Source organism: Cupriavidus gilardii (assembly GCF_013314895.1).
GTDB classification, from domain to species: Bacteria; Pseudomonadota; Gammaproteobacteria; order Burkholderiales; family Burkholderiaceae; genus Cupriavidus; species Cupriavidus gilardii_C.
In genome coordinates, this window is the sequence record NZ_JABTYE010000032.1 from 1 (window position 1) to 46,103 (window position 46,103).

At 67.3% G+C, this 46,103-nt stretch carries 43 protein-coding genes and 3 tRNA genes; 34 read left to right on the forward strand and 12 right to left on the reverse strand.

What is annotated here, in order from left to right; translation table 11 throughout:
- Positions 1 to 72: 72 nt before the first annotated feature.
- Entirely contained in the window at positions 73 to 3,336 is a 3,264-nt protein-coding gene (locus tag HTY53_RS22545) for an Rne/Rng family ribonuclease (protein ID WP_174108843.1), read from the reverse strand.
- Between the two features lie 839 nt (positions 3,337 to 4,175).
- Between HTY53_RS22545 and HTY53_RS22550 the strand changes: the two genes are divergently transcribed.
- The 4 genes from HTY53_RS22550 to HTY53_RS22565 all read left to right on the forward strand — a co-directional run bounded on the left by HTY53_RS22550 (position 4,176) and on the right by HTY53_RS22565 (position 7,653).
- On the forward strand, positions 4,176 to 5,198 hold the full coding sequence (locus tag HTY53_RS22550; protein WP_174108844.1) for an RluA family pseudouridine synthase: 1,023 nt from the start codon (positions 4,176 to 4,178) through the stop codon (positions 5,196 to 5,198).
- Positions 5,199 to 5,252: 54 nt separating this feature from the next.
- The gene (locus HTY53_RS22555) at positions 5,253 to 5,912 is read left to right on the forward strand and encodes an HAD-IA family hydrolase (RefSeq protein ID WP_174108845.1); all 660 of its coding nucleotides are present in this window, start codon (positions 5,253 to 5,255) and stop codon (positions 5,910 to 5,912) included.
- Complete coding sequence (locus HTY53_RS22560) at positions 5,905 to 6,354, forward strand: Rieske (2Fe-2S) protein (RefSeq protein ID WP_174108846.1); 450 nt, start codon at positions 5,905 to 5,907, stop codon at positions 6,352 to 6,354. The genes HTY53_RS22555 and HTY53_RS22560 overlap by 8 nt, the downstream gene beginning before the upstream one ends.
- Before the next feature lie 111 nt (positions 6,355 to 6,465).
- Entirely contained in the window at positions 6,466 to 7,653 is a 1,188-nt protein-coding gene (locus HTY53_RS22565) for a S49 family peptidase (RefSeq protein ID WP_174108847.1), read from the forward strand.
- A 67-nt stretch (positions 7,654 to 7,720) separates the two neighbouring features.
- On the opposite strand, the gene HTY53_RS22570 is transcribed toward HTY53_RS22565, so the two are convergent.
- Together HTY53_RS22570 and HTY53_RS22575 are read right to left on the reverse strand one after the other, a co-directional pair.
- The gene (locus tag HTY53_RS22570; RefSeq protein ID WP_174108848.1) at positions 7,721 to 8,452 is read right to left on the reverse strand and encodes an SAM-dependent methyltransferase; all 732 of its coding nucleotides are present in this window, start codon (positions 8,450 to 8,452) and stop codon (positions 7,721 to 7,723) included.
- A 43-nt stretch (positions 8,453 to 8,495) separates the two neighbouring features.
- Positions 8,496 to 9,131 carry a Maf-like protein gene (locus HTY53_RS22575; protein ID WP_174108849.1) on the reverse strand — a complete coding sequence of 212 codons (636 nt, stop codon included), beginning with the start codon at positions 9,129 to 9,131 and terminating at the stop codon, positions 8,496 to 8,498.
- A gap of 237 nt (positions 9,132 to 9,368) precedes the next feature.
- On the opposite strand from HTY53_RS22575, the gene HTY53_RS22580 reads away from it, so the two are divergent.
- The 21 genes from HTY53_RS22580 (at position 9,369) to nagZ (ending at position 29,260) form a co-directional block, all read left to right on the forward strand.
- On the forward strand, positions 9,369 to 9,962 hold the full coding sequence (locus HTY53_RS22580; protein ID WP_174108879.1) for a DUF177 domain-containing protein: 594 nt from the start codon (positions 9,369 to 9,371) through the stop codon (positions 9,960 to 9,962).
- 133 nt (positions 9,963 to 10,095) lie between these two features.
- Complete coding sequence (gene rpmF, locus HTY53_RS22585; RefSeq protein ID WP_006577657.1) at positions 10,096 to 10,275, forward strand: 50S ribosomal protein L32; 180 nt, start codon at positions 10,096 to 10,098, stop codon at positions 10,273 to 10,275.
- A 174-nt stretch (positions 10,276 to 10,449) separates the two neighbouring features.
- A complete protein-coding gene (plsX, locus tag HTY53_RS22590; protein WP_174108850.1) occupies positions 10,450 to 11,514 on the forward strand; it encodes a phosphate acyltransferase PlsX in 1,065 nt (354 codons plus the stop codon).
- A gap of 133 nt (positions 11,515 to 11,647) precedes the next feature.
- Entirely contained in the window at positions 11,648 to 12,628 is a 981-nt protein-coding gene (locus HTY53_RS22595) for a beta-ketoacyl-ACP synthase III (RefSeq protein WP_174108851.1), read from the forward strand.
- 102 nt (positions 12,629 to 12,730) lie between these two features.
- Positions 12,731 to 13,663, forward strand: a complete 933-nt coding sequence (fabD, locus tag HTY53_RS22600; RefSeq protein WP_174108852.1) for an ACP S-malonyltransferase — start codon at positions 12,731 to 12,733, stop codon at positions 13,661 to 13,663.
- A gap of 37 nt (positions 13,664 to 13,700) precedes the next feature.
- Positions 13,701 to 14,450 carry a 3-oxoacyl-ACP reductase FabG gene (gene fabG / locus HTY53_RS22605; protein WP_174108853.1) on the forward strand — a complete coding sequence of 250 codons (750 nt, stop codon included), beginning with the start codon at positions 13,701 to 13,703 and terminating at the stop codon, positions 14,448 to 14,450.
- A gap of 137 nt (positions 14,451 to 14,587) precedes the next feature.
- Positions 14,588 to 14,827: an acyl carrier protein gene (gene acpP / locus HTY53_RS22610; RefSeq protein ID WP_006577662.1), complete on the forward strand. Its 240-nt coding sequence runs from the start codon at positions 14,588 to 14,590 to the stop codon at positions 14,825 to 14,827.
- A 297-nt stretch (positions 14,828 to 15,124) separates the two neighbouring features.
- Positions 15,125 to 16,357 carry a beta-ketoacyl-ACP synthase II gene (gene fabF / locus HTY53_RS22615; RefSeq protein ID WP_174108854.1) on the forward strand — a complete coding sequence of 411 codons (1,233 nt, stop codon included), beginning with the start codon at positions 15,125 to 15,127 and terminating at the stop codon, positions 16,355 to 16,357.
- Positions 16,350 to 16,865 carry a hypothetical protein gene (locus HTY53_RS22620; RefSeq protein WP_174108855.1) on the forward strand — a complete coding sequence of 172 codons (516 nt, stop codon included), beginning with the start codon at positions 16,350 to 16,352 and terminating at the stop codon, positions 16,863 to 16,865. The genes fabF and HTY53_RS22620 overlap by 8 nt, the downstream gene beginning before the upstream one ends.
- A 174-nt stretch (positions 16,866 to 17,039) precedes the next feature.
- Entirely contained in the window at positions 17,040 to 17,639 is a 600-nt protein-coding gene (gene rpoE / locus HTY53_RS22625; RefSeq protein ID WP_006578764.1) for an RNA polymerase sigma factor RpoE, read from the forward strand.
- Between the two features lie 108 nt (positions 17,640 to 17,747).
- Positions 17,748 to 18,386 (forward strand): sigma-E factor negative regulatory protein, encoded by a 639-nt coding sequence (locus HTY53_RS22630; protein WP_174108856.1) that lies wholly within the window; start codon positions 17,748 to 17,750, stop codon positions 18,384 to 18,386.
- A gap of 8 nt (positions 18,387 to 18,394) precedes the next feature.
- Positions 18,395 to 19,468 carry a MucB/RseB C-terminal domain-containing protein gene (locus HTY53_RS22635; RefSeq protein ID WP_174108857.1) on the forward strand — a complete coding sequence of 358 codons (1,074 nt, stop codon included), beginning with the start codon at positions 18,395 to 18,397 and terminating at the stop codon, positions 19,466 to 19,468.
- Between the two features lie 170 nt (positions 19,469 to 19,638).
- Positions 19,639 to 21,120 carry a DegQ family serine endoprotease gene (locus HTY53_RS22640; protein WP_174108858.1) on the forward strand — a complete coding sequence of 494 codons (1,482 nt, stop codon included), beginning with the start codon at positions 19,639 to 19,641 and terminating at the stop codon, positions 21,118 to 21,120.
- Between the two features lie 396 nt (positions 21,121 to 21,516).
- Positions 21,517 to 23,310: a translation elongation factor 4 gene (gene lepA, locus HTY53_RS22645; RefSeq protein ID WP_174108859.1), complete on the forward strand. Its 1,794-nt coding sequence runs from the start codon at positions 21,517 to 21,519 to the stop codon at positions 23,308 to 23,310.
- 98 nt (positions 23,311 to 23,408) lie between these two features.
- Positions 23,409 to 24,308, forward strand: a complete 900-nt coding sequence (gene lepB / locus HTY53_RS22650) for a signal peptidase I (RefSeq protein WP_174108860.1) — start codon at positions 23,409 to 23,411, stop codon at positions 24,306 to 24,308.
- A 59-nt stretch (positions 24,309 to 24,367) separates the two neighbouring features.
- The gene (gene rnc, locus HTY53_RS22655; protein WP_006578554.1) at positions 24,368 to 25,138 is read left to right on the forward strand and encodes a ribonuclease III; all 771 of its coding nucleotides are present in this window, start codon (positions 24,368 to 24,370) and stop codon (positions 25,136 to 25,138) included.
- The gene (era, locus tag HTY53_RS22660; RefSeq protein ID WP_174108861.1) at positions 25,135 to 26,085 is read left to right on the forward strand and encodes a GTPase Era; all 951 of its coding nucleotides are present in this window, start codon (positions 25,135 to 25,137) and stop codon (positions 26,083 to 26,085) included. The genes rnc and era overlap by 4 nt, the downstream gene beginning before the upstream one ends.
- Positions 26,078 to 26,965 carry a DNA repair protein RecO gene (gene recO, locus HTY53_RS22665; RefSeq protein ID WP_174108862.1) on the forward strand — a complete coding sequence of 296 codons (888 nt, stop codon included), beginning with the start codon at positions 26,078 to 26,080 and terminating at the stop codon, positions 26,963 to 26,965. The genes era and recO overlap by 8 nt, the downstream gene beginning before the upstream one ends.
- Positions 26,966 to 26,972: 7 nt before the next feature.
- Positions 26,973 to 27,767, forward strand: a complete 795-nt coding sequence (gene pdxJ, locus HTY53_RS22670; RefSeq protein ID WP_174108863.1) for a pyridoxine 5'-phosphate synthase — start codon at positions 26,973 to 26,975, stop codon at positions 27,765 to 27,767.
- The gene (gene acpS / locus HTY53_RS22675) at positions 27,764 to 28,192 is read left to right on the forward strand and encodes a holo-ACP synthase (protein WP_174108864.1); all 429 of its coding nucleotides are present in this window, start codon (positions 27,764 to 27,766) and stop codon (positions 28,190 to 28,192) included. Before pdxJ ends, acpS begins: the two co-directional genes overlap by 4 nt.
- An 18-nt stretch (positions 28,193 to 28,210) precedes the next feature.
- Positions 28,211 to 29,260: a beta-N-acetylhexosaminidase gene (nagZ, locus tag HTY53_RS22680; protein ID WP_174108865.1), complete on the forward strand. Its 1,050-nt coding sequence runs from the start codon at positions 28,211 to 28,213 to the stop codon at positions 29,258 to 29,260.
- A 113-nt stretch (positions 29,261 to 29,373) separates the two neighbouring features.
- Here the strand turns inward: nagZ and efp are convergent, their stop codons facing one another.
- Together efp and earP are read right to left on the reverse strand one after the other, a co-directional pair.
- On the reverse strand, positions 29,374 to 29,934 hold the full coding sequence (efp, locus tag HTY53_RS22685) for an elongation factor P (RefSeq protein WP_174108866.1): 561 nt from the start codon (positions 29,932 to 29,934) through the stop codon (positions 29,374 to 29,376).
- A 177-nt stretch (positions 29,935 to 30,111) separates the two neighbouring features.
- Positions 30,112 to 31,299, reverse strand: coding sequence for an elongation factor P maturation arginine rhamnosyltransferase EarP (gene earP, locus HTY53_RS22690; protein WP_174108867.1), 1,188 nt, complete (start codon positions 31,297 to 31,299; stop codon positions 30,112 to 30,114).
- A gap of 158 nt (positions 31,300 to 31,457) precedes the next feature.
- Between earP and uvrC the strand changes: the two genes are divergently transcribed.
- From uvrC to ybaL, 5 genes are all read left to right on the forward strand, one after another.
- The gene (gene uvrC / locus HTY53_RS22695) at positions 31,458 to 33,605 is read left to right on the forward strand and encodes an excinuclease ABC subunit UvrC (RefSeq protein WP_254600076.1); all 2,148 of its coding nucleotides are present in this window, start codon (positions 31,458 to 31,460) and stop codon (positions 33,603 to 33,605) included.
- A 93-nt stretch (positions 33,606 to 33,698) separates the two neighbouring features.
- Positions 33,699 to 34,298, forward strand: coding sequence for a CDP-diacylglycerol--glycerol-3-phosphate 3-phosphatidyltransferase (gene pgsA / locus HTY53_RS22700; protein WP_174108868.1), 600 nt, complete (start codon positions 33,699 to 33,701; stop codon positions 34,296 to 34,298).
- Between the two features lie 159 nt (positions 34,299 to 34,457).
- Positions 34,458 to 34,533, forward strand: a tRNA-Gly gene (locus HTY53_RS22705).
- Between the two features lie 104 nt (positions 34,534 to 34,637).
- Positions 34,638 to 34,711, forward strand: a tRNA-Cys gene (locus tag HTY53_RS22710).
- Between the two features lie 355 nt (positions 34,712 to 35,066).
- Positions 35,067 to 36,299, forward strand: a complete 1,233-nt coding sequence (gene ybaL, locus HTY53_RS22715; RefSeq protein WP_174108869.1) for a YbaL family putative K(+) efflux transporter — start codon at positions 35,067 to 35,069, stop codon at positions 36,297 to 36,299.
- Here the strand turns inward: ybaL and HTY53_RS22720 are convergent, their stop codons facing one another.
- Positions 36,300 to 37,277: a LysR family transcriptional regulator gene (locus HTY53_RS22720; protein WP_174108870.1), complete on the reverse strand. Its 978-nt coding sequence runs from the start codon at positions 37,275 to 37,277 to the stop codon at positions 36,300 to 36,302. It lies immediately after the preceding gene.
- 102 nt (positions 37,278 to 37,379) lie between these two features.
- On the opposite strand from HTY53_RS22720, the gene HTY53_RS22725 reads away from it, so the two are divergent.
- Positions 37,380 to 38,468, forward strand: a complete 1,089-nt coding sequence (locus tag HTY53_RS22725; protein ID WP_174108871.1) for a YeiH family protein — start codon at positions 37,380 to 37,382, stop codon at positions 38,466 to 38,468.
- A gap of 53 nt (positions 38,469 to 38,521) precedes the next feature.
- On the opposite strand, the gene HTY53_RS22730 is transcribed toward HTY53_RS22725, so the two are convergent.
- Positions 38,522 to 38,608 (reverse strand) — tRNA-Leu (locus HTY53_RS22730).
- 180 nt (positions 38,609 to 38,788) lie between these two features.
- Between HTY53_RS22730 and HTY53_RS22735 the strand changes: the two genes are divergently transcribed.
- Positions 38,789 to 39,145, forward strand: a complete 357-nt coding sequence (locus HTY53_RS22735) for a hypothetical protein (RefSeq protein WP_174108872.1) — start codon at positions 38,789 to 38,791, stop codon at positions 39,143 to 39,145.
- 159 nt (positions 39,146 to 39,304) lie between these two features.
- Positions 39,305 to 39,712, forward strand: coding sequence for a heme-binding protein (locus HTY53_RS22740; RefSeq protein ID WP_174108881.1), 408 nt, complete (start codon positions 39,305 to 39,307; stop codon positions 39,710 to 39,712).
- A gap of 141 nt (positions 39,713 to 39,853) precedes the next feature.
- Here HTY53_RS22740 and HTY53_RS22745 read toward each other — a convergent pair whose 3' ends face one another.
- From HTY53_RS22745 to HTY53_RS22760, 4 genes are all read right to left on the reverse strand, one after another.
- Positions 39,854 to 40,198: a hemin uptake protein HemP gene (locus HTY53_RS22745; RefSeq protein ID WP_174108873.1), complete on the reverse strand. Its 345-nt coding sequence runs from the start codon at positions 40,196 to 40,198 to the stop codon at positions 39,854 to 39,856.
- Positions 40,199 to 40,442: 244 nt separating this feature from the next.
- A complete protein-coding gene (locus HTY53_RS22750) occupies positions 40,443 to 40,856 on the reverse strand; it encodes an ExbD/TolR family protein (RefSeq protein ID WP_174108874.1) in 414 nt (137 codons plus the stop codon).
- Between the two features lie 38 nt (positions 40,857 to 40,894).
- The gene (locus tag HTY53_RS22755; RefSeq protein WP_174108875.1) at positions 40,895 to 41,623 is read right to left on the reverse strand and encodes a MotA/TolQ/ExbB proton channel family protein; all 729 of its coding nucleotides are present in this window, start codon (positions 41,621 to 41,623) and stop codon (positions 40,895 to 40,897) included.
- A 46-nt stretch (positions 41,624 to 41,669) separates the two neighbouring features.
- The gene (locus tag HTY53_RS22760; RefSeq protein ID WP_174108876.1) at positions 41,670 to 42,335 is read right to left on the reverse strand and encodes an energy transducer TonB; all 666 of its coding nucleotides are present in this window, start codon (positions 42,333 to 42,335) and stop codon (positions 41,670 to 41,672) included.
- Positions 42,336 to 42,927: 592 nt separating this feature from the next.
- Between HTY53_RS22760 and HTY53_RS22765 the strand changes: the two genes are divergently transcribed.
- Positions 42,928 to 45,228, forward strand: a complete 2,301-nt coding sequence (locus HTY53_RS22765; RefSeq protein ID WP_174108877.1) for an AAA family ATPase — start codon at positions 42,928 to 42,930, stop codon at positions 45,226 to 45,228.
- A gap of 24 nt (positions 45,229 to 45,252) precedes the next feature.
- Here HTY53_RS22765 and murI read toward each other — a convergent pair whose 3' ends face one another.
- On the reverse strand, positions 45,253 to 46,089 hold the full coding sequence (murI, locus tag HTY53_RS22770; protein WP_174108878.1) for a glutamate racemase: 837 nt from the start codon (positions 46,087 to 46,089) through the stop codon (positions 45,253 to 45,255).
- Between the last annotated feature and the right edge of the window lie 14 nt (positions 46,090 to 46,103).

Consider the following 46,103-nt stretch of genomic DNA (forward strand, 5'->3'; position numbering starts at 1 on the left):
AAAAAAGGGGACGGCGTGGCCGTCCCCTTTCGTTGCGTCGTGGCGCCGGTTGTGACGCCTGTCCGTGGCGCGTTATTGCTGCGCGGCGGACTGCTGCGCATCCATGGTGACCTCACGGCCTCCGGTCTCGACCAGCACCATCGGGCCCTGCGGCAACGGCGGCAGCGGCTTGCGCTCGCGCGGCACGCGCGGGGCGGGCACGAGGCTGGCCGCGGCTTCCTGAGCCGCGCGGTACTTGGCAGTGTCGGTGTGCACCCACTGCAGACCGGCCGCGTTCAGCATCGGCTCGAGCGCTTCGGCCGACAGCGGGGCGGCTGCGGCTGCCGGGGCGGCCACGGGTGCGGGGACCGGTGCAGCTTGCGGCTGCTGCTCGGCCGGCGCGCGGACCGCTGCGGGGGCCGGCTCGGCGACCACTTGCTCGGCCGGTTCGCGGACAGGCTCGGCGGCTGCGGCCGGGGCCGTTTCCGCGGTGACATCGCGTGTCACATCGGCCGTCACGTCGGTCGTCACATCGGCCGTCGCTTCCGCGGCCGCTTGCAAAGGCACTGCCTCGGCGGCTGCCGTGGCGGGCACTTGCGGTGCGACGGCGGTCGGGTCGACTGCTTCGGCCGGCGACACCTGGGTCGCGGCGGAGCTGCCCGGCGCCAGTTCGGCGGCGATCACCGGAGCGGGGGCCGGCTCGGCCGGCAGGGCCTGGGTCGGCATCGCCCCGGTCGGCGCGACGCCGGCGGTTTCCGCTTCCGCGGCGGCAACCGTGGCGACCGGCACCGGCGTCACGTCGGCGGCTTCGCCGGCTTCGGCCAGGGCCTGGCCGGTGGCCGGCATGGCGTTGTCGGTCAGCGCCTCGCCACCGTCCGCGTCGGCGGCCTCGGTGGTTTCCGTGGTGGCGCCTTCCTCGCGTTCGCGACGATAGCGGTTGCGGCCGCGGCGATTGCGGCGGCGGCGCTCTTCGCCTTCGCCGTTTTCAGCGGTGTCCGCGGTTTCCGGCAGGTCGGCGCGGACGGCACCAGCCTCGTCGGTCAGCGCGGCAACCGGCACCGGCTGGGTCGGCACGCCGGCTTCCACGTCGGCCAGATCGGCGTCGGCGGCGCGGGCCTCGCTGCGCTCGCGTTGCCGCTCGCGCTGGCGCTCGCGGCGTTCCTGATTGCGCTCGCGACGGTTCTCGGTGCGCTCGGTGCGCTCGCCACGGTCGCCTTGCCCGGCTTCCGGCTGGCGGGCCTCGGCCTGCACCAGTTGCGCTTCCTGCTGGCGGGGCTGGCGTTGCGCGCGTTCGGTACGCTCGCCACGTTCGGTGCGTTCGGCACGGTCGGTGCGTTCGGCACGGTCGGTACGCTCGCCGCGTTCGGCGCGCTCGCCCCGGTCCGCACGCTGGCCGCGGCCAGCCTGACGCTCGCCACGTTCGGCGCGCTCGCCGCGCTCCGCACGGTCACCACGTTCGGCACGCTCGCCGCGCTGGCCGCGATCGCCACGCTGGCCGCGCTCGCGCCGGCCGCCCTCAGCGCCATTGGCGCCATTGCCGCCGGTGCGGCCTTCCGCCGCGGCGGGCTTGGCCGGCTGCACCGGGGCCGGTGCCGGACGGGCGCCGAACAGGCCCTTGAGCCAGGCGATGAAGCCGCCGCTGCCGATCGGCTGCGTGGCCGCAGCGGGAGCCGCCGGCTTGGCCGCCGGGGCTTCCTGGCGCGGGGCGCGCTCGGGGCGCGGCACCGAGACGGGGGCGGGCTGCTCGGGGGTGATGCCCTTGACCGCCGCTTCCTGGCGCGGCTTGGCGTCTTCCTTCTTGCGGCTGCTGTAGCTGGTGTCCGCTTCCAGTTCCTTGGCGGCGGCCTCGGCCATGCGGTAGCTGGCGGTGCTCTCTTCCAGGCGCGGATCGTCGTGGCGCAGGCGTTCGAGCTTGTAGTGCGGCGTTTCCAGATGCTTGTTCGGGATCAGCAGCACGTTGACCTTGAAGCGCAGCTCGATCAGGTTGATGTCCTGGCGCTTCTCGTTGAGCAGGAAGGCGGCGACCTCGACCGGGACCTGGCAGTGGATCGCGGCGGTGTTTTCCTTCATCGCCTCTTCCTGGATGATGCGCAGCACCTGCAGGGCGGACGATTCGGTATCGCGGATGTGGCCGGTGCCGTTGCAGCGCGGGCAGGTGATATGCGAGCCCTCGGACAGCGACGGACGCAGGCGCTGGCGCGACAGCTCCATCAGGCCGAAGCGGCTGATCTTGCCCATCTGCACGCGCGCGCGGTCATGGCGCAGCGCGTCCTTCAGGCGCGTCTCGACGTCCTTCTGCGCCTTGTTCGACTCCATGTCGATGAAGTCGATGACGATCAGGCCGCCCAGGTCGCGCAGGCGCAGCTGGCGGGCGATCTCGTCGGCCGCTTCCAGGTTGGTGCGCAGCGCGGTTTCCTCGATGTCGGCGCCCTTGGTGGCGCGCGCCGAGTTGACGTCGACCGAGACCAGCGCCTCGGTGTGGTCGATCACGATGGCGCCGCCCGACGGCAGCATCACCATGCGGGAATAGGCCGATTCGATCTGGTGTTCGATCTGGAAGCGCGAGAAGAGGGGCACGTCGTCCCGGTACTTCTTCACGCGGTTCATGTTGTCGGGCATCACCACGCTCATGAAGGCGCGGGCCTGCTCGTAGATGTCGTCGGTGTCGATCAGGATCTCGCCGATGTCGGGCTGGAAGTAATCGCGGATCGCGCGGATCACCAGGCTCGATTCGAGATAGATCAGCAGCGGCGCCTTGTTGTCCCCGGCGGCGCCGTCGATGGCCTTCCACAGCTGCAGCAGGTAGTTCAGGTCCCACTGCAGTTCTTCGGCCGAGCGGCCGATGCCGGCGGTGCGGGCGATGATGCTCATGCCGTCGGGCACGGCCAGCTGACCCATGGTCTCGCGCAGTTCCTGGCGGTCCTCGCCCTCGATCCGGCGCGACACGCCGCCGCCGCGCGGGTTGTTCGGCATCAGCACCAGATAGCGGCCGGCCAGCGAGATGAAGGTGGTCAGGGCCGCGCCCTTGTTGCCGCGCTCTTCCTTCTCGACCTGGACGATCAGTTCCTGGCCTTCGTGCAGGGCGTCCTGGATGCGCGCGTTGCGCACGTCGACGCCTTCCTTGAAATAGGCCCGGGCCACTTCCTTGAACGGCAGGAAGCCGTGGCGCTCTTCGCCGTAATTGACGAAACAGGCTTCGAGCGACGGCTCGATGCGGGTGATGACGCCCTTGTAGATGTTGCCCTTGCGCTGCTCGCGCCCGGCGGTTTCGATGTCGATGTCGATCAGCTTCTGACCGTCGACGATGGCGACGCGCAATTCCTCCTGCTGCGTCGCATTGAACAGCATGCGTTTCATCGCAAACCCTCGTTCCAATGCCGCGGCCGGCACCGGTGGTGCCGCGCGGCGTTTCAAATGCACGCGAGGAAGCGAGAGGTGGCGTGAGAATTGCCGAAGGCGCCGGGGCGAATGCAAGCCGCCGGCTGGGCACGGGTGAAAGAGAGAGACGTCGGCGCGCTGCGCGGGGTTCGGACCGCCATGCCGGCCATGCGCGAGCTGCGCGCAGGGTCAGGCGGCGATATCGGACGGAGGCCGGGGTGCGGGGGAGGGCAGCGACGACAGGATGCCGCTTGCGCTTCGGCTCGCACCGGGGCCGGCCACGAACGGCCAGGACGCGTCAAAGAGCAAGGTTGTCGGACGCGGCGGCATGCCACCACGACCTGAGCGACCGACAAGGCAGGCGCACCTGCTGCTTGTTGGAGTTCTGCGACCGGGCGCCGCGATTGTCACCATGTCGTCGATCAGGCGAGGGGCCAGGCAACCGGCCGGCACCGATTTCCGGTGCGGCGGGACTTTCTCTCACCGAAGCGAATGCCGTATCGGCATCCGCCATCAAATTCTGTTCTACCTGAACACTCTGCTCCCACGTGACCGAGTCCGCGCCGAACCCGCCTTTGGGCGGTTTTCCTGCGCGCAGCCGGCACCGTGCGTGCTGCTTGTTACGTTATTGACTGCTATCTGGCTGCCAGCGGGGCTGTCGGCCGGTACCGCCATTTGCCCGTCCGGCGCCTGCGGGTTACGCGATGGCGGGGGACTGAGCCGGGCCGGCGGTGACCCGAAGTGTAAAATGCGACAATTCGCTTACACCGCTTGCGCTGCCGGCTATGGCCGGGGTAGCGCGGAAATTATATTTGAAAATGAATGAGTTACGCCATCGAATTGAAAAAGAGGTGCGATCCGGCACGGATGCGCCCCAGGTGGCGTATGTGACCATCGGGGAAGACGCCGACGGTCAGCGCATCGACAACTACCTGCTGCGCGTCGCCAAGGGCGTGCCCAAAAGCCACGTCTACCGCATCCTGCGGTCCGGCGAGGTGCGGGTGAACAAGGGCCGGGTCGACGCGACCTACCGCCTGAAGCTCGGCGATGTTGTGCGTATCCCGCCACTTCGAGTGGCGGCAGCGGCCGCCGCGGACACCTACGTGCCGGCGGCCTCGTTCCCGGTGCTGTTCGAGGATGCCCACCTGCTGGTGATCGACAAGCCGGCCGGCGTGGCTGTACACGGCGGCTCCGGCGTGGCCTTCGGCGTGATCGAACAGCTGCGCCAGGCCCGGCCCGAGGCGCGCTTTCTGGAGCTGGTGCACCGGCTCGACCGCGAAACCTCGGGCATCCTGCTGCTGGCCAAGAAGCGGGCCGCGCTGGTGCACCTGCACCAGCAGATCCGCGACAACGCGATGGACAAGCGCTATTTCGCCTGCGTCGCCGGCGAATTCGGCCACAACCGGCAGCACGCCCGCTTCCCGCTGTTCAAGTACACGACGGCGGACGGCGAGCGCCGCGTGCGGGTGCAGGCCGACGGTCAGCCCTCGCACACGGTCTTCAACCGCGTCGCCTCCTTCCCCGGCTACACGCTGCTGGAGGCCGAGCTCAAGACCGGCCGCACGCACCAGATCCGCGTGCACCTGGCACAGTTGGGCTTGCCGATCGTCGGCGACGACAAGTACGGCGACTTCTCGCTGAACAAGGCGCTGGCGCGCGCCGGCGCCAGGCCGGGTTTGAAGCGGATGTTCCTGCATGCGCACCGGCTGACGTTCGTGCATCCGGGCACCGGCCAGCCCCTGACGCTCAGCGCGCCGCTGCCGGAGGAGTGCGAGGCCTTCCTGCGCCAGCTCAAGCAGATGGGGCAGGCGGGCGGGGCATCCGCGTCCCATTCCCTGTAGCCGGATGACACAGTCGCCCCGCTCGACAGTCCAATTTTTCGACCGAGAACCCCCATGGCCCGGCAACGCTTCGACCTGATCGTCTTCGACTGGGATGGAACCCTGATGGATTCCACCCCGACCATCGCCAAATGCATCCAGCTGGCCAGCCGCGATCTCGGCCTGCCGGTGCCCGACGAGGACGCCGCCCGCCACGTGATCGGACTCGGGCTGAAGGACGCGCTCGAATATGCGATTCCGACGCTGGACCCGGTCGACTATCCGCGGCTGGCCGAGCGCTACCGCTACCACTTCCTGACCCGCGATGCCGAGCTGGTGCTGTTCGATGGCGTGCGCGAGATGCTGGAGGCGTTGCGCGAGCAGCACTATTTCCTCGGCGTCGCCACCGGCAAGACCCGTGTCGGACTGCAGCGGGCGCTGGCGGCCACCGGCCTGACGGCGCTGTTCGACGCCACCCGCTGCGCGGACGAGACGTTTTCCAAGCCGCATCCGGCGATGCTGCACGAACTGACGCGCGAGCTCGGCCAGGAGATGGGGCGTACCGTGATGATCGGCGACACCACCCACGACCTGCAGATGGCGGTCAACGCCGGCGCGCATGGCATCGGGGTCTGCTATGGTGCCCATCCGGCCGACTCGCTGCGGGCGATGACGCCGCTGCACTGTGCCAGCTCGATCGCCGATCTGCACGACTGGCTGCATACCCATGGCTGATTCCGGCCCCGAGCCTCGTCCCGATGCGACGGCGGGCGCCCCCGCCTTGCCGGACGGCGCCCGCCGACTGTGCGCGGGCGACGATCTGGTCGAGGGCGGCGTCGGCGTGCGCTTTACCGTGGGGATCGGGGGCCGGGAGATCGGCGCCTTCGTGGTCCGCTACGAGGGCGCGGTCCATGGCTATCTGAACCAGTGCGCCCATGTGCCGATGGAGCTCGACTGGCAGGAAGGGCACTTTTTCGAGTCGTCGGGCCTATACTTGATGTGCGCCACACATGGCGCGGTCTATGTGCCTGACAGCGGACTGTGCGTCGGCGGACCGTGCCGCGGCGCCTCGCTCGCCAAACTGCGCGTCGAGGAGCGCGACGGCGCCGTCTACTGGATACCGGAATCGCCGTACGACGATCCGCCTTCGCCACCGTCGCCGTCTGCTGGACCGTGAGCAGCGGACGCCGCGACCGCGCATGAGCCACGTTTTCACCGGGAAACCATCGGGGCCGCCCCCGCAACGTCCGCAACGTCTGCGCAGCGGTGCCCGTTCGAGAGTATTTGCATGACAGACCAGAACAAACCGACGGCGAACCCGAACGAGCCCGATAACGAGGCGGACCGTCGGGATCGCCAGGACGAGCGCGAGCGCGGACACGAGGACAGGCTCGAGGACAGCGAGCGGCTCGAAACCGCGCGCCACGCCGACTACCCGCTGGAAGCGGAGGTCCGCGACGCAGAGGCGGCCGCGCGCCGCGAGTCGGTCGAGCGCAAGGCGCGGCTCAAGGGAGAGTCGGCCGGGCCGGTCAAGACCGGCGCCGGCTGGGAGCGCGACGTGCTGGAACGCGTGCTGATGGCGACCTTGCGCGAACAACGCGCGGCGCGCCGCTGGAAGATCTTCTTCCGCCTCGCCGGCTTTGCGCTGCTCGCGCTGGTGCTGTTCTCGCTGTTCGACTTCAAGCCAGACGGCGCCATCACCAGCGGCCGGCATACCGCGATGGTCACGCTGGAGGGCGAGATCGCCGCCGGCACGCCGGCCAGCGCCGAGTCGATCAACGCCTCGCTGCAGGCCGCCTTTGCCGATGCCAACGCCGCCGGCGTGATTCTGAAGATCAACTCCCCGGGCGGTTCGCCGGTGCAGGCCGGCATCATCAACGACGAGATCCAGCGGCTGCGCTCGCTGCATCCGTCCAAGCCGCTGTACGTCGTGGTCGAGGAAATCTGCGCGTCGGGCGGTTACTACGTGGCCGCCGCGGCCGACAAGATCTATGTCGACAAGGCCAGCATCGTCGGCTCGATCGGCGTGCTGATGGACGGCTTCGGCTTCACCGGGCTGATGGACAAGCTGGGCGTCGAGCGCCGGCTGTACACCTCGGGCGCCAACAAGGGCATGCTCGACCCGTTCTCGCCGGAATCGCCGCAGCAGAAGGCCTTTGCCGAGCAGATGCTGCGCCAGATCCACGAGCAGTTCATCGCGGTGGTCAAGGAAGGACGCGGCAACCGCCTGAAGGACGATCCCGCGTTGTTCTCCGGCCTGTTCTGGTCGGGCGAGCGCAGCATCGAGCTCGGGCTGGCCGACGGCCTGGGCAGCGCCGAATCGGTGGCGCGCGACGTGCTCAAGGCCGAGAACATCGTCGATTACACGGTCAAGGAGAACATCGCCGAGCGCGTGGCCAAGCGCTTCGGCGCCGCGGTGGGTACTGCGGCGGCCAGGACGCTGATGTGGAGCTCGCGGGTGCAGTCGCTGTACTGAACGCGGACCGCGGATTGCGGACCGCGGACCGCCGGCTGCCGGGCCCGGCACCGCCGATCCGCGGCGCTCAGGCTGCGAGGATCGAAAAGATCGCCGGCCGCTTGTGCAGTTCCAGCCGGCCCGGCTGCCAGGCCGACAGCGGCTGCGTGACGATGGTCTCGGTGGGCAATGTCAGGTCCACCGCGACCGACAGCAGCGTGGTGCCGGCGCAGCTCGCCTTCAGCGCGGCCAGCAGCGCGTCGTTGCGATACGGCGTCTCGATCCAGACCTGCGTTTGCCGGTGCTTGCGCGACCATTGCTCCAGTTCGCGCAGGCGCTGCGTGCGCTCGGCCGGATCGACCGGCAGATAGCCGTTGAAGGCAAAGCTCTGGCCGTTCAGCCCCGAGCCCATCACCGCCAGCAGGATAGAACTGGGCCCGACCAGCGGCCGCACCCGCACGCCACGCGCATGCGCCAGCCGGACCAGGTTCGCACCCGGGTCGGCCACCGCCGGCACCCCCGCCTCCGACAGCAGCCCGGCGTCGCGGCCGGTCAGCACCGGCGCCAGCAGTTCCGCCAGCGCCGCCTCGGGTGTGTTGACGTTCAGTTCGCGGATCTCGATCTGCTGGATCGGCCGCACCAGCGGGCAGGTCTCTGCCAGCTTCTTCAGATAGGCGCGCGCGGTCTTGGCGTTTTCCGCGACCAGGTAGTCCAGGCGCGCGGCGATCTGCTGCACGTCGGCCGGAATCACGGCGGGCAGCGGATCGGCCTCGTCGCGTTTGCCCAGCGTGTTGGGAATCAGGTATAGCGTGCCGCTCATGGGCGGATTTCCTCGACAGCGGAAAGGGGAAGGGCCCGTGGAATCAGGCGGTGAAGAACGGATAGCCGACGCGGCGCAGCATGCCGGTCAGCGCGATCAGCGGCAGCCCGATCAGCGCGGTCGGATCGTCGGACTCGACGCGCGACAGCAGCGCAATGCCGAGTCCCTCCGATTTGGCGCTGCCGGCCACGTCATACGGCCGCTCCAGCCGCAAGTACGCCTCCAGCTCGGCGTCGTCCAGCTCGCGAAACGTCGCCTCGGTACGTACATCCTCCAGCTGGACCTCGCCGCTGCGGCCGTCCAGCAGGCAGAGCGCCGAATGGAACGTCACGGTGCGCCCGCGCATCCAGCGTAATTGCGCCAGTGCCCGCTCGTGCGAGCCCGGCTTGCCGACCTGGGCGCCGTCCAGCGTGGCGACCTGGTCCGAGCCGATCACCAGCGCGCCGGGATGGCGAGCCGCGATCGCTTCCGCCTTGCGGCGCGACAGCCGCAGCGCGGTGGCCTCGGGCGACTCGCCGGGCAGCGGCGTCTCGTCGATGTCGGGCACGTCGATGTCGAAGGGAATGCGCAGGCGTTCCAGCAGCTCGCGGCGATAGCGGGAGCTGGAGCCGAGAATCAGTCTGGGAAGCGCGGCGGGCGCCGCCGGGGCTGGCACAGCGGGTGTCACGGCGGATGACATATAAGTGATTGAAGCGAAAGAGGAATGCGCAACAGCGAAAGCGCTTGCGGCTTTGACTGTGGCGGAAAAATCAACGTATAATCACGCGTTTTACCGCGCAGGCATCTGCCGCGTGGTGTCCTGCAGGTGCCCGATGCGGCGTTATGCGGCGGCCTCGTCACACAGTGGCCACTGCGGCGGCAGGACCAGCTTTCAGCAGCATTGCCAGCGCCATCCGGTACCGGCGCACTCAGCGACATGACTCAGCCCATCGACTTGCAAGCGTTCGATCTCTTCGAGTTCTGCCGGTCCTCGGGCTCGGCGGCCGGCGAGATCGCGGCGCGTGAATTGCCGCGCATCATAGCCGAGACCTCCGCCGAAGCGCCAGCACTGGCCGCGGACGAAGTGTTCGGCTACACCATGAGCGGTTCCGTTCGCGACGAAGCGGCCGAGCCCGGCAAGCCGGCGCGCCGGCGCCTGTTTCTCGATCTGGCGGTGCAGGGCAGCATGTGGCTGAACTGTCAGCGTTGCCTGGCGGTCTACGCCGAGCCGATCTCGACCGCGACGCGGTTCGAGGTGGTGGCCAGCGAAGCCGAGGCCGACGCCGCGCCGATGGACGACGACGAGATCGATGTCATCGCCGGTTCGCGTCGGTTCGATCTGCTGGCGCTGATCGAGGACGAGATCCTGCTGTCGCTGCCGGTGGCGCCGAAGCACGAGGTCTGCCCCGCGGTGCACGAGAGTCTGGTCACCGGAGCCGACGGCAGCGTCGAGCCGGAACCCGAGGACGAGCAGGAAGAAAAGCGGCCATCGCCCTTCGCGGCGCTGGCCAGTCTGAAGACGAAGCACTGACGCTGGGACACTGTCCGCAGCGGCGCGCTTCTGCAGTAAAAACGTCGTACCCCGAATCAGCATCCGGCCGGGCCCGGCTACGCCTCGTGCGGGATGCGTGTGTTAATATCCGCAAATTCTCCAAGGAGTCATCATGGCTGTTCAACAGAACAAGAAGTCGCCGTCCAAGCGCGGCATGCATCGTTCGCACGATCACCTGTCCGTCGCGCCGCTGGCAGTCGAGCCGACCACGGGTGAGACGCACCTGCGCCACCACGTCAGCCCGAACGGCTACTACCGTGGCCGCAAGGTCGTCAAGACCAAGAACGACTGAAGCATTCGCTCGGCGTGACGCTGCGTCCCGCACGCGCTTGCAGGTAGAAGACATACAAAGAAGCGGCAAACTCCTTGCCGCTTTTTTGTTGGGCGCGGCAAGCGTGGACGCTGGCGTCGCCTTCCCTGCGAGGCTGCCGCAGCGCGGATTCGACGCCTCGCGCATCAGCAAACAATGACGATCAAACTCGCTATCGACTGCATGGGCGGCGATCACGGCGTGTCCGTGACGGTGCCGGCGGCGATCAGTTTTCTTGCCGCCCACGAGGATGCCGAGATGGTGCTCGTGGGGCGGCCGGATGCCATCGAGCCGCAGCTCAGGAAGCTGCACGCGCTGAACCATCCGCGCGTGACCGTGGTGGCCGCCACCGAAGTGATCACGATGGACGACCCGGTCGAGGTCGCGCTGCGCAAGAAGAAGGATTCGTCGATGCGCGTCGCGGTGACCCAGGTCAAGGAAGGCCGTGCCGACGCCTGCATCTCGGCCGGCAATACCGGCGCGCTGATGGCGGTATCGCGCTATGTGCTCAAGACCCTCGAGGGCATCGAGCGCCCGGCCATCGCCACCACCATCCCGAACGAGCAGGGCTGGGGCACCACGGTGCTGGACCTCGGCGCCAATGCCGACTGCGAACCCGAACATCTGCTGCAATTTGCCCGCATGGCCGAGGCCATGGTCGCGGTGGTCGATCACAAGGAACACCCGACGGTCGGCCTGCTGAATATCGGCGAGGAAGTGATCAAGGGCAACGAGGTGGTCAAGCGCGCCGGCGAACTGCTGCGTGCCTCGGAGCTGAACTTCTACGGCAACGTGGAGGGCAACGACATCTTCAAGGGTACGACCGACATCGTCGTCTGCGACGGCTTCGTCGGCAACGTGGCGCTCAAGAGCACCGAGGGCCTGGCCAAGATGATCGGCAGCATGATCAAGGAGGAATTCACCCGCTCCTGGTTCACCAAGCTGCTGGCCGGCATCGCGATGCCGGTGCTGACGCGGCTGGCGCGGCGGCTCGATCCCGCCCGCTACAACGGCGCCTCGCTGCTCGGGCTGCGCGGTCTGGTAATCAAGAGCCACGGTTCGGCCGATGCCCACTCTTTTGAGTGGGCTATCAAACGCGGGTATGATGCGGCCAGGAATGGCGTCATCGCCCGTATTTCGCAGGCGTTCGCCAACAAGACGAGCACCGCGGGCCAGGAGACGGACCCGCCGGACGCGGGTCGCAGCGCACACGCCGCATGATCCTGCCCTGCATCACTGAGGCAGCGGCGACGCCGGTGCCCCTGGTCCCACGCCTCGCGCGCCAGCACCGGCCAGGCCGGCATGCCGCCGCGCCGGGTTCGCGCTGAGCCCCGGCAATACGATCCGACACCACATGACAAGCTACGCAAAAATCATCGGCACGGGGAGCTACCTGCCTCCGCGGCGCGTCACCAATCACGAGCTCGCGGCGCAGCTCGCCGAGAAGGGCATCGAGACCAGCGACGAGTGGATCGTCTCGCGCAGCGGCATCTCGGCGCGCCACTGGGCCGAGCCCGATGTCACCAGCAGCGATCTGGCGGTCAAGGCCGCCGAGCGCGCGCTCGAAGCGGCCGGCATCGACCGCCAGCAGATCGACCTGATCATCGTCGCCACCTCCACGCCCGACTACGTGTTCCCGAGCACCGCCTGCCTGGTGCAGCAGAAGCTTGGTATCACCAACCATTGCGCGGCGTTCGACCTACAGGCCGTCTGCTCGGGCTTCGCCTATGCGCTGGCCACCGCCGACAAGTTCATCCGCAGCGGCTCGCATCGCAACGTGCTGCTGATCGGCGCCGAAGTGTTCTCGCGCATTCTCGACTTCAACGATCGCACCACCTGCGTGCTGTTCGGCGACGGGGCCGGCGCGGTGGTGCTGACCGCGTCGGACGAGCCGGGCGTGATGGCCTCCGCGATGCACGCCGACGGCAACCACGTCGATATCCTGTGCGTGCCGGGCAATGTCGCGGCAGGCAATATCACCGGCAATCCCTTCCTGCATATGGACGGCCAGGCGGTGTTCAAGCTCGCTGTCAGCGTGCTCGACAAGGTCGCGCGCGAAACGCTGGCCGCGGCCGATTTCCCCGCCGAGAAGCTCGACTGGCTGATTCCCCACCAGGCCAATATCCGCATCATGCAGGGCACCGCGAAGAAGCTGGGCCTGCCGCTCGAGCGGATGATCGCGACCGTGCACGAACACGGCAACACCTCGGCCGCGTCGATCCCGCTGGCGCTCGACGTGGCGGTGCGCGACGGGCGTATCCGTCCCGGCCACCACGTGATGATGGAAGGCGTGGGCGGCGGCTTCACCTGGGGCGCGGTGCTGCTGCGCATGTAATTCGCAGGCCGGTGCCGGCATCGGCGCGCGCCGCAGAATGCGCGTGCGGCACGATGCGCGATCGCGCACCGGCGACTCAATTTTCAAACCGATCGGAAACCGATGAAATTCTCATTCGTCTTCCCCGGCCAAGGCTCGCAGTCGGTCGGAATGCTCAATGCCTTCGCCGACAACCCGGTGGTGCGCGCGACGCTGCAGGAAGCGTCCGACGCGCTCGGCCAGGACCTCGCGCGTCTGATCGCCGAAGGCCCGGCCGAAGAACTGAACCTGACCACCAACACCCAGCCGGTGATGCTGACCGCAGCGGTCGCGATCTACCGTGCGTGGCTGGAGGCCGGCGGCCCGGCGCCGTCGCTGGTGGCCGGCCATAGCCTGGGCGAGTATTCGGCGCTGGTCGCCGCCGGTGTGATCCCCTTTGCCGACGCGGTGCCGCTGGTGCGCTTCCGCGCGCAGGCGATGCAGGAAGCGGTGCCGGTAGGCGAGGGCGGCATGGCCGCGATCCTCGGCTTGTCGGACGACGACGTGCGCGCCGCCTGTGCCGAAGCCTCGGCGGCCGGCGTGGTCGAAGCCGTCAACTTCAACGCTCCGGCGCAGGTGGTGATCGCCGGCGCCAAGGCGGCCGTGGACAAAGCCTGCGACATCGCCAAGGCCAAGGGCGCCAAGCGCGCGCTGCCGTTGCCGGTGTCCGCGCCGTTCCATTCCTCGCTGCTCAAGCCCGCCTCGGACCGCCTGCGCGAACGCATGGCGGGCCTCACCTTTTTGGCGCCGTCGATTCCGCTGATCAACAACGTCGACGTGGCGATCGTCAACGATCCCGAGGCAATCAAGGACGCGCTGGTGCGGCAGGCCGCGGCGCCGGTGCGCTGGGTCGAGTCGGTGCAGAAGATGGCAGCCGACGGCGTCACGCATGTGTTCGAATGCGGTCCGGGCAAGGTGCTGGCCGGCCTGACCAAGCGCATCGACGGCAATCTGGTCGGCGGCGCGATCGTCGATCCGGCCTCGCTGCAGGAAACGCTGGCGCTGGTGCGCGGCTGATCCGCGCAAGGTCAGGCGAACAAGGAGAAATAACGGGATGAGCAAGACCCTGGACAATCAGGTCGCGCTGGTGACGGGCGCCTCGCGCGGCATCGGCCGCGCGATCGCGCTGGAACTGGCCCGGCAGGGCGCACTGGTGATCGGCACGGCCACCAGCGAGAAGGGCGCCGCCGCGATCGGCGAATATCTGGCCGCCGAGCAGCTCAAGGGCGCCGGCGCGGTGCTGGACGTCAACGATCCGGCGCGCTGCGAGGCGCTGATCGACGAGATCGTCAAGAATCACGGCGGCATCCATATCCTGGTCAACAATGCCGGCATCACGCAGGACCAGCTGGCGATGCGGATGAAGGACGAGGACTGGAGCGCGGTGATCGACACCAATCTGACGGCGGTCTTCCGCCTGTCGCGCGGTGTGCTGCGGCCGATGATGAAGGCCCGCGGCGGACGCATCATCAACATCACCTCGGTGGTCGGTTCGACCGGCAACCCGGGCCAGATGAACTATGCTGCGGCCAAGGCGGGCGTCGAAGGCATGACGCGGGCGCTGGCACGCGAAATCGGCAGCCGCAACATCACCGTCAACTGCGTCGCACCGGGTTTTATCGATACCGATATGACCAAGGTGCTGTCGGAAGAGCAGCATGCCGCGCTCAAGACCCAGATTCCGCTCGGCAGGCTCGGTCAGCCGGAGGACATCGCCAACGCGGTGGCCTTCCTGGCCGGTCCGCAGGCGGCTTATGTGACCGGCACCACGCTGCATGTCAACGGTGGCATGTATATGAACTGAGGGGCGCGACGCCTTGGCGTCACCCCCTTTTTTAGAAGAACGGGCGCATTTCTTGCGAAAGTCTGCGGACGGCATTTTCACGGGCCAAACCTGCTAAAATGCGCCCACTTTTTTGTCGAACTTCCCTGGAGGGCTAAATGGACAATATCGAACAACGCGTCAAGAAGATCGTGGCAGAGCAACTCGGCGTCGCCGAAGCCGACATCAAGAACGAATCCTCGTTCGTGAACGACCTCGGCGCCGACTCGCTCGACACGGTCGAACTCGTGATGGCGTTGGAAGATGAATTCGGCATGGAAATTCCCGATGAGGAAGCCGAGAAGATCACGACCGTGCAGCAGGCCATCGACTACGCGTCCGCGCACGTCAAGGCGTAAGCCTGTCGGATCTGGATTCCGGGCCACAGAAAACGGGCAGAGGGGTCGGCAGATCCCGTTGTGCCGTTTTCTGTGGCTTTCGTTTGTTCGAGCAAGCGGAGTTGTGATGGAGCCCAAGCCGGCTCCATCGTCGGCCATCGTGCCGTCAGACTGCCGGCCGATCTTTGCGCCGCCCGTCTGGCCGGCATGTTGGCCGGTGCGCCGGCGTGCCGGCGCGGCGGAATCGCCATGGCGCCGTCCCGGCGCCGCGGCCGACCGCCCGTTCCGCGTTGCCTCACCCACCCGTAGGAAATCATAGTGAGCCGTCGTCGCGTCGTCGTCACCGGGCTCGGCCTTGTGTCTCCGGTCGGAAACACGGTTGCCGAAGGCTGGGCCAATCTGGTTGCCGGCAAGTCCGGCATTGCCACCATCACCAAATTCGATCACTCCGCGCTGGCCGTGCACTTCGCCGGCGAGGTGAAGGGCTTCAATGTCGAGGACTACATCCCGGCCAAGGAAGCCCGCCATATGGATACCTTCATCCACTATGGCATCGCGGCCGGCACCCAGGCCCTGCGCGACAGCGGCCTGGAAGTGACCGAGGCCAACGCCGATCGCATCGGCGTGCTGGTCGGTTCGGGCATCGGCGGCCTGCCCATGATCGAGGATACGCACGCGGAGCTGACCAATCGCGGTCCGCGCCGGATTTCGCCGTTCTTCGTGCCGGGGTCGATCATCAACATGATCTCCGGCCACCTGTCGATCAACCACAACCTGAAGGGCCCGAACCTGGCCGCCGTGACCGCCTGCACCACCGGGCTGCACAGCATCGGCCTGGCCGCGCGCCTGATCGAGGCCGGCGACGCCGACGCCATGCTCGCCGGCGGTGCGGAATCGACCGTGTCGCCGCTGGGTATCGGCGGTTTCGCCGCGGCGCGGGCGCTGTCGACCCGCAACGACGATCCGGCGGCCGCCTCGCGTCCGTGGGATATCGACCGCGACGGCTTCGTGCTGGGCGAAGGCGCCGGCGTGATGATGCTCGAGGAGTACGAGTCGGCCAAGGCGCGCGGCGCGAAGATCTACGCCGAGCTGGCCGGATTCGGCATGAGCGGCGACGCCTTCCACATGACGGCGCCCAGCACCGACGGTCCGCGCCGGTGCATGATCAATGCGCTGAAGAATGCCGGCGTCAACCCGGACGAGGTCCAGTACCTGAACGCGCACGGCACCTCGACGCCGCTGGGCGACAAGAACGAGTCCGAGGCGATCAAGCTGGCCTTCGGCGAGCACGCGTACAAGATCGCGGTGAACTCCACCAAGTCGATGACCGGCCATTTGCTGGGCGGCGCGGGCGGCCTGGAGTCGGTCTTCACGGTGCTGGCGCTGCATCACCAGGTCGCGCCGCCGACGATCAACATCTTCAATCAGGACCCCGAGTGCGATCTCGATTACGTGCCGAACACCGCGCGTGAAATGAAGATCGACGTGGCCGTCAAGAACAACTTCGGCTTCGGCGGTACCAACGGCACGCTCGTCTTCCGTCGTGCCTGAAGCCGGCGCCCGCCGGCCGCTCCCCAGCTTCCTGTCCCCGGGACGTCATCCGCAGCGTTGGCTGCTGGCGGCGTTCCTGGGCTGCGAGCTTGCCGCGCTGCTGTGGTTGCTGTGGCGGGCCGGGCAAGGGTGGGTCGCGGGTGAACGGGCGCCGCTGTGGTGGGCGGCCCTGGCGGTCGCGGCCGCGCTGTCGGGTGGCCGCGCCTGGCGAGGTGCCTGGCGGGCGGCGGCATGCCGCCTGGTCGGCATCACGCCAGGCGATGCGAAGAGGGAAATTGTCGTTGCGGTGCCGGACGGCGGCCACGTGCGAGCCCGTGTGGTGGCGTGCTGGCAGCTGGGCGGCCTCGCTGCGGTGCTGCGGCTGACGCCCGCGCAAGACGGGCACGGCGCCGTGCCCGGGGCGCTGGTTATCGGTGGATGTCGCCTTGCCGGCGAGCCCGACAAGGCGGCCGGTGCGCCGCAGCGGGCGATACTGCGCGCGCTGCATGCGTCCTCCGCATCGCTTTGAATACAATCGGACGGCCCAACCGGTGCCGCTTAATGCATACTGACGCCCTGTGGCATTCGCCCCGGCTGTCAATACGCTTTTCGCTCCGCGGCGGTTTCGCGGGGTGCGGCGTAGGTAAAATACAACGTTTGTTTTGACAGCGATACCAAGAGATACACTGCAGGTGAACTATTCGTGAGCGAACGCGAAGCCGACCAGCTCCTTGTTGAACGCGTCCAGCAGGGCGACAAGCGGGCATTTGAACTGCTGGTGGCCAAATACCACCGCAAGATCATCCGGTTGATCTCGCGTCTGGTCAGGGACCCCGCCGAAGTGGAGGATGTGGCGCAAGATGCCTTTATCAAGGCATATCGCGCCTTGCCCCAATTCCGCGGGGAATCGGCGTTCTACACCTGGTTGTACCGGATCGCTGTCAACACGGCCAAAAACTATCTGGCCACGCAAGGCAGGCGTCCCGAGGCGTCCAGCGATATCGATGCAGAAGAGGCTGAAACTTTTGCGGATGGTGAGCAACTAAGGGATATCAATACGCCGGAGTCGATGCTCCATACGCGCCAGGTGGCGGACACCGTCAATCGCGCCATGGAAGCCCTGCCGGAGGAATTGCGAACCGCCATCACGCTGCGCGAGATCGAAGGCCTCAGCTACGAGGAAATCGCCGAAGCGATGGGGTGTCCGATCGGTACGGTCAGATCGCGCATTTTCCGGGCACGCGAAGCGATTGCGGAAAAACTACGCCCGCTGCTGGGAACGGCAGAGGGCAAGCGGTGGTAGAAGTCAAAAATATGTCGTGCGGCCAGCGTTGCAGCCTGCTCCTGCATCGAGAAGCGACAGTATTGTGACGGGATTGTTCGGTGTTCGATGGTTATCGAGGGGTTGGAAATGGGTCAGGCTCACAGGCAATCGGTTCATGCGCCCGAGGCAGCGGAGCAGATTTCCGCATTGATCGACGGCGAACTGGCGCCGCATGAATTCGAGGCCGTGCTGGCGCTCGCCAAGAGCGAGCCGGGCCAGGAGCAATGGTCGGTCTTCCAGTTGATCGGCGACACGCTGCGTTCCGAAGAACTGGCCCATGCCGGTTCGACCGCGGCCTTCGTGTCCCGCTTCGCCAGCCGTCTTGAAGACGAACCGCACCTGCTGGCGCCCGCTGCGCTGGCCGATGCGCCGGTACGCCGCCATCGGCTGCTGCTGCGCCCGTCGTGGGTGCGCCGCGTGATGCCGGGCACCGCCATCGCGGCCGCCGTCGCCGCGGTCAGTTGGGTGGTGGTGCCGCAAATGCGCGATGCCGATCCGGCCGCGCCCGGCGCCATCGTCGCCAGCACCAGCGAAGGGGTTCCCGCTGCGCCGAAGACCGCCGGCGTGCTGACCGTCGCCGCCGATGCCGGCCAGATGATTCGCGATCCGCGCCTGGATGAGTACCTGCGGGCTCACCGGGTGTCCGTGACGACCAATGCCATGGTGCCGACCATGCGCAACGTCGCCAATAGTGCAAGCTTCTCTCAGGACAACACGCAGGAATAATGCCGGACATGCAAAAAGGATGGGCGCCCGCCCAAGCAGCGGGCGCACAAGGAATAAGGGCCCTGAGGAGGTCCTTTTTTCTCGCCTTGTGCCTGACGGCCGCGGTGGCGACGGCGCAAACGCCCGAACCCACGCTGGCGCGCCGCGATGCCGCGGCCTGGCTTGGCAAGATTCACCGCGCCGCGCAGCGCGAAAACTACGTCGGTACTCTGATCTACCAGCGTGGCAGCGTCATGCATGCCTCGCGCATCCAGCATTTCAGCGATCTGGTGCACAACGAGTACGAGCGCCTCGAGACGCTCGACGGCAAGCCGCGCGAGGTCCTGCGCCAGAACGACATCGTTCATAGCCTGATCCCCGAGGCCAAGCTGGTAGTGGTCGAGCGCCAGGACGCCAAGGACCGTTTCCCGGCACTGCTGGCGACCAACAAGAGCGATGTGCTCGATCTCTACGAGATGCGGCGGCTGTCGCCCGAGCGCGTGGCAGGCATGGAGTGCGAGGTCTTCTCGCTGGTGCCGCACGACGGCGCCCGCTATGCGGTCCGCCTCTGGGCCGAGAAGCACTCGGGCCTGCTGATGCGTGCGCAGACCATCGGCGAGGGCGGCAAGGTGCTCGAGCAGGTCGCGTTCTCGCAGATCGAGATCGGCGTGCCATCGGAGAAACAGAAGATCCTCGGCGCGATCAAGAGCGCCGGCAATTGGCAGCGCTACGAGATCAACTACCAGCCGGCCAATATCGCGGAAGAAGGCTGGCTGATCACGGTGCCGGTCAAGGGCTTCCAGAAGATTCGCGAGGTGCGTCGCCCGCTGGGCGACCTGCGCAGCGCGCAAGGCAGCGGCCGCGAGCAGGTGTTCGAGGTGCTGCAGGTCGTCTACAGCGATGGCCTGACCGGGCTGTCCGTCTTCATCGAGCCGGTATCGGATCAGCGGGTGCGCCGCGAGGGCGTTGCCTCGCTGGGCGCGACCCAGGTGGTGGTGCGCAAGGTCGCCGATTTCTGGATCACCGTCGTCGGCGAGGTGCCGGCGGCCACGGTCAAGCAGTTCGCGGCCGCGGTGGAATACCGCGCGCCCAAGCCGCGCTGAGCCGGGATGCGGCGCGCGCCGGCGCGCCGGCCTGCACTCGCCGGGCGCATTTTCCGGACGTTCTCCGGACGTTCTCCGGATGTTTCCGTGGATACCCTCCGGGCTGGCCCTGACTGGACCGGACGCCCCGGCTTGCTTACCCTGTTACGCTGAACTCGCGGGAGTCGACCATGTCGTCAAACTATTACGCCGTGGCAAGGACCATGGCATTGGCCGCCGTGCTGGCGGCGGGTCCCATGTTGGCCACGCCGGTCCATGCGCAGGCCACCGCTTCCAATTACAGCCTGCCCGACTTCACCGATCTGGTCGAGCGCGTCAGCCCCGCCGTGGTCAATATCCGCACCACCGAGCGCGTGCGTTCGCGCGGCATGACGCCCGAAGACGAGGAGATGGCCGAGTTCTTCCGGCGCTTCTTCGGCATCCCGATGCCGGGCGCGCCCACGCCGCCGGGGACGCCGCGCCGCGGCCAGCCGCCGCAGGGCGAGGAGCAGAGCCGCGGGGTCGGCTCGGGCTTCATCATCAGTGCGGACGGCTACGTGATGACCAACGCCCACGTGGTGGCCGACGCCGAGACCATCTACGTCACGCTGCCCGACAAGCGCGAGTTCAAGGCCAGGCTGATCGGCACCGACCGGCGCACCGACGTCGCGCTGCTGAAGGTCGATGCCAATGGCCTGCCGCGCCTGCAGATGGGCGATTCGAACAAGATCCGCGTCGGCGAATGGGTGCTGGCGATCGGCTCGCCGTTCGGCCTGGACAATAGCGTGACCGCCGGCATCGTCTCGGCCAAGGGCCGCGACACCGGCGACTATCTGCCCTTCATCCAGACCGACGTGGCGGTCAACCCCGGCAACTCGGGCGGACCGCTGATCAATCTGCGCGGCGAGGTGGTCGGCATCAATTCGCAGATCTACAGCCGCAGCGGCGGCTACATGGGCATCTCGTTCGCGATCCCGATCGACGAGGCGCTGCGCGTCAGCGAGCAGCTGAAGGCGACCGGCAAGGTCACGCGCGGGCGCATCGCGGTGGCGATCGGCGATGTCACCAAGGAAGTCGCCGATTCGCTGGGCCTGGGCCGCGCGCGCGGCGCGCTGGTCGGCAGCGTCGAGCCGGGCGGTCCCGCCGAGAAGGCCGGCATCGAGCCGGGCGACATCATCCTGAAGTTCAACGGCCGCGATATCGAACGCGCCTCGGACCTCCCGCGCCTGGTCGGCGAGACCAAGCCGGGCACGCGTGTGCCGATGCAGCTGTGGCGCAAGGGCGGGACGCGCGAGGTCACCATCACCGTGGCCGAGCTGGAGCCGGATGCCAAGCCGCGTCCGCGCGCCGGTACGACGCCGGGCGACGACGGTGCGGCTGGCGCCAAGCCCAATGCGCTGGGGCTGGTGGTCGGCGACCTGTCCGAGGCCCGGCTGCGCGAGCTGAAGATCAAGTCGGGGGTCGAGGTCCAGGCCGCCGAAGGGGTCGCGGCGCGCGCCGGCATCCGCCCGGGCGACGTGATCCTGCGTCTGGGCGACACCGACGTGACCAGCGCCCGTCAGTTCAACGAGCTGGTGCGCGGCCTGGACAAGAGCCGGATGGCGGCGATCTTCGTGCGGCGCGGCGACGCCACCCAGGTGCTGACGCTGCGGCCGAACGGCGGCGCGCGCTGAGGCAAACCGACCCGGAATATGCGCTACGGACGTCCCCGCGAAAGCGGGGCGCCGGCGTCTCTCGGGTCGGACATCGCAGCCGGCTCCGGCTCCCCGCGCGGGTCCGGACGAGGGCGATATCGATGCCGCCTTCCTTGCCACGGCATTTTCCCGTCCCGCTGTGAGATTGAGCTGCGGGACCCCCTTGAAAATCCGGTAAAATCGCGGTCTGGCGCGAAAGCCGCCGACCCGGTAAATCGGTCGGGCCGAAGCGCGCCACCAACCTGCGGCCGGACCCAGGCGCGCCCGGCGGGCCGCCCGTCCCTCCGCCCATGACATGCTGTGCCGCGGCCGGATGCGCGTACCTCGCCATCGCCCGTTGCCAATGCGCTGCCGCGGCGCTCCCCTGACCAACCGATGGACCATATCCGTAACTTTTCGATCATTGCCCATATCGACCACGGGAAATCGACCCTGGCCGATCGCATCATCCAGCTGTGCGGGGGCCTTTCCGACCGCGAAATGGAGGCCCAGGTCCTGGATTCGATGGATATCGAAAAGGAGCGGGGCATCACGATCAAGGCCCAGACCGCGGCGCTCAGCTACAAGGCGCGCGACGGCAAGGTCTACAACCTGAATCTGATCGACACGCCGGGACACGTCGACTTCAGCTACGAAGTCAGCCGCTCGCTGTCCGCCTGCGAAGGCGCGCTGCTGGTGGTCGACGCCTCGCAGGGCGTCGAGGCCCAGACCGTGGCCAATTGCTATACCGCGATCGAGCTCGGCGTCGAAGTGGTGCCCGTGCTCAACAAGATCGACCTGCCGCAGGCTGACCCCGACAACGCGATCCAGGAAATCGAGGACGTGATCGGCATCGACGCGCACGACGCGACGCCGTGCTCGGCCAAGACCGGCCAGGGCGTCGAGGACGTGATCGAGGCGATGATCGCCAAGGTGCCGCCGCCCAAGGGCGACCCGGACGCGCCGCTGCAGGCGCTGATCATCGATTCGTGGTTCGACAACTACGTCGGCGTGGTGATGCTGGTGCGCGTGGTCAACGGCACGCTGCGTCCCAAGGACAAGGTGCTGCTGATGGCCAACGGCTCGCAGCATCTGGTCGAGCAGGTCGGCATCTTCTCGCCCAAGTCGATCCCGCGCGAGTCGCTGTCGGCAGGGCAGGTCGGCTTTGTGATCGCCGGCATCAAGGAACTGAAGGCGGCCAAGGTCGGCGACACCATCACCACGGTGGCGCGCAAGGCCGAGGCCCCGCTGCCGGGCTTCAAGGAAGTCAAGCCGCAGGTGTTCGCCGGTCTCTATCCGGTCGAGGCCAACCAGTACGAGGCGCTGCGCGAATCGCTGGAGAAGCTGCGCCTGAACGATGCCTCGCTGCAGTTCGAGCCCGAAGTCTCGCAGGCGCTGGGCTTCGGCTTCCGCTGCGGTTTCCTCGGCCTGCTGCACATGGAAATCGTGCAGGAGCGGCTCGAGCGCGAGTTCGACATGGATCTGATCACTACCGCGCCGACGGTGGTGTATCAAGTGCAGATGCGCGACGGCACCATGGCCCAGGTCGAGAACCCGGCCAAGATGCCGGACCCCAGCAAGATCGACGCGATCCTGGAACCGATCGTCACGGTCAACCTGTACATGCCGCAGGATTACGTCGGCTCGGTGATCACGCTGTGCACGCAGAAGCGGGGCACGCAGGTCAACATGAGCTACCACGGCAAGCAGGTGCAGCTGACCTACGAGATTCCGATGGCCGAGATCGTGCTCGATTTCTTCGACCGGCTCAAATCGGTATCGCGCGGCTATGCGTCGATGGATTACGAGTTCAAGGAGTACCGCGTTTCCGATGTGGTCAAGGTCGATATCCTGATCAACGGCGACAAGGTCGACGCGCTCTCGATCATCGTGCACCGCTCCAATTCGCAATACCGGGGCCGCGAGGTTGCCGCCAAGATGCGTGAAATCATTCCGCGCCAGATGTACGACGTCGCCATTCAGGCGGCGATCGGCTCGAACATCATCGCGCGCGAAAACGTCAAGGCGCTGCGCAAGAACGTGCTGGCCAAATGCTATGGCGGCGATATCTCGCGCAAGAAGAAACTGCTGGAAAAGCAGAAGGCCGGCAAGAAGCGCATGAAGCAGGTCGGCACGGTCGAAATTCCGCAGGAAGCGTTCCTGGCCATCCTGCAGGTCGAAGAGAAATGACGCGCCGGACGGCAAGCGTGGCGAATCGGCGCAGCGCCGGTCCAGCCTACATGCCCTCCGGCCCGCACCAATAAGATTTCGCCAACGATCTAGCCGTCATGAATTTTGCACTGATCCTTTTTGTGCTGGTGGTCATCACCGGTATTGCCTGGGTGGCCGACAAGCTGGTGTTCCAGAAACAGCGCCGCGTATCGGCGCAGGCCGCACTGGCCGAGTTCGATGCGCGCCGCGCCGCGATGCCCGGCCATGGCGCCGGCACCGAAATCGAGACCTCGCGCAGCCGCCTGGCCGAGGAGAAGCTGCGCCAGCCGTGGTGGCTCGAATATTCGGCCAGTTTCTTCCCGGTGATCCTGGCGGTGTTCGTGCTGCGTTCGTTCGTGGTCGAGCCGTTCAAGATCCCGTCCGGCTCGATGATCCCGACGCTGCTGATCGGCGACTTCATCCTGGTCAACAAGTACGAGTACGGCCTGCGCCTGCCCGTGATCAACAAGAAGATCGTCTCGCTGGGCGAGCCGCAGCGTGGCGACGTGATGGTGTTCCGCTATCCGAAGGACCCGTCGCTCGATTACATCAAGCGCGTGATCGGCGTGCCCGGCGATGTCGTCAGCTATGAAAACAAGCGGCTGACCGTCAACGGCAAGCCGGCCCAATACGACGCGCTGCCCGAGTATCTGGACGAGGAACGGCTGTCGTACTCGAAGCATTACCGCGAGACCCTGCCGGGCGGCGCGCCGCATGGCATCCTGAACGACGCCGACCGTCCGGCCTTCGTGGCGGGCGCCGACCCGGATTTCCCGTTCCGCGAAAACTGCACTTACAATCAGCAGGGCGTGACTTGCAAGGTGCCGTCGGGTCACTATTTCGTCATGGGGGATAACCGGGACAACAGCCTGGATTCGCGCTATTGGGGCTTCGTGCCCGACGAGAACATCGTCGGCAAGGCATTCCTGATCTGGATGAATCTCGGCAACCTGGGCCGGGTGGGGTCGTTCCAATAAAGGGCGGCCGCCGGCCGGAGCGCGCCATTCGACTACCTCTTCGGGAACGCAGTACTGACATGAACCTCGACGCCTTGCAGCAACGACTCGGCTACCGTTTCAGCAAGCCCGAATTGCTGCAGCAGGCGCTGACGCACCGCAGCCATAGCGCGCAGCACAACGAGCGCCTGGAGTTCCTCGGCGACTCGGTGCTGAACTGCGCCGTGGCAGACATGCTGTACGGCATGTTCGGCAAGCTCGACGAGGGCGATCTGTCGCGGGTGCGGGCCAATCTGGTCAAGCAGCAGGCGCTGTACGAGATCGCGCAGATGCTGCAGCTTTCCGAGTCGCTGCGGTTGGGCGAGGGCGAGCTGAAAAGCGGCGGTTTCCGCCGTCCCTCGATCCTGGCGGACGCCCTCGAAGCCATCGTCGGCGCGGTATTCCTCGACGCCGGTTTCGAGGCCGCCCGCAGCCTGATCCGCAAGCTCTATATCCCGATCCTCGAGCAGGTCGACCCCCGCACGCTCGGCAAGGACGCCAAGACGCTGCTGCAGGAATACCTGCAGGGCCACAAGATCGCGCTGCCCCAGTACAACGTGATCGCGACCCACGGCGCCGCCCATAACCAGCAGTTTGAAGTCGAATGCATCGTGCCTAAACTGGAGGTACAGGTATTCGGCACCGGGGCCTCGCGCCGCGCCGCCGAACAGGCGGCCGCCAAGCTGGCGCTGGAAGAGGTGCAGCGGCTGGTGCCCCAGCTGCTCAAGCGCAGCCGCGCAGAACGCACCGGCAAGACCCGCAAGCAGCCCGTTCCCCCGGATCCCCAGTTGTCTCTCAGGTTGAAGGAATGACCGAATCGAATCGCCCGCAGCCGCAGTCCTCGGACTCCGCCGCGGCTAACCCGCCCGCGGCATTCCGCTGCGGCACCGTGGCCATCGTCGGGCGGCCCAACGTCGGCAAGTCGACCCTGGTCAATGCGCTGGTCGGCCAGAAAATCAGCATCACGTCCCGCAAGGCCCAGACCACGCGCCACCGGCTGGTCGGCATTCAGACCACCGACGACACCCAATACGTGTTCGTCGACACGCCCGGCTTTCAGACCCGGCATGCCAGTGCACTGAACCGCTCGCTCAATCGCGCCGTCACGTCGACGCTGTCGTCGGTGGATCTGGTGCTGTTCGTGGTCGAAGCCGGCCAATACGGCCCGGACGACGAGAAGGTGCTGACGCTGCTGCCGCGCAATACGCCGGTGCTGCTGGTCGTCAACAAGATCGATCGCGTCCCCGGCGAGCGGCGTTCGGAAATCATGTTCCCCTTCCTCGAGAAGATGGGGCAGCAGTTTCCGTTCCGCGAGGTGGTGCCGATGTCGGCCAAGACGCGCGACCATGTCGAACGCCTGCTCGGCATCATCCGGCCCTATCTGCCGGAGGGCGAGCCGATGTACGACGCCGATGCGATGACCGACCGCAGCGAGCGCTTCCTCGCCTCGGAGATCATCCGCGAGAAGGTGTTCCGCTGGACCGGCGACGAGCTGCCGTACACCAGCACCGTCATCATCGACAAGTTCGAGACCGAAGGGCGGCTGCGGCGCGTGTTCGCCACCATCCTGGTCGAGCGCGATGCGCACAAGGCGATGGTGATCGGCAGCAAGGGCGCCAAGCTCAAGCAGATCTCCACCGAGGCGCGCCTGGACATGGAGAAGCTGTTCGACGGCAAGGTCTACCTGGAGCTGTGGATCAAGGTCAAGAGCGGCTGGGCCGACAACGAAGCCGGACTGCGTGCCTACGGATATGAGTGACCGCCCGGCGGTCCCGGCGCCTGCGCGGCGCGGGACCGCCTCCGCGCGCCGCGCGGACCCGGTGGCCGAGGAAGCCGCCGAAGTGCTCGACAGCGTCGGCGCCGAGCTCGCCAGCGCGCGCGCGATGATGGATCGCGCGATGCGGATCGTACCGGCCCGCACCGAGCTGCGCGTGGTCAATCAGCCAGGTTTCGTGCTGCATGCCTGGCCGTATCGCGAAACCAGCCTGATCGTCGATGTCTTCACGCGCGATCACGGCCGCATGGCGCTGGTCGCCAAGGGCGCCAAGCGCCCGCACTCGGCGCTGCGCGCGGTGCTGCAGCATTTCCTGCCGATATCGCTGTCGTGGAGCGGGCGCGGCGAGGTCAAGACGCTGACCAAGGCCGAATGGATCGGCGGCATGCCGCCGCTGGCCGGCGAGGCGCTGCTGTCCGGTTTCTATCTGAACGAACTGCTGCTGCGCTTCTGCCCGCGCGAGGATGCGCACGAAGCGCTGTTCCGCCATTACATGGCGACGCTGACGCGGCTGGGGCAAGGCGAGCCGGCCGGGCTGGTGCTGCGCAGCTTCGAACGGGTGCTGCTGCAGGAGACCGGCTTTGCGGTGGCGTTCGATCGCTGCACCTCGACCGGCGAGGCGGTGCAGCCGGGGCTGGACTACGTGTACCAGCCCGAGCGCGGCGTGCGGCGTGCGCATGCCAGCGATCCGTCGTCGTGGCCGGTGGTGTCGGGGCAGACCCTGCTCGACATGTCGAGCGACGACTACAGCCGGCCGCAGACCGTCACGCAGAGCCGCGCGCTGATGCGCTTTCTTCTGCATTATCATCTGCAAGGCGTGCCGCTGAAGACGCGCCAGATCCTGATCGACCTGCAAGCCCTGTGATCACCCTATGATTTTCCACGCTCATCCCGGCGCGAATTCGAGCTTCATCGCGCTCGGCGTCAACATCGACCACGTGGCGACGCTGCGCAACGCGCGCGGCACCGTCTATCCGGATCCGATCCAGGCCGCGCTGCAGGCCGAGGAGGCCGGCGCGGACCTGATCACGCTGCATCTGCGCGAGGATCGCCGCCATATCCGCGACGCCGATGTGCGCGCGCTGCGGCCGCAGCTGGCCACGCGGATGAACCTCGAATGCGCGCTGACGCAGGAGATGCTGGACATCGCCTGCGAGATCCGTCCGCAGGACGTCTGCCTGGTGCCCGAGCGCCGCGAGGAAGTGACCACCGAAGGCGGCCTCGACGTCGCCGGCCGCTTCGAGCAAGTCAAGGCGGCGTGCCGCCAGCTGGCCGATGCGGGCATCCGCGTGTCGCTGTTCATCGATGCGCAGCCCGAGCAGATCGAGGCCGCCGCCGCCAGCGGCGCGCCGGTGATCGAGCTGCATACCGGCCGCTATGCCGATGCCGAGACCCCCGATGCGCAGGCGCTGGAATTCCGCCGCATCGCCGACGGCGTCGAGACCGGCCTGAAGCAGGGGCTGGTGGTCAACGCCGGCCACGGCCTGCACTACACCAATGTGCAGCCGATCGCCGCGCTGCCGGGCATCGCCGAACTCAATATCGGCCATGCCATCGTCGCTCACGCGGTGTTCGCCGGCTGGCAGAACGCGGTGCGCGAGATGAAGGCGATCATGGTCGCCGCCCGGCTCGGCACGCGCTATCCCGCGCCGAAGGCTCCGGCGTGATCTACGGCGTCGGCACCGACATCATCCAGATCGAGCGCGTGCGCGGCGTGATGGCCCGCACCGGCGGACGCTTCGCCGAGAAGGTGCTGGGGCCGCAGGAACTTGCCGTCTATCATCGGCGCCGCAGCCGCGTCGAGAAGCGTGGCCTGGCCTTCCTGGCCACGCGCTTCGCCGCCAAGGAGGCCTTCTCCAAGGCGATCGGGCTGGGCATGCACTGGCCGATGACCTGGCGTGCGATGGAGCTGTTGAACCTGCCGTCGGGCGAGCCCTATGCGCATTGCCACGGCGAGCTCGCGCAATGGCTGAACGAACGCGGCCTGACGGTGCGCGTCAGCGTCAGCGACGAACACGACTATGCGGTCGCCTTCGCGATCGCGGAACGGACGGGGCCGGCCGGCGCATCGGGCGTGTCCTTACCCAGATAACTCCTTCTCCTTTCACCGATGACCAAGAAGAACGCAGGCAAGCGACCAGGCCCGGTCGTGCTGGATGTCAAGGGCAAGCAGCTGGACGCCGACGATGCGCGCCGCATTTCGCATCCGCTGACCGGCGGCGTGATCCTGTTCGCGCGCAACTTCGAGTCGCGCGCGCAGCTGGTGTCGCTGACGCGCGAGATCCGCGCGCTGCGCGACGACGTGCTGATCTGCATCGACCATGAAGGCGGCCGCGTGCAGCGCTGCAAGACCGACGGCTTCACCCATCTGCCGGCGATGGCCAAACTGGGCGAGCTGTGGGATCGCGACGTGCTGGCCGCAACCCGCGCCGCGGTGGCCTGCGGCTATGTGCTGGCCGCCGAGCTGCGCGCCTGCGATATCGACCTGTCGTTCACGCCGGTGCTCGATCTCGACTATGGCCGCAGCGGCGTGATCGGCGATCGCGCCTTCCACGCGGATCCGCGCGTGGTGGCGATGCTCGCCAACCATCTGACCCATGGCCTGCTGCTGGCCGGCATGGCCAACTGCGGCAAGCATTTCCCGGGACACGGCCACGTCGAAGCGGATTCGCACGTCGCGGTGCCCGTCGACGAGCGGACGCTGGACGAGATCCTCGAACAGGACGTGCGGCCGTATCAGTGGATGGGCATGACGCTCGCGTCGGTGATGCCGGCTCACGTGATCTACCCGAAGGTCGACCCGAATCCCGCCGGCTTCTCGCGCTACTGGCTGCAGGACATCCTGCGCGGCCAGCTGGGCTTCGAGGGCGTGATCTTCAGCGACGACCTCAGCATGGAAGGCGCCAGCGTCGCGGGCACCGTCACGCAGGGCGCGCGCGCCGCGCTTGACGCCGGCTGCGACATGGTGCTGATCTGCAATCATCCCGAGCGCGCCGACCAGCTGCTGGCCGAGCTCGACGTGTCGATCGACAAGACCTCGCAGCGCCGCGTGCGCCGGTTGTTCGCGCGGGGCAAGGCGATGGACTGGAACAAGCTGGAGCAGGATGCGGGCTATCGCAGCGCGCTGCGGCAGCTGCGCGACGAGGCGCTGATCGGCTGAAGCCGCAGCGCGTAGCGCACGCCGCAATGAGCGCTGCGCAATGAAAAAGGGCAGCCGGTCTGGCTGCCCTTTTTTCGTATCGGCACGGACCGCGCGGGTCCGTCCGCCTCGCCTTAGTTGGCGCGGCTGCGGTATTCGCCGGTGCGGGTGTCGATTTCGATCTTGTCGCCGATGTTGCAGAACAGCGGCACCTGCAGTTCGAAGCCGGTATTGATCTTGGCGTTCTTCAGCACCTTGCCCGACGAGGTGTCGCCCTTGACGGCCGGCTCGGTGTAGACGATCTCGCGCACCAGCGTGGTCGGCATTTCGACCGAGATGGCCTTGTCGTTGTAGAACACCACTTCGACGTTCATGCCGTCTTCGAGGTAGTGCAGGGCGTCGCCCATGTTGTCGCTTTCGACTTCGTACTGGTTGTAGTCGGCGTCCATGAACACGTACATCGGATCGGCGAAGTACGAGTAGGTGCACTCCTTGCGATCGAGCACGACCACTTCGAACTTGTCGTCGGCCTTGAACACGGCCTCGCCCGGCGCGTCGGTCAGCAGGTTCTTGTACTTCATCTTGACGACCGCGGCGTTGCGGCCCGACTTGTTGTACTCGGTCTTCTGCACGACCATCGGGTCGGAACCGATCATGAATACGTTACCGACGCGGAGTTCCTGTGCGGTTTTCATCTGAACTAATCTTCCTGAATTAAGAATGTCTGGGAGTTCGGCGTGGCGAGGGCGCGCCGCGGCGGCGCGTTCGCGATCCGTGCTCAGTTCCCGCGCGGGGCCCGCAGGCTCGGACGCCGGAAGGGCGCCGTGCGGGCAACCCAGGATGTCCAGCCCGGCCGCCATCAAATCAACCCGCTATTTTACCCGACTTTCGCAAAAGGCTACGAGGTTCGCTGCGAGATCGCCGAGCCCGGCCAGGCTGTGCTGCCAGCGCTGCGCCGTGCGGGCCAGTCCGGGCAGCGCGTCGCGCAGGCCGTCCCATGCGAGTGCCACCTCGGCGGGCGCTGCGGCGCCGTTCCATCCATGCCAGAAGCGCGTCAGCGCCTCAGCGTCGGCGGGTTCGCCGATCTGCTGCCGGTAGAGCGCCAGAAAGGCGTCCAGCTTGACGCGGTGGGCGTCGTCGGCCTGCGGGTAGATATGCCAGACGAAGGGGCGCGCGGCCCACTGCGCGCGGACGAACGAGTCCTCGCCGCGCACGAAGTTGATATCGCAGGCCCATAGCAGCTCGTCGAACTGCTCCTGCGGCAGGAACGGCACCTGCTGCAGATGCAGGCCGCCCAGCGTAACGGCGGCGCCGGGCGATGCAGTCGCGGCGGTGTCCACGCCGGCCCACGCAAATGCCTGCTGCGCGGCCGGGCCGGATGGCATCAGGCATTGCACCGGCTCGTCGCCGTCGCGCCAGCGGGCCAGCAGCGCCGGCAGCGCGGGATTCGGATAGGTGAACAGGCTGATGCGCCGCGCCCCGTCGATCGGCGTCACGCCGAGCCGGTGCCACAGCCGCGCCTGCGCCGCGGGCGAGCCGGTGAAGTGGCGCCGCTGCATGCCGAGCAGCGATTCGCGCAGCACGCCGCCGGTGCCCGGCTCGAAGCCGGGGAAGAAGAAGTACTTGGTCAGCGGCAGGCGCGGATGCGGCGAGGCCATGCCATGGTGCTCGCGCACCCATGGCTCGGCGCTCAGGTATTCGAGATTGACCCAGACCGGCTTGCGCGGGGCCTGGGCCATGCGGGCGACGAAGCCCGGCGGCAGTTCGCAGGCGAAGGCCTCGATCACCGCGTCGTGCGGCGCGATCTCGCCCTCTGGCCCGCCCTGGCCCTCGTCGCTGCCTGCGATCCAGCGGCGCACCTCGACGCCGGCCAGGCGCTGGCGGCTGGCGGCGGGATCGATCGCCGGCGCCAGGCGGGAAAAGCTCGCCAGATCGTCGACCCACAGCCGAACCGCGTGGCCATGCTCCTGCGCCAGTTGGCGGGCCAGCCGCCAGCAGACACCGATGTCGCCGAAGTTGTCGATCACGGTGCAGAAGATGTCCCAGGAGCGGATGGTCATAGGTGGGGGGCGAGGGCGCGGAGGCGAGGCGGGCCGCCGGTTTGGCGGGAAGGCGGCGGAATTGCTCTAAACTTGCGATTTTAGAGCCCCGCGAGCCTTCGCGCGTGCAGCGTTCCACGTTCGCGGCGGCCCATCGCATGTCCCTGCCGCCTTCCCCGATGTCACGTCCGGATCCGCAACCCACTGGCACGCCCGCCGAGGCCGAGCCGCGCATCGACACGCCTGCCGAGGCCGAGTCGCGCATCGATACGCCCGAGCCGGCGCTGCCCGAAGCCGGTGCAGCGTCCGGCGACGTTTTGGCTGTGCCTGCCGAGGCAGGCGCGCCGCCGCAGGAGCCGCAGCCGGAACTGGAAACCAGCTTCGATCCCCGCCCGGTGATCGCCGCGCTGCCGGGCCTTCCCGGCGTCTACCGCTATTACGACGCGGCCGGCGCGGTGCTCTACGTCGGCAAGGCCCGCGACCTGAAGAAGCGCGTCTCGAGCTATTTCAACAAGACCCAGCTGTCGCCGCGCATCGCGATGATGGTGTCGCGCATCGCCCGCATCGACACCACGGTGGTCCGCAGCGAGGCCGAGGCGCTGCTGCTCGAAAACAATCTGATCAAGGCGCTGACGCCGCGCTACAACATCCTGTTCCGCGACGACAAGTCGTACCCGCTGCTGAAGCTGTCGGCGCACCGCTATCCGCGCATGGCGTACTACCGCGGCGCGACCGATCGGCGTCACCAGTATTTCGGCCCGTTCCCGAGCGCGCATGCCGTGCGCGAAAGCATGCAGATCCTGCAGAAGGTGTTCCAGTTGCGGACCTGCGAAGACACGGTCTTCAACAACCGCACCCGGCCGTGCCTGCTGCATCAGATCCATCGCTGCACAGCGCCCTGCGTCGGCGCGATCAGCGAAGAGGATTACGCGCGCGACGTAGGCAACGCTGCCCGTTTCCTGCAGGGCCGTCAGAAGGAGGTGCTGGAGGGGCTGCAGCAGAAGATGGAGCAGCATGCCGAGCGGCTCGAGTTCGAGCAGGCCGCGGCCGTGCGCGACCAGATCGGCGCGCTGTCGACGGTGCTCAAGCGCCAGGCCGTGGAGGAAGTCGGCCAAAGCAGCGACATCGATATCCTGGCCGTCGCGGTGCAGGGCGGACGCGCCTGCGTCAATCTGGCGATGGTCCGCGGCGGCCGGCATCTGGGCGACAAGGCGTATTTCCCCGCGCATGTCGAAGAGGCGGCGATGATCGTCGACGAGGAGGGCGAGGACCTGGTTGCCACGGCCGCGGGGGCCGAACCGGGCGAACCGGGCGCACCGGCTGGACCGGCCGAGGCGGCAGAGTCCGGCGCCGCGACGGCCGACCGTGTCGCCGCCAACGTGCTGGCCGCGTTCATGGCACAGCACTACCTCGACCAGCCGGTGCCGCCGATCCTGGTGGTCAGCCACGCGCCCGCCGATGGCGCGCTGATGGAGGCGCTGACGATGCAGGCCGGCCGCCGCATCACGCTGATCCGCCAGCCGCAGGGCCAGCGGCGGGCGTGGCTCGAGATGGCGCAGCAGGGCGCCGCGCTGGCGCTGGCGCGGCGTCTGGCCGAGCAGGGCAGCCAGGAGGCCCGCACGCGGGCACTGGCCGAAACCATCGGCATCGAGCTCGACGATCTGGGCGCGCTGCGCGTCGAATGCTTCGACATCAGCCATACCGCCGGCGAGGCGACCCAGGCATCGTGCGTGGTGTTCCATCACCATGCGATGCAGAACAGCGAATACCGCCGCTACAACATCGACGGCATCACGCCCGGCGACGACTATGCGGCGATGCGGCAGGTGCTGACGCGCCGCTATCAGAAGCTGGTCGAACGCGGCCAGGAGGACAGCGCCGCGATGCCGCATATCGTGCTGATCGATGGCGGCAAGGGCCAGGTCGAGGTCGCGCGTCAGGTCTTCGAGGAGCTGGGGCTCGATATCGGGCTGCTGGTCGGCGTGGCCAAGGGCGAGGGCCGCAAGGTCGGACTCGAGACGCTGGTGTTCGCCGACGGCCGGCCCGCGCTGGAGCTGGGGCAGGGCAGCGCCGCGCTGATGCTGGTCGCGCAGATCCGCGACGAGGCGCACCGCTTTGCCATCACCGGCATGCGCGCGCGCCGCGCGAAGACGCGCACCACCTCGCGGCTGGAAGAGATCGAAGGGATCGGCGCGCGCCGCCGGCAGAAACTGCTGACCCGCTTCGGCGGCATCCGCGGCGTGATGGCGGCCAGCGTCGACGAGCTCGCCAGCGTCGACGGGATTTCGCGCACGCTGGCCGAGGAAATTTACCGGCAGTTGCATTGACCCGGCGCCGGTTCGCTTCGAGAAATGCTCAATTGATGTCGGAATCGGCGACAATCGCGTGATTGTCCCGTCCTCGACCCTGCCGATCCGCCTATGCCGCTGAATATTCCGATCCTGCTGACCTGGCTGCGCGTCGCCATGATCCCGCTCGTGGTCGGCGTCTTCTATCTGCCCGATGCCTGGCTGTCGATGCCCAACAAGAACCTGACGGCGGCCGTGTTCTTCATCGTCGCGGCGGCCACGGACTGGCTGGACGGATTCCTCGCGCGGCGCTGGAACCAGACCTCGTCGTTCGGCGCCTTCCTCGACCCGGTCGCCGACAAGCTGATGGTCGCTGCCGCGCTGCTGTCGCTGCTCGCGCTGGACCGCGTCAGCGACCTGATCGCGCTGGTGATCATCGGCCGCGAAATCACCATTTCGGCGCTGCGCGAGTGGATGGCGCAAATCGGCGCCTCGAAAAGCGTCGCCGTCAATTTCCTCGGCAAGCTCAAGACCACGTTCCAGATGATCGCGATCCCGCTGCTGCTGTTCGACGCGCCGCTGTTCGGCATCGACGCCGGCATGCTGGGCGGCTGGCTGATCTATGTGGCCGCCGTACTGACCCTTTGGTCGATGTTCTACTACATGAAGCTCGCCTGGCCGCAGATCCGTGAGCGCAGCGCGGCCGCTGCCCGGGCCGCCGCGCAAAAGTGAGGATCACTGCAAAAATATGCTTGACTTCATTGTCGGATGTTTGCATAATTTCGTTCTCGCTTCTGACGAAACAAAACGAACGAAGCGAGATGCAGCAAGAAGCGGTCAATATGCAGTGATTTAGCACCGTTTTACTGCATGTGCAGTACGCAGGACACTGCGGGAGTAGCTCAGTTGGTAGAGCGCAACCTTGCCAAGGTTGAGGTCGCGAGTTCGAGACTCGTCTCCCGCTCCAGTCCGAAAGGGAAGCAGCGCTTCCCTTTTTAGTTTGCGATGCTGCCGCATCGGCCTCCGGCGTCCGGAAGCCACTGCGGCTACAATCCAGCATCCAGGTCACCCGGCGGGGTGGCAGAGTGGTTATGCAGCGGCCTGCAAAGCCGTGTACGCCGGTTCGATTCCGACCCCCGCCTCCATCGATCGCCCCCCTTGCTGTAGCCACCGGTTCGCGGTCTTGCTGCCGGTTCTTTCCCTGCACGATGTATTTCTTGCGCCTTTTCGCGGCTTTACCGCGTGGCGCGCGTGATACATTACGTCTATCGCACTAGTCGTCGCCGTTGCTGGACCACGCTGGCAAGGTGCCCAGGCCTCGCGCCGCGGGCGCCGCTGCCGGTGGCGACGACTCCCATTCGGTTTCATTTCCGCAGACTGTCCGCCCGGGCGGCGCCCCGCAACTGGCCCCGTCGACGGCCGCGTGTCCGCGTCGATCGGGACCGGATCGCCGTTCGACTACCCGGCGCCACGCCGGCCACCAGAAGGAAACCACCACGCATGCATCACGCTACTCCGCTCATCAGCACCATCGTCGGCGGCATCGTCCTGGCCTTTGTCCTCGGTGCGTTGGCGGGGCGCTTACGGTTGCCGCCGTTGATCGGCTACCTGTGCGCGGGCGTCGTGGTCGGACCGCATACGCCGGGATACACCGCCGACCAGGCGCTGGCCCCGGAGCTGGCCGAGCTGGGCGTGATCCTGCTGATGTTCGGCGTGGGGCTGCATTTCTCGATCCGCGACCTGATGGCGGTGCGCAAGATCGCGATCCCGGGCGCGGTGGCGCAGATCGGCATCGCCACGCTGCTTGGCATGGGCGTCGCCTGGGGCTTCGGCTGGAGCTGGGGGCAGGGGCTGGTCTATGGTCTGGCGCTGTCGGTGGCCAGTACCGTGGTGCTGCTCAAGGCATTGCAGGATCGCGATCTGGTCGATAGCGAGCAGGGCCGCATCGCGGTGGGTTGGTTGGTGGTCGAGGATCTGGCGATGGTGCTCGCGCTGGTGCTGCTGCCCGCGCTCTCGGGCCTGCTGGTGCCGGCCGGCACCGGCGGCGAGGCCGAGGCGGCCAGCGTGACGGACATCCTGCTGACGGTATCGCTGACGCTCGGCAAGGTCGCGGCCTTCGTTGCCGTGATGCTGGTGATCGGCCGCCGCTTCATCCCATGGATGCTCGAGCGCATCGTCTGGACCGGCAGCCGCGAGTTGTTCCGCCTCGGCGTGCTGGCGACGGCGCTGGGCGTGGCCTTCGGCGCCTATTCGCTGTTCGGTGTTTCGTTCGCGCTCGGCGCCTTCTTCGCCGGCATGGTGCTGGCCGAGTCCGAATTCAGCCATCGCGCCGCCGAGGAATCGCTGCCGCTGCGGGACGCTTTTGCCGTGCTGTTCTTTGTCTCGGTCGGCATGCTGTTCGACCCGATGGTGCTGGTACGCGACCCGTGGGGCGTGCTCGCGACCGTATCGATCATCGTCGTCGGCAAATCGGTGGCGGCCCTCGGTATCGTGCGGATGTTCGGCTATTCGAACCGGACCGGCATGACGATTGCCGCAAGCCTTGCGCAGATCGGCGAGTTCTCGTTCATTCTCGCCAGCCTCGGCGTGTTTCTGCAGATTCTGCCGGAGCGGGCGCAAAGCCTGATCCTGGCGGGCGCATTGCTGTCGATCGTGCTCAATCCGCTGCTGTTTCGCTGGCTCGACCGCTACGTGGCGCGTCGGAACGAGGCGGGCGAGGCGCAGGCGGCCTGATCAATGCGACGGGGCCGTGTCCGGCCCCGGTCGGCTTTTCGACCCCTTCGGTTCTTCCGGTTCTTCCGGTTCTTCCAGTTCCAGCTGCGGCGCGGTCTTGCGCAGGTATTCGGTAAAGGCCAGCAGGCCCTGGGTCGGATACTTGTCCTGATGCACGACCAGATGCCACGGCCGCACCAGCCGCGGCAGACCGCGGCGCAGCGCTACCAGCGCGCCGCGCTCCAGCTCGTCGCGCACCACATGCAGAGACAGGCAGCTGACGCCGAAGCCGCTCATCACCGCGCGCTTGATCGCTTCGGCATTGCCGAGTTCGAGCGCAAAGCGTAGCGGGCCGAGCAGCGGGGCCAGCCGCTGTTCGACGATCTCGCGCGTGCCGGAGCCGCGCTCCCGTACCAGCCAGTCCGCCTCGCGCAGCGCGGCCAGATCGCCATCGGCCCGCGCCAGCGGATGGCCGGCGCCCACGACCACCACCATCTCGTCGTCGCACCAGTGCACGCTGGTCAGCTCGCGTTCGTGGCAGGTGCCTTCGATCAGCCCGATATCCGCTTCCAGGCGCAACAGCTGCTGCAACACGTCATGGGTGTTGCCGATGCTGAGGTCCAGGGCGCAGGGTTGGCGTTGGGCCTGTCGGAACCCGGTCAGCAGCGCGGGCAGCAGGTAGCTGCCGATCGTATTGCTGGCCGCGATGCGCAGTTGTACGCCGGCGTCGGCGGCGAAGCGCTCCAGTTCATGCGCCTGGTCCAGCAGCGACAGCGCGCGCGGGAAGAATTGCCGCCCGGTCTCGTTGATGGTGAGCCGTTTGGCAACGCGGTCGAACAGGCGCCGGTCCAGCGCACGCTCCAGATCGGCCAGCGCGGCGCTGACGGCGGACTGCGACATCGCGAGCGCCTCGGCGGCGGCGGTCGTGCTGCCGTGCTGGACCACGGCCACAAACACGGCGAGCTGGCGCAGCGTCAGCCGCAACGGGCGATGTTGCATATCTATATATCCGGTAAGAAATAACGATATTACCTGTTTTACAGATGAAAGGTGGGTCGTTACGCTGGCGTCATTCTTAGCCGCCCGTGTCGCCACCACGCCATGCCGACCACCTCCATTCCTGCCGCCGCCCCCGCCACCGCCATTTCCTGGCGTTATCGACTGCTGACGCTGGCGCCGTTGGGCGCCACCGCCTGGCTCGCACTGGTCCTGTCCGGGCTGCCGGCGCTGTCGCAACTGGGCGTCAGCCCGCTGATGCTGGCCATGTGCGCCGGCATGGTGGCCTGCAACACCTTGCCGCGGCACTGGCTCGCGCCGTTGGCCCCGGGCATGCAGCTGGCCAGACAGACGCTGCTGCGGCTGGGCGTGGCGCTGTACGGTCTGCGGCTGACCTTCGGCTCGATCGAGGCGCTGGGTGTCGGCGGGATGGTGGCGCCGTTGCTGATGCTGGCGGCGACGCTTTGCGTCGGCGTCTGGGTCGGCACCCGGTGGCTCGGCCTGACGCGCCGCGAAGCCGTGGTGGTCAGCGCGGGGAGCGCCGTGTGCGGGGCGGCGGCCGCGATTGCCGTGGCCTCGATTGCGCGCACCGACGACCGGCAGACCGCGGTCGCCGTGGCGACGGTGGTGTTGTTCGGCACCGTCGGCATGCTGCTGTATCCGTATCTGTACGAGCTGGTGACCAATGTCTGGCACTGGCAAGTCGGCGAGCGCGCCTTCGGCATCTATACCGGCGCGACGCTGCACGAGGTGGCCCAGGTCATCGTCGCCGGCAAGGCGGTCGGCGAGACAGCCGGCGACGCTGCCGTGCTGGCCAAGATGGTCCGCGTACTGGCGCTTGGTCCGCTGCTGCTGATCCTGGCGCTGTGGCCGCGCGCCGAAGACCGCGCGCAAGGGGCAAACGCCGGCCGCCGAGGCATCGACTGGGCAAGGATCCGTGCGGCGGTGCCGTGGTTCGCGCTGGGCTTTGTCGCCGTGCTCGCGATCAACTCCTTCGGCATGGTCCCAAGCGAATGGAAGCCGGGTCTGGTCGCGTTCGACAACTGGCTGCTGGCCTGCGCGATGCTGGCGATCGGCCTGCATACGCGGATCGGCGACCTGCTGCGCGCCGGCCGCAGGCCGATGCTGCTGGCCGCGCTGCTGTTCGTGTTTCTGGTTGGTGCCGGTGCGCTGGTGTGCGCCGCGCTCGTCTGAACGAAGCGTGAGGGGGCGGGGGAAGGGATAAGCGGCGGGGCTTGCGGCGTGGCTGGTGCGGCCGACGGGACTCGAACCCGTAAGCCCGGAAAGGCGGCAGATTTTAAGTCTGCTGAGTCTACCAATTTCTCCACGGCCGCACGGCAAGCCCGGTATTGTGGGCGGTCGCCGCCCGGGACGCAAGCGCCGCATGATCGCTCCCGTACCCTTGCCGGCCAGGATGTTACTGGCGGTAACAATGTAGAACTCGCCGTTGCACCTGTGATTGGGCGTAGGCCTAGAATACGGGTATCAAGATCAACCTTGCGAGGAGCAAGATCATGAAACGTTGGTTGCTCGCAGGGCTTGGCGTGCTGGCTGCGATGGCCTCAGGCGCCGCGATGGCCCGCGTCGACGTCGGCGTGGTGATCGGCGTGCCGGGCGTCGTGGTCGGCGGTCCGGCCTACTATCCCCCGCCGCCCGTGGTCGTTGCGCCCGCACCGGTCTATTACGGTCCACCGCCGGTGGTAGTGCGGCCCGGTTACGGCTACTACGGCCCGCCGCCGCGCTATTACGGCCCGCCGCCGGCGCACTACTATGGCCCGCCGCGCTATTACGGTCACCCGGGCCGGCACTATCATGGTGGCCGGCATGGTCACTGGCATGGTGGACATGGACATCGCCATCACCGCCACTGAGTCGGCGAACCGAACGAACAGAATCACAAAGGGCCCTGCGGGGCCCTTTGCTTTTTTGGCACGGCTGTTTTGCCCTGTCATGGTGGCCGGTTCATGGTCACCGAAGTGGTGCCGGCGCTATACTGCCGGCTCATTGTTATCGATTTTCAGGAGAGTGGTATGCAGCAAAAGTCCGTGCTGACTGCGGAAGATGTGAAGAAGGTGATGGCCGCAGCCGAAGCCGAGGCCAAGGCCCATCACTGGGCCGTCTCGATCGCCATCGTCGATGACGGCGGCCATCTGCTGGCCCTGCAGCGGCTCGACGGCGCTGCGCCGATCTCCGCTTATATCGCCACCGAAAAGGCCCGCACCTCGGCGCTGGGGCGCCGCGAATCGAAGATCTACGAAGACATGATCAACAACGGCCGCAACTCGTTCATGACGGCGCCGGTGCTGCAAGGCATGCTGGAGGGCGGCGTGCCCATCACCGTCGGCGACCAGGTGGTCGGCGCCGTGGGCGTGTCGGGCGTGAAGTCCAGCGAGGATGCGCAGATCGGCCGTGCCGGCATTGCGGCGCTGGGCGTCTGATCGAACCTTGGCACCATCGGGCCTGATGGCCCGATTCGCTTCATCGGCCGTCGTCGGTTGCGATGGCCGGGCCCGCTCCGTCCTGGAGCGGGTAGCCCGAGGCCGGGATGCCGCGCGATGCGGCATGCCACGGCGGGCGGCTTACTTCGTCAGAATCAGTTTTCCGTAGCGCGTCTTGCGCAGCGTGTACACCTCGCCGTTATGCAGGATCGGCAGGGTAGTCGCGCCGCGCATCAGGGCTTCCAGCGGCACCGCCTCGGCGGCCTGCGCCGGCGCCGCCTGGGCGGCAGCGTTCGCGCTGCGATTGTCGCGCACCAGCGCTTCCAGGCGGGCCACCGCCGACTTGACCGTCGCCATCGCCGACGGCGCCGCGGCCTCGCGGCGCGCGTCAGGCGCCGGATTCTGGTTCACCACCACGCGGCGCAGCGACAGGCGGCGGCGGGTGACTTCGCGCGGTTGCGTCAGCGGCAAGGCAAGGGTGCTCATCGATGGGGCTCCTGTTCGGGGGATGGTCGGTTTCACGGCGCCAGGGGTGGGGTCGGCTGCCGTCGTGCCGTTCATATTAAATGAGAATCGTTATCATTACAACGACTCTGTCCATGATATCGGGCGGCCGAGGGCAGCGCTGCCAAAAAACGCATTTGGTTTCATTCGAAACAAAAAAGAAAAAGCCCCACCGGAGGGGTGGGGCTTGGGGAAAGCGGCGCGGCACTGCGCGCCGCTGGGGGTCTTATTGTTTCGGCTCCGTGATGAAGCCGATCTTGCCGAGACCGCCGTGCTGGGCGGCGGCCATCACCTCGGCCACGCGCTCGTAGCGCACGTCGCGGTCGGCGCGCAGATGCAGTTCGGGCTGCGGCTGTTGCTGCGCCGCCAGCGCGATATTGTTCTGCAGCGTCGCGTCGTCGATCTCCTGCTGGTTCCAGAACACCTTGCCGGCCGCATCGATCGACAGGTTGATGCTCTGCGGCTTGGGATCGTTGGGCTGATTGGTCGCACGCGGCAGGTCGATCTTGACCGCGTGATTGATCACCGGGATGGTGATGATGAAGATGATCAGCAGCACGAGCATGACGTCGACCAGCGGCGTCATGTTGATCTCGCTCATGACTGCGTCATCGTCATCGTCGAGGGTACCGAATGCCATGATGACTTCCTTTCGGGCGGAGGGCGGTCCGCGTCAGTTCAGTTCTTGACCGCGAGGCGCACCGCGTTGTCGTCCGCGGGGCGCGCGCCGGTCGGGCGCACGCGGGCGCCGGTCACGAAGTAGGCGTGCAGGTCGTGGGCGAAGCGGTTCAGCTTCGAGATCACCGCCTTGTTGCCGCGCGTCAGCGCGTTGTAGCCGAGCACCGCAGGGATCGCCACGGCCAGGCCGAAGGCGGTCATGATCAGCGCTTCGCCGACCGGGCCGGCGACCTTGTCGATGGTCGGCACGCCCGATGCGCCGATACCGATCAGCGCGTGGTAGATGCCCCACACGGTGCCGAACAGGCCGACGAACGGCGCGGTCGAGCCCACCGAGGCGAGGATCGCCAGGCCCGACTGCATGCGCGACACGGCTTCGTCGATCGCGCTCTTGAGCGAACGCGTGAGCCAGTCCGAAATGTCCATCACGTCATGCAGTTGCGGCTGGCTGGCGCGATGGTGCTGGGCGGCTTCCTTGCCGGTCAGCGCCAGCGTGCGGAACGGATTCGATTCGCTGCTGCCGAGCGTTTCCAGCGCATGGTCGAAATCGTCCGAATGCCAGAAGCGCTTTTCCGCGCCCTGCGCCATTTTCTTCAGGCGGACCAGATCCCACGCCTTGGTGAGAATCACGATCCATGACGCCAGCGACATGACGAGCAGAATGATGGCGGTCGCACGCATGACGAAATCGCCTTGCGCCCACAGATGGCTGAGTCCGAGGTCCTGCATGATGGTTCCTGGTAAGTCGTAAATCGTATGGAAGGTTCAGTTCAAATCAGTTCAGCTCGAAAGCGATCGGCTGCTGCGCGGTGACCGCAATCGCCCGACCGTTCTCGACATAAGGCTTGCAGCGCATCCGCTGCACCGCATCGATCGCGGCCTGGTCCAGACGCGACGAACCGCTGGAGCTGACCACCGCCGTCTTGACCACCTTGCCGGTGTCGTCGGTGGTCAGACGCACCACGGTCTTGCCGGTCTCGCCCATTCGCCGCGATTGCGACGGGTAGGTCGGCTGCGGCGGCGTGCACTGGATCTCGCCGATGCCGACGGCGCGCGGACCGGTGGCGACCGGTGCCGGCTCGGGCGGCGGCGGCGGCGCGGGCGGGGCCGGCGGTGCAGGCGGCGCTTCCACGGCGGTCGGCGTCGGCGGCAGCGCCGGTGTCGGTTCGATCCGCGGCTCCGGCTTCGGCTGCGGCTTGGGCTGCGGTGCCGGCTTGGTGACCTTGACCTGCTTGGGCGGCGTTTCCGGCTTCGGCTGCGGCTTGGGCGGCTCCGGCGCCGGCTGTTGCGGTGGCTCCAGCGGAATGATCCGGGCGATGATTTCCGGCGCGATCACCGCTTCGGTCATCTTGCGCGCGAGCCCACTCTGGATCAGATACAGCAGGCCGGCGTGGAACAGCAGAACGGCAAGCGTGATCTTCAGGAAACGTTGATCGAACATGTGAGACAACAAATTTCGGCTAATCGGCGTTGCAGGCGCGGCCTGCCGCCCAACGGCGGCATCGGGTATGCGATTCGGCTGGTCTGCAGCCGTTCCAGCGATCTACAGCGATCTATGGCGATCTATTTACGGCGAAACAGCACCAGCGAAATACCGCAACCAACCAGCAGGCTAATCAGCAGTTCCATGATAAACGCTCCTTCAAAGTCAAAGCCCCGGGGGAGCGCCACTCTCTGGCAGCGTGTCAGCGCGAGAGTATAAACGATAATGATTCCTATTTGTCGGCCTTCTCGCCACATGACCCTGCTGCAGGGCGGGTCAGCCTGCGGCCCGGCTGGCAGGACGCGCTGCGGGGTCGTCCCGACTAACTGCACCCGGCAAAGCGAGCTAGCATACGAAAAAGACCCGGTGAACCGGCAGGCAGCCGGCGCGACAAACGGTAAAAGCAGGCGGGACAGCAGGCGATAGCGGTCAGCAAAAGAGCACGCGGCAGGAACAGCGGCAAAGCAGGCCAAGAACCAAGCGAAAAAACGGCGAAGGAAGCGGCGGCGACGGTCCTCCCGTCGCTCGTCCGGGACGAGGAGCCTTGCCCATGGATTTCACCCGCAGCATCGAAGAGGACCGGCCGGCGCTGTTGCGCGCGGCCCCCGGGGCGGGCGCCACCACGGCGCTCGACTGGATGTGCGCCCAGTTCGCGCTGCGCGTGGTTTGCGCGCTCGGACCGCGTTTCAATCTGCGCAGCAATATCAACGACGTGTTGACGGTCAGCGCGCAGGAGCTGGTCTGGCCCTATGGCGTGGTGATGCGCGTGCAGCGGTTCCTCGCCGCGCGCTGCGCCGACATGCCGGCCTGGCGTGGCGCGGGGCGGCTCAGCCCCGAGGAATTTCTCGAGCGGCACGGCCAGTGGAACAGCGCCTTCGACGAGGGGGCGCTGTTCTATTACCTGGACGAGTACGTCAAGCACCATGCCAAGGACATGTTCACCGTGTTCGAGGTATCGGCCGCCGCGCTGGCCGCGCGCCTCGACGGCGAGCGCGTGCTGCTGGTGCGCAATATCGACATGCTCAGCCACGTGCTGGACCTGCCCGACCACGAGCGCAAGCTGCTGCTGTTCGCCGCGCTGGCCAAGTACAAGCGCGATCTGCGCGCGGTGATGGTCGATTGCAAGGTCGCGCACAGCCAGGAGGCCTTCCAGATCCTGGCCGGGCTGACCGGCGCCACCGCGGCGCAGGTAGCCGCGTCGCTGCGGCCGGGCTCGCGGCTCGAGACGCTGAATCTGATCGAACAGCCGCTGCCCGAGAACAGCGTGACCGATCTCGGCGATCTGATGCGGCTGTCCGATCGGCTGCTGCACGTGCTGCTCGGCAACTACGCCGACGAGGCCGAGATGATGGCGGTGTTCACGCGGCCGGCCGCGCCGCCGACGCTGTCGAGCACCGACTATCCCCATGTGGAGAGCGATGCGCGCTATCTGACCGCGCTGCTGGCCAACGCGACGCGCCAGCATGCCGAGGGCGTCAATGTGCTGATCTACGGGCCGCCGGGCACCGGCAAGACCGAGTTCGCGCGGCTGCTCGCGCGCGAGGCGGGCTGCGAGCTGTACGAGGTCGATTGCCTGGACCGCGACGGCAACAGCCTGTCGGGCAAGGACCGCTATCGTTCGCTGCAGGTCTCGCAGGCCTTTCTGCGCGGCCGTGCCAATACCGCGCTGCTGTTCGACGAGGTCGAGGACGTGTTCCCCGGCTCGGCGCGCGAGCTGATGAGCCTGTTCGGCCAGGAGGACACGCGCGGCTCGGTCAACGGCAAGGCGTGGGTCAACCAGACACTGGAGCGCAATCCCGTGCCGGTGATCTGGATCTCCAACTCGATCCGGCAGATCGATCCGGCCTATCTGCGCCGCTTCCAGTTCCATCTGGAGTTGCGTATTCCGCCGCCGCAGGTGCGTGAGAACATCATCCGCAAGCATCTGGGCGGGCTGGCGGTCAGCGATGCTTTCATCGCGTCGCTGGCGGCGCGCCGCACGCTGACGCCGGCGCAGGTGCAGTCGGCCGCGCGCTTCGTGCAGCTCGCTCAACCGGGTATCGGCGAGCCGGTGGAGACGCTGATCCTGCGCCAGCTCGAACACGCCGATCGCGCGATGGGCTTGCGGCCTGAAGCCGAGACACGACCGGTGGTCACGCACTACCGGCTCGATCGGCTCAATCTGGAAACCCGCTATCGTGTCGAGCGCATCATTCAGGCGCTGCAGGCGCGGCGCCGCGGCACGCTGTGCTTCTACGGTCCGCCGGGTACCGGCAAGACGGCGCTGGCCGAGCATATCGCCGCGGCGCTGGAGCTGCCGCTGATGATCCGGCGCGCCTCGGACCTGATGAGCAAGTACGTCGGCGAAACCGAGCAGCAGATTGCGGCGATGTTCGCGCGCGCAGAGGAGGACGGCGCCGTGCTGCTGCTCGACGAGGCCGACAGCTTCATGCAGAGCCGCCAGCAGGCGGTGCGCAATTACGAGGTGTCCGAGGTCAACGAGATGCTGCAGGGGATGGAGCGTTTCAACGGCATCTTTGTCTGCACCACCAATCTGTTCGACCGGCTCGACGAGGCCGCCTTGCGCCGCTTCTCGTTCAAGATCCGCTTCATGCCGCTGCTGCCGGTGCAGCGCGAATCGATGTTTGTCGACGAGGCGCTCGACGGCGATGCGTCCGCGCTCGACGACGCAATGCGGCGCGAACTGGCTTCGCTCGATGGCCTGACGCCGGGCGACTTCGCCACCGTCAAGCGTCAATGCGCGCTGCTCGGCGAAGCGCTGATGCCCGACGAATTCCTCGCGCAACTGCGCCAGGAGCATGCGGTCAAGCCGGAGGTCAGAGAGCGTCGTCCGCTGGGCTTCGTGCGCTGAGGCGGCAGTGCAGCGGAACGGAAGTCAGGGCGCGATCGGCGCCGGTTCGATGACCACTGTTTCCGCCGCGGCATCGACGTGCAGCAACGCGCGCGCCATCCGGCGCAGATGTTCGGCGTCGCTGGTGGTGCAGTAGCGCGCCACCGCGATGGGATTGGCGTCGGCATCCACGCCGGAGTCGGCATCGGCGGCCAGCCCATGTTCGCCGAGCTTGCGCTGCAACTGCCGCGCGACGGCCACGCCGGTGTCGATCAGCGTCATCCGCTCGCCGATCAGGTCGCGGATCGTCTCGCTCAGAAACGGATAGTGGGTGCAGCCCAGCACCAGCGTATCGGCGCCGGCCCCGAGCATCGGCGCCAGGCAGGCCTGCAGCCGTTCGCGGACCAGCGGCCCGTCGACATCGCCTTGCTCGATACGCGCCACCAGTCCGCCGCCGGGCTGGCAGACGAAGCGGCACTGGTCCTCGAGCGAATGCAGCAGCCGCGCGAACTTGTCGCTGGCCAGCGTATTGGCTGTGGCCAGCACGCCGACCACCTTGCTGCGGCTCGCTGCCACCGCCGGCTTCAATCCCGGTTCCACGCCGACGATCGGCAACGCCAGCCGTTCGCGCAGCGTCTGGATGCCGTGCGCGGTGGCCGTGTTGCAGGCTACCACCAGGGCCTTGCAGCCCTGCGCCGCCAGCCATTCGCAGGCCTGCAGCGTGCGCGCCTGCACGAACGCCTGCGGCTTGTCGCCATAGGGCGCATAGCGCGAGTCGGCCAGATAGAGCAGGGTTTCGTGCGGCAGCAGCGCACGAATCTCGCGCAGCACGGACAGGCCGCCGAGGCCGGAATCGAAGATGCCGATGGGGGAGCGGGACACGGGAGGGAGGGGCT

Bases quoted from the DNA above. Each gene is read 5' to 3' on its own strand.
- HTY53_RS22545 (WP_174108843.1), bottom strand. From the start codon at position 3,336: ATGAAACGCATGCTGTTCAATGCGACGCAGCAGGAGGAATTGCGCGTC.
- HTY53_RS22550 (WP_174108844.1), top strand. From the start codon at position 4,176: ATGAATGAGTTACGCCATCGAATTGAAAAAGAGGTGCGATCCGGCACG.
- HTY53_RS22555 (WP_174108845.1), top strand. From the start codon at position 5,253: ATGGCCCGGCAACGCTTCGACCTGATCGTCTTCGACTGGGATGGAACC.
- HTY53_RS22560 (WP_174108846.1), top strand. From the start codon at position 5,905: ATGGCTGATTCCGGCCCCGAGCCTCGTCCCGATGCGACGGCGGGCGCC.
- HTY53_RS22565 (WP_174108847.1), top strand. From the start codon at position 6,466: ATGACAGACCAGAACAAACCGACGGCGAACCCGAACGAGCCCGATAAC.
- HTY53_RS22570 (WP_174108848.1), bottom strand. From the start codon at position 8,452: ATGAGCGGCACGCTATACCTGATTCCCAACACGCTGGGCAAACGCGAC.
- HTY53_RS22575 (WP_174108849.1), bottom strand. From the start codon at position 9,131: ATGTCATCCGCCGTGACACCCGCTGTGCCAGCCCCGGCGGCGCCCGCC.
- HTY53_RS22580 (WP_174108879.1), top strand. From the start codon at position 9,369: ATGACTCAGCCCATCGACTTGCAAGCGTTCGATCTCTTCGAGTTCTGC.
- rpmF (WP_006577657.1), top strand. From the start codon at position 10,096: ATGGCTGTTCAACAGAACAAGAAGTCGCCGTCCAAGCGCGGCATGCAT.
- plsX (WP_174108850.1), top strand. From the start codon at position 10,450: ATGACGATCAAACTCGCTATCGACTGCATGGGCGGCGATCACGGCGTG.
- HTY53_RS22595 (WP_174108851.1), top strand. From the start codon at position 11,648: ATGACAAGCTACGCAAAAATCATCGGCACGGGGAGCTACCTGCCTCCG.
- fabD (WP_174108852.1), top strand. From the start codon at position 12,731: ATGAAATTCTCATTCGTCTTCCCCGGCCAAGGCTCGCAGTCGGTCGGA.
- fabG (WP_174108853.1), top strand. From the start codon at position 13,701: ATGAGCAAGACCCTGGACAATCAGGTCGCGCTGGTGACGGGCGCCTCG.
- acpP (WP_006577662.1), top strand. From the start codon at position 14,588: ATGGACAATATCGAACAACGCGTCAAGAAGATCGTGGCAGAGCAACTC.
- HTY53_RS22630 (WP_174108856.1), top strand. From the start codon at position 17,748: ATGGGTCAGGCTCACAGGCAATCGGTTCATGCGCCCGAGGCAGCGGAG.
- HTY53_RS22635 (WP_174108857.1), top strand. From the start codon at position 18,395: ATGCAAAAAGGATGGGCGCCCGCCCAAGCAGCGGGCGCACAAGGAATA.
- HTY53_RS22640 (WP_174108858.1), top strand. From the start codon at position 19,639: ATGTCGTCAAACTATTACGCCGTGGCAAGGACCATGGCATTGGCCGCC.
- lepA (WP_174108859.1), top strand. From the start codon at position 21,517: ATGGACCATATCCGTAACTTTTCGATCATTGCCCATATCGACCACGGG.
- lepB (WP_174108860.1), top strand. From the start codon at position 23,409: ATGAATTTTGCACTGATCCTTTTTGTGCTGGTGGTCATCACCGGTATT.
- rnc (WP_006578554.1), top strand. From the start codon at position 24,368: ATGAACCTCGACGCCTTGCAGCAACGACTCGGCTACCGTTTCAGCAAG.
- era (WP_174108861.1), top strand. From the start codon at position 25,135: ATGACCGAATCGAATCGCCCGCAGCCGCAGTCCTCGGACTCCGCCGCG.
- recO (WP_174108862.1), top strand. From the start codon at position 26,078: ATGAGTGACCGCCCGGCGGTCCCGGCGCCTGCGCGGCGCGGGACCGCC.
- pdxJ (WP_174108863.1), top strand. From the start codon at position 26,973: ATGATTTTCCACGCTCATCCCGGCGCGAATTCGAGCTTCATCGCGCTC.
- nagZ (WP_174108865.1), top strand. From the start codon at position 28,211: ATGACCAAGAAGAACGCAGGCAAGCGACCAGGCCCGGTCGTGCTGGAT.
- efp (WP_174108866.1), bottom strand. From the start codon at position 29,934: ATGAAAACCGCACAGGAACTCCGCGTCGGTAACGTATTCATGATCGGT.
- earP (WP_174108867.1), bottom strand. From the start codon at position 31,299: ATGACCATCCGCTCCTGGGACATCTTCTGCACCGTGATCGACAACTTC.
- uvrC (WP_254600076.1), top strand. From the start codon at position 31,458: ATGTCACGTCCGGATCCGCAACCCACTGGCACGCCCGCCGAGGCCGAG.
- pgsA (WP_174108868.1), top strand. From the start codon at position 33,699: ATGCCGCTGAATATTCCGATCCTGCTGACCTGGCTGCGCGTCGCCATG.
- ybaL (WP_174108869.1), top strand. From the start codon at position 35,067: ATGCATCACGCTACTCCGCTCATCAGCACCATCGTCGGCGGCATCGTC.
- HTY53_RS22720 (WP_174108870.1), bottom strand. From the start codon at position 37,277: ATGCAACATCGCCCGTTGCGGCTGACGCTGCGCCAGCTCGCCGTGTTT.
- HTY53_RS22725 (WP_174108871.1), top strand. From the start codon at position 37,380: ATGCCGACCACCTCCATTCCTGCCGCCGCCCCCGCCACCGCCATTTCC.
- HTY53_RS22735 (WP_174108872.1), top strand. From the start codon at position 38,789: ATGAAACGTTGGTTGCTCGCAGGGCTTGGCGTGCTGGCTGCGATGGCC.
- HTY53_RS22740 (WP_174108881.1), top strand. From the start codon at position 39,305: ATGCAGCAAAAGTCCGTGCTGACTGCGGAAGATGTGAAGAAGGTGATG.
- HTY53_RS22745 (WP_174108873.1), bottom strand. From the start codon at position 40,198: ATGAGCACCCTTGCCTTGCCGCTGACGCAACCGCGCGAAGTCACCCGC.
- HTY53_RS22750 (WP_174108874.1), bottom strand. From the start codon at position 40,856: ATGGCATTCGGTACCCTCGACGATGACGATGACGCAGTCATGAGCGAG.
- HTY53_RS22755 (WP_174108875.1), bottom strand. From the start codon at position 41,623: ATGCAGGACCTCGGACTCAGCCATCTGTGGGCGCAAGGCGATTTCGTC.
- HTY53_RS22760 (WP_174108876.1), bottom strand. From the start codon at position 42,335: ATGTTCGATCAACGTTTCCTGAAGATCACGCTTGCCGTTCTGCTGTTC.
- HTY53_RS22765 (WP_174108877.1), top strand. From the start codon at position 42,928: ATGGATTTCACCCGCAGCATCGAAGAGGACCGGCCGGCGCTGTTGCGC.